This window comes from Streptomyces sp. CLV115 (assembly GCF_038448545.1).
GTDB lineage: Bacteria > Actinomycetota > Actinomycetes > Streptomycetales > Streptomycetaceae > Streptomyces > Streptomyces sanglieri.
In genome coordinates, this window is the sequence record NZ_JBCEWQ010000001.1 from 57672 (window position 1) to 115342 (window position 57671).

Annotated in this window: 53 protein-coding genes (2 of these 53 cut by a window edge); 40 read left to right on the top strand and 13 right to left on the bottom strand. The window is 71.8% G+C overall.

Annotation, left to right across the window (positions count from 1 at the left end):
* Positions 1–613, bottom strand: the 5' portion of a protein-coding gene (locus tag AADR41_RS00165) for a PucR family transcriptional regulator (protein ID WP_342279280.1). 572 nt of this gene lie to the left of the window's left edge; the window shows 613 of its 1185 coding nt (coding positions 1–613); the start codon lies at positions 611–613; its stop codon lies off the left edge, out of view.
* A 422-nt stretch (positions 614–1035) separates the two neighbouring features.
* On the opposite strand from AADR41_RS00165, the gene AADR41_RS00170 reads away from it, so the two are divergent.
* Positions 1036–1686: a GOLPH3/VPS74 family protein gene (locus tag AADR41_RS00170; protein WP_342279281.1), complete on the top strand. Its 651-nt coding sequence runs from the start codon at positions 1036–1038 to the stop codon at positions 1684–1686.
* 563 nt (positions 1687–2249) lie between these two features.
* On the opposite strand, the gene AADR41_RS00175 is transcribed toward AADR41_RS00170, so the two are convergent.
* The gene (locus AADR41_RS00175; RefSeq protein WP_342279282.1) at positions 2250–2615 is read right to left on the bottom strand and encodes a PH domain-containing protein; all 366 of its coding nucleotides are present in this window, start codon (positions 2613–2615) and stop codon (positions 2250–2252) included.
* 372 nt (positions 2616–2987) lie between these two features.
* On the opposite strand from AADR41_RS00175, the gene AADR41_RS00180 reads away from it, so the two are divergent.
* The 9 genes from AADR41_RS00180 to AADR41_RS00225 all read left to right on the top strand — a co-directional run bounded on the left by AADR41_RS00180 (position 2988) and on the right by AADR41_RS00225 (position 13555).
* A complete protein-coding gene (locus tag AADR41_RS00180) occupies positions 2988–3848 on the top strand; it encodes a Gfo/Idh/MocA family protein (protein ID WP_342279283.1) in 861 nt (286 codons plus the stop codon).
* A 353-nt stretch (positions 3849–4201) separates the two neighbouring features.
* On the top strand, positions 4202–5134 hold the full coding sequence (locus tag AADR41_RS00185; RefSeq protein ID WP_342279284.1) for an ArsR/SmtB family transcription factor: 933 nt from the start codon (positions 4202–4204) through the stop codon (positions 5132–5134).
* A 291-nt stretch (positions 5135–5425) separates the two neighbouring features.
* The gene (locus tag AADR41_RS00190; RefSeq protein ID WP_342279285.1) at positions 5426–6490 is read left to right on the top strand and encodes a phytanoyl-CoA dioxygenase family protein; all 1065 of its coding nucleotides are present in this window, start codon (positions 5426–5428) and stop codon (positions 6488–6490) included.
* Complete coding sequence (locus tag AADR41_RS00195) at positions 6472–7947, top strand: DUF6271 family protein (protein ID WP_342279286.1); 1476 nt, start codon at positions 6472–6474, stop codon at positions 7945–7947. The genes AADR41_RS00190 and AADR41_RS00195 overlap by 19 nt, the downstream gene beginning before the upstream one ends.
* Positions 7948–7963: 16 nt before the next feature.
* The gene (locus AADR41_RS00200) at positions 7964–9703 is read left to right on the top strand and encodes a GNAT family N-acetyltransferase (protein ID WP_446750962.1); all 1740 of its coding nucleotides are present in this window, start codon (positions 7964–7966) and stop codon (positions 9701–9703) included.
* 6 nt (positions 9704–9709) lie between these two features.
* On the top strand, positions 9710–10930 hold the full coding sequence (locus tag AADR41_RS00210; RefSeq protein ID WP_342279287.1) for an MFS transporter: 1221 nt from the start codon (positions 9710–9712) through the stop codon (positions 10928–10930).
* 108 nt (positions 10931–11038) lie between these two features.
* The gene (locus AADR41_RS00215; RefSeq protein WP_342279288.1) at positions 11039–11719 is read left to right on the top strand and encodes a 4'-phosphopantetheinyl transferase family protein; all 681 of its coding nucleotides are present in this window, start codon (positions 11039–11041) and stop codon (positions 11717–11719) included.
* 11 nt (positions 11720–11730) lie between these two features.
* Positions 11731–12885 carry a DmpA family aminopeptidase gene (locus AADR41_RS00220; protein WP_342279289.1) on the top strand — a complete coding sequence of 385 codons (1155 nt, stop codon included), beginning with the start codon at positions 11731–11733 and terminating at the stop codon, positions 12883–12885.
* 82 nt (positions 12886–12967) lie between these two features.
* Entirely contained in the window at positions 12968–13555 is a 588-nt protein-coding gene (locus tag AADR41_RS00225; RefSeq protein ID WP_342279290.1) for a hypothetical protein, read from the top strand.
* Here AADR41_RS00225 and AADR41_RS00230 read toward each other — a convergent pair.
* Entirely contained in the window at positions 13537–14415 is an 879-nt protein-coding gene (locus AADR41_RS00230) for an acyl-CoA thioester hydrolase/BAAT C-terminal domain-containing protein (RefSeq protein WP_342279291.1), read from the bottom strand. The two genes, AADR41_RS00225 and AADR41_RS00230, sit on opposite strands and share 19 nt — an antisense overlap.
* A 78-nt stretch (positions 14416–14493) precedes the next feature.
* Between AADR41_RS00230 and AADR41_RS00235 the strand changes: the two genes are divergently transcribed.
* Positions 14494–14646 (top strand): hypothetical protein, encoded by a 153-nt coding sequence (locus tag AADR41_RS00235; RefSeq protein ID WP_342279292.1) that lies wholly within the window; start codon positions 14494–14496, stop codon positions 14644–14646.
* Here AADR41_RS00235 and AADR41_RS00240 read toward each other — a convergent pair.
* On the bottom strand, positions 14633–15517 hold the full coding sequence (locus AADR41_RS00240; protein ID WP_342279293.1) for an SIS domain-containing protein: 885 nt from the start codon (positions 15515–15517) through the stop codon (positions 14633–14635). The two genes, AADR41_RS00235 and AADR41_RS00240, sit on opposite strands and share 14 nt — an antisense overlap.
* A gap of 185 nt (positions 15518–15702) precedes the next feature.
* On the opposite strand from AADR41_RS00240, the gene AADR41_RS00245 reads away from it, so the two are divergent.
* The 19 genes from AADR41_RS00245 (at position 15703) to AADR41_RS00335 (ending at position 36895) form a co-directional block, all read left to right on the top strand.
* Entirely contained in the window at positions 15703–16503 is an 801-nt protein-coding gene (locus AADR41_RS00245; protein WP_342279294.1) for a DeoR/GlpR family DNA-binding transcription regulator, read from the top strand.
* Positions 16504–16763: 260 nt separating this feature from the next.
* Complete coding sequence (locus AADR41_RS00250) at positions 16764–17936, top strand: Gfo/Idh/MocA family protein (protein ID WP_342279295.1); 1173 nt, start codon at positions 16764–16766, stop codon at positions 17934–17936.
* A 349-nt stretch (positions 17937–18285) separates the two neighbouring features.
* Positions 18286–19302, top strand: coding sequence for an MBL fold metallo-hydrolase (locus tag AADR41_RS00255; RefSeq protein ID WP_342279296.1), 1017 nt, complete (start codon positions 18286–18288; stop codon positions 19300–19302).
* 75 nt (positions 19303–19377) lie between these two features.
* Positions 19378–20742 carry an ATP-binding protein gene (locus tag AADR41_RS00260; protein ID WP_342279297.1) on the top strand — a complete coding sequence of 455 codons (1365 nt, stop codon included), beginning with the start codon at positions 19378–19380 and terminating at the stop codon, positions 20740–20742.
* Positions 20739–21164 carry a roadblock/LC7 domain-containing protein gene (locus AADR41_RS00265; RefSeq protein WP_342279298.1) on the top strand — a complete coding sequence of 142 codons (426 nt, stop codon included), beginning with the start codon at positions 20739–20741 and terminating at the stop codon, positions 21162–21164. Before AADR41_RS00260 ends, AADR41_RS00265 begins: the two co-directional genes overlap by 4 nt.
* Complete coding sequence (locus tag AADR41_RS00270) at positions 21161–21514, top strand: DUF742 domain-containing protein (RefSeq protein ID WP_342279299.1); 354 nt, start codon at positions 21161–21163, stop codon at positions 21512–21514. Before AADR41_RS00265 ends, AADR41_RS00270 begins: the two co-directional genes overlap by 4 nt.
* Positions 21492–22106: a GTP-binding protein gene (locus AADR41_RS00275; RefSeq protein ID WP_342279300.1), complete on the top strand. Its 615-nt coding sequence runs from the start codon at positions 21492–21494 to the stop codon at positions 22104–22106. Before AADR41_RS00270 ends, AADR41_RS00275 begins: the two co-directional genes overlap by 23 nt.
* Complete coding sequence (locus AADR41_RS00280; protein ID WP_342279301.1) at positions 22103–23377, top strand: cytochrome P450; 1275 nt, start codon at positions 22103–22105, stop codon at positions 23375–23377. Before AADR41_RS00275 ends, AADR41_RS00280 begins: the two co-directional genes overlap by 4 nt.
* 104 nt (positions 23378–23481) lie before the next feature.
* Positions 23482–23877 (top strand): cell division protein SepF, encoded by a 396-nt coding sequence (locus AADR41_RS00285; RefSeq protein ID WP_266621820.1) that lies wholly within the window; start codon positions 23482–23484, stop codon positions 23875–23877.
* Positions 23878–23994: 117 nt separating this feature from the next.
* Positions 23995–25206: an ATP-binding protein gene (locus AADR41_RS00290; protein ID WP_342279302.1), complete on the top strand. Its 1212-nt coding sequence runs from the start codon at positions 23995–23997 to the stop codon at positions 25204–25206.
* Positions 25203–25571, top strand: coding sequence for a nucleotide pyrophosphohydrolase (locus tag AADR41_RS00295; RefSeq protein ID WP_342279303.1), 369 nt, complete (start codon positions 25203–25205; stop codon positions 25569–25571). The genes AADR41_RS00290 and AADR41_RS00295 overlap by 4 nt, the downstream gene beginning before the upstream one ends.
* 123 nt (positions 25572–25694) lie before the next feature.
* Positions 25695–26297: a DUF6099 family protein gene (locus tag AADR41_RS00300; protein ID WP_342279304.1), complete on the top strand. Its 603-nt coding sequence runs from the start codon at positions 25695–25697 to the stop codon at positions 26295–26297.
* 125 nt (positions 26298–26422) lie between these two features.
* The gene (locus tag AADR41_RS00305) at positions 26423–27346 is read left to right on the top strand and encodes an LLM class F420-dependent oxidoreductase (protein ID WP_342279305.1); all 924 of its coding nucleotides are present in this window, start codon (positions 26423–26425) and stop codon (positions 27344–27346) included.
* A gap of 156 nt (positions 27347–27502) precedes the next feature.
* Complete coding sequence (gene mmuM, locus AADR41_RS00310; protein WP_446750963.1) at positions 27503–28537, top strand: homocysteine S-methyltransferase; 1035 nt, start codon at positions 27503–27505, stop codon at positions 28535–28537.
* Positions 28538–28640: 103 nt separating this feature from the next.
* On the top strand, positions 28641–30140 hold the full coding sequence (locus tag AADR41_RS00315; RefSeq protein ID WP_342279306.1) for a 3' terminal RNA ribose 2'-O-methyltransferase Hen1: 1500 nt from the start codon (positions 28641–28643) through the stop codon (positions 30138–30140).
* Positions 30137–32701 (top strand): polynucleotide kinase-phosphatase, encoded by a 2565-nt coding sequence (locus tag AADR41_RS00320; protein WP_342279307.1) that lies wholly within the window; start codon positions 30137–30139, stop codon positions 32699–32701. The genes AADR41_RS00315 and AADR41_RS00320 overlap by 4 nt, the downstream gene beginning before the upstream one ends.
* A 143-nt stretch (positions 32702–32844) precedes the next feature.
* Entirely contained in the window at positions 32845–34077 is a 1233-nt protein-coding gene (locus AADR41_RS00325) for an arginine deiminase (protein ID WP_124721096.1), read from the top strand.
* Between the two features lie 180 nt (positions 34078–34257).
* On the top strand, positions 34258–35286 hold the full coding sequence (gene argF / locus AADR41_RS00330; protein WP_342279308.1) for an ornithine carbamoyltransferase: 1029 nt from the start codon (positions 34258–34260) through the stop codon (positions 35284–35286).
* A gap of 166 nt (positions 35287–35452) precedes the next feature.
* Entirely contained in the window at positions 35453–36895 is a 1443-nt protein-coding gene (locus tag AADR41_RS00335; RefSeq protein ID WP_342279309.1) for an amino acid permease, read from the top strand.
* 49 nt (positions 36896–36944) lie between these two features.
* On the opposite strand, the gene AADR41_RS00340 is transcribed toward AADR41_RS00335, so the two are convergent.
* On the bottom strand, positions 36945–37376 hold the full coding sequence (locus AADR41_RS00340) for an ATP-binding protein (protein WP_342279310.1): 432 nt from the start codon (positions 37374–37376) through the stop codon (positions 36945–36947).
* A 257-nt stretch (positions 37377–37633) separates the two neighbouring features.
* Here AADR41_RS00340 and AADR41_RS00345 point away from each other — a divergent pair, with 257 nt between their 5' ends.
* Together AADR41_RS00345 and AADR41_RS00350 are read left to right on the top strand one after the other, a co-directional pair.
* Positions 37634–38461, top strand: a complete 828-nt coding sequence (locus tag AADR41_RS00345; RefSeq protein ID WP_317867088.1) for an enoyl-CoA hydratase family protein — start codon at positions 37634–37636, stop codon at positions 38459–38461.
* Between the two features lie 52 nt (positions 38462–38513).
* Complete coding sequence (locus AADR41_RS00350) at positions 38514–40838, top strand: bifunctional salicylyl-CoA 5-hydroxylase/oxidoreductase (protein WP_342279372.1); 2325 nt, start codon at positions 38514–38516, stop codon at positions 40836–40838.
* Here the strand turns inward: AADR41_RS00350 and AADR41_RS00355 are convergent.
* The 3 genes from AADR41_RS00355 to AADR41_RS00365 all read right to left on the bottom strand — a co-directional run bounded on the left by AADR41_RS00355 (position 40825) and on the right by AADR41_RS00365 (position 43745).
* Entirely contained in the window at positions 40825–41256 is a 432-nt protein-coding gene (locus AADR41_RS00355) for a hypothetical protein (RefSeq protein WP_342279311.1), read from the bottom strand. The two genes, AADR41_RS00350 and AADR41_RS00355, sit on opposite strands and share 14 nt — an antisense overlap.
* Positions 41253–42074 (bottom strand): GNAT family N-acetyltransferase, encoded by an 822-nt coding sequence (locus tag AADR41_RS00360; protein WP_342279312.1) that lies wholly within the window; start codon positions 42072–42074, stop codon positions 41253–41255. The genes AADR41_RS00355 and AADR41_RS00360 overlap by 4 nt, the downstream gene beginning before the upstream one ends.
* 69 nt (positions 42075–42143) lie before the next feature.
* Positions 42144–43745, bottom strand: coding sequence for an AMP-binding protein (locus AADR41_RS00365; RefSeq protein WP_342279313.1), 1602 nt, complete (start codon positions 43743–43745; stop codon positions 42144–42146).
* Positions 43746–43943: 198 nt separating this feature from the next.
* Between AADR41_RS00365 and AADR41_RS00370 the strand changes: the two genes are divergently transcribed.
* Positions 43944–45071, top strand: a complete 1128-nt coding sequence (locus tag AADR41_RS00370; RefSeq protein WP_342279314.1) for an acyl-CoA dehydrogenase family protein — start codon at positions 43944–43946, stop codon at positions 45069–45071.
* Entirely contained in the window at positions 45068–45469 is a 402-nt protein-coding gene (locus AADR41_RS00375; RefSeq protein ID WP_342279315.1) for a RidA family protein, read from the top strand. Before AADR41_RS00370 ends, AADR41_RS00375 begins: the two co-directional genes overlap by 4 nt.
* Positions 45470–45531: 62 nt before the next feature.
* Here AADR41_RS00375 and AADR41_RS00380 read toward each other — a convergent pair whose 3' ends face one another.
* Genes AADR41_RS00380 through AADR41_RS00400 form a run of 5 tightly spaced genes read right to left on the bottom strand, consistent with a single transcriptional unit; the run spans position 45532 to position 51177 of the window.
* Complete coding sequence (locus AADR41_RS00380) at positions 45532–46665, bottom strand: FAD-dependent monooxygenase (protein ID WP_342279316.1); 1134 nt, start codon at positions 46663–46665, stop codon at positions 45532–45534.
* 50 nt (positions 46666–46715) lie between these two features.
* On the bottom strand, positions 46716–47285 hold the full coding sequence (locus AADR41_RS00385) for a GTP-binding protein (RefSeq protein ID WP_342279317.1): 570 nt from the start codon (positions 47283–47285) through the stop codon (positions 46716–46718).
* A 6-nt stretch (positions 47286–47291) separates the two neighbouring features.
* Positions 47292–47696 (bottom strand): DUF742 domain-containing protein, encoded by a 405-nt coding sequence (locus tag AADR41_RS00390; RefSeq protein WP_371098985.1) that lies wholly within the window; start codon positions 47694–47696, stop codon positions 47292–47294.
* Positions 47693–48130, bottom strand: coding sequence for a roadblock/LC7 domain-containing protein (locus AADR41_RS00395; RefSeq protein WP_342279318.1), 438 nt, complete (start codon positions 48128–48130; stop codon positions 47693–47695). Before AADR41_RS00395 ends, AADR41_RS00390 begins: the two co-directional genes overlap by 4 nt.
* Positions 48127–51177, bottom strand: a complete 3051-nt coding sequence (locus AADR41_RS00400) for a nitrate- and nitrite sensing domain-containing protein (protein ID WP_342279319.1) — start codon at positions 51175–51177, stop codon at positions 48127–48129. Before AADR41_RS00400 ends, AADR41_RS00395 begins: the two co-directional genes overlap by 4 nt.
* 303 nt (positions 51178–51480) lie before the next feature.
* Between AADR41_RS00400 and AADR41_RS00405 the strand changes: the two genes are divergently transcribed.
* The 6 genes in view from AADR41_RS00405 to mnhG are tightly spaced (each overlapping or abutting the next) and all read left to right on the top strand, a layout consistent with a single transcriptional unit that may run on beyond the window.
* Positions 51481–54405 carry a Na+/H+ antiporter subunit A gene (locus AADR41_RS00405; protein ID WP_342279320.1) on the top strand — a complete coding sequence of 975 codons (2925 nt, stop codon included), beginning with the start codon at positions 51481–51483 and terminating at the stop codon, positions 54403–54405.
* Entirely contained in the window at positions 54402–55004 is a 603-nt protein-coding gene (locus AADR41_RS00410) for a Na(+)/H(+) antiporter subunit C (RefSeq protein ID WP_342279321.1), read from the top strand. The genes AADR41_RS00405 and AADR41_RS00410 overlap by 4 nt, the downstream gene beginning before the upstream one ends.
* Positions 55001–56653: a Na+/H+ antiporter subunit D gene (locus AADR41_RS00415; RefSeq protein ID WP_342279322.1), complete on the top strand. Its 1653-nt coding sequence runs from the start codon at positions 55001–55003 to the stop codon at positions 56651–56653. Before AADR41_RS00410 ends, AADR41_RS00415 begins: the two co-directional genes overlap by 4 nt.
* Positions 56650–57276, top strand: coding sequence for a Na+/H+ antiporter subunit E (locus AADR41_RS00420; protein WP_342279323.1), 627 nt, complete (start codon positions 56650–56652; stop codon positions 57274–57276). Before AADR41_RS00415 ends, AADR41_RS00420 begins: the two co-directional genes overlap by 4 nt.
* Positions 57273–57611 (top strand): monovalent cation/H+ antiporter complex subunit F, encoded by a 339-nt coding sequence (locus AADR41_RS00425; protein ID WP_342279324.1) that lies wholly within the window; start codon positions 57273–57275, stop codon positions 57609–57611. The genes AADR41_RS00420 and AADR41_RS00425 overlap by 4 nt, the downstream gene beginning before the upstream one ends.
* Positions 57608–57671: the 5' end (the start) of a monovalent cation/H(+) antiporter subunit G gene (gene mnhG, locus AADR41_RS00430; RefSeq protein ID WP_342279325.1), read on the top strand. It continues 290 nt past the right edge of the window; 64 of the gene's 354 nt are visible here — the first part of the coding sequence; its start codon is at positions 57608–57610; the stop codon falls past the right edge of the window. Before AADR41_RS00425 ends, mnhG begins: the two co-directional genes overlap by 4 nt.

The following is a 57671-nucleotide window of genomic DNA, read 5'->3' on the forward strand; positions in this document are numbered from 1 at the left end:
CGGTGAAGGCGTCGAGCGAGGACTGCACCAATCTGCTCGGCGGGTCGGACTCGAACGCGAAGGCAACCACCTCGTGCTCACCCACCACGGCCACCCGCGCCACACCCGCCAGCTCCTCGTACGGCCGTCCTTCCAGCAGGGCGCCGAGCAGGGCCCGCCGTACGCGCTTGTCCTCGCTGTGGAGGTCTTCCCGGGCGTTCTGATGGGCAAGGACGACCGCGGGCAGCGCGGCGTGCAGGCAGGCGAGCAGCTTGCCGCCCGCCCCGGCCAGCTCACCGGGCTCCGCGACCTCGGTCAGCGTCTGCCACCACACCTCGGCGCCGATCAGGTACGCGGATATCACCGCCTCCAGGGGGACGCGCTCCTCGGCCCGGCGCGCCGACCACTCGATGAGCCGGGTCAGATCGCCCGGCCCCAACGGACCCCCGCCGCCGCCGTCGCGCAGTGCCCTGAGCAACAGCGCGTGCACCGCCGCGATGGACCGCGCGACCTCGCCCTGGAGGGTGGCGCGGGGCAGCGCCCCGTAGAACGGCGCCTCCGCCGCGCAGCGCGCGACCACGACGGCCGTGAGGTCACCGACCCGGGCAGCCATCCGGGCGTGCAGGTCCGACATCGGCGCATCGTCACACCGCCCCGGCCGTGCCGTCAATCGGAGTCCCGGGTCCGGCGGCGCGGGCAGTGCGTCGGGCGTGTCCCCGAACTGCTCCCGGCCGCCGACTCGTCGGCGAGACAGGCGACGTCATGTGGGACGTCAGGCCTGGGTATCTCCTGAACGGTGCCGGTCCTTCCACGCAGTCGTCAGCGGTTCGGTCAACGATCGCCGACTCCCCCCGGCCGGCCCACCACGATCGCCCGTCGCCCGGAGTGCGCCTTCCCGATCCGGGGTGGGCTCGCCGTCTGAACGGCGGACGGAGTGGGGCAGGAGACGCGGGCCGTACTGTGTGGCTGCGGGGCGGCCCGCAGCGTATCGTTCCGCGACCACATCGGGTCCTGTCGGCCGTCCCGGTCCGCGACCGCAGACACCAGGAGCTGACCATGACCACACCGCGTGACCTGATGCTCGTAGCCCTGGACGCGGCATCCGGCCGGCCGCCGGGCCGGGGCGAGCTGTCGCTCGGGCTCGCGGGAGCCGAGTTGATCGACCTGGTCGACGCCGGGGCCGCCGAACTGGAAGGCGACCACATCGTGCCGGCCGACGCGGATGCTCCCGACGACGCGCTGTTGCGGGCCGCTGCTTCGGCGCTGGTGCGGGAGGAGCCGTACGAGTCCGTGGACGACTGGCTGTGGCGGCGGGGACGCGACTTGTCCTCGGTGTACCGGGCCGCTCTGGAGGAGGAGGGGCTGCTCACCCGGCAGCGGGGCCGCAGGCTGCCGTTCCGGGCGGGCAGTGAGCCCACGCTCGTCGATTCGCCCGAGCGCCGTCGCGCGACCGGCCGGCTGGCGGCGGAGGATCCCGTACTCACCGCTCTGGTGGCGGCCGTACGAATTCACGACGAATCCGCCGCCGACGCTTACGACGCCGGTGGCTCCGGTGGCTCTGAGGACGCCGCTGAGCCCGTTGAACTGCCGGACGGTGTGGAGGCGGTGCTGGCCGCGGTCGGCGACGCGGAGTTGGAGCTTGCGGCCGTACGGCAGCGGCGGGACGTGGAACAGGCGGCCTTCGACAACATCTGGCGAGGTGTCTGACGGGCCGTGTGCCCGGCCCGTACGGAGATCCGGCCGCGGTGGGCACCTGCCCGGTGTCGTGGACTGTCCGCTGATGTCGACAGCGGATGGTGTGAGGGACCGGGTGAACCGGGGGCGTGAACAGTGATTTCGGATCCCCGGCTGTCCGGGCGCGCCCGGCCGACTACGAGTCCGCCGCCGAACCCGGACGCCGGAAGGTGTACCGCGCCTTGCCGAGGTCACCGACCCCGTCGTCGATCCGGCCGACAGTGATCGCTCCCGACGGGCTCGCCGGGCCTCCCCGGGCTTCCCCGGAACCTGTTCCGGCCGGGCTCGCACCGCGGATGCGGTTGCTCCGTGGGGTGGGGCAGTCGAGCGGCTTGCCCGGTTCGTCGTGTGGGGAGCAGTGGAAGCCGCCGCCTCCGGAGGCGATGGTGTCGATGTCGATGTCGGTCCGGACGATGTCGCGCTCGGGGAAGTGCCCAGGTCGGGCCGGGGGAGGTCGATGATCTCGAAGGAGCCGCCCTCGACGAGCGTGCGGGTGGGCGATTCGCGGAGACGAAGGCCTGATGACCGGCCGGCGGTCAGCGCGCGACGAACTGCGTCAGAATCGCCTGCACCTCATAAATGTTGACCCCCTTGGTGAAGGTCTTCTCGATCGGTGTCGCGCTCCCCGACACCCAGATCTTCAGTTCGGCGTCCAGGTCGAAGTGGCCTGCCGTCTCCACGGAGAAGTGCGTGATGCTGCGGTACGGCAGCGAGTGGTACTCGATCTTCTTGCCGGTCAGCCCCTGCTTGTCGATCAGGATCATGCGCTGGCTCGTGAGCAGGATGGCGTCCCGTATCAGCTGATAGGCGCCGTGGACCTGCTCGCCCTGGCCGAGCAGCCGGGCGTACTCCCGCGCCGCCTTGCCCGGATCGATGGTGTGCGCGTTGCCGAACAGTGCCACTGCGGTCCCCGTCTGTCGTTCTGCCGTTCCGTCCTTCGGTCGTTCAGTGAACGGGTGAGTTCACAGGCGAGTTCCCCAGCGCTGTGAGGCCCCGCTCGTCAGTGCCGACGGCCTTGACAACGCCGACCAGCCCGGAGCCGACTCGATCCGGCCCGGTCTCGAACAGCGCGGTTGCGGAGGTTTCGTACCGGCACGGTGCGAGCGGGGGAGCCCCCCGATGGGCCTGTGACCTGCTCTTCGGCGGGATCTCGGACGCCTGGGAGGCTGTGCGAAACTCGACTGTGCGCCGCGCCGCGCCGCATCGGCCGGGCGACTTCGGCCATGAACCGCCGGACCGGCCCGAGCCTGTCACCTCGAAGGGAAGCTCTCCGGATGCGCATCGGGATCGTCGGCACCGACAACAGCCACGTCGACCAGATCGTCCGCCACCTCAACGTCGAGAAGGCCGGCGGCGACGCGCGCGTGGTGGCGCTCGGTGGTGGTCGAGGCCGGCGCAACGACGCGCTGGCGGCCGCCGGCGGGATCGCGGCGGTCGTCGACGAGCCCGCCGGTCTGCTCGGGCTGGTCGACGCCGTCGTCGTCGCGGACCGGGACGGTGCGAACCATCGGCAGCAGGCGATCCCCTTCCTGGCCGCGGGCCTTCCGGTCTTCGTCGACAAGCCCCTCAGCCGCACCGTCGCGGACGCCCGGGCCATGATCGACACCGCACGTGCCCACGACGCGCCGCTCACCTCCTCCTCGGCACTGCGCTGGATTCCCGACACCGAAGCGCTGGTGGCCCGGTCGGCGCAGGGAGGCGCGCCGCAGCTGGTCGTGGTGTCCGGTCCGGCGGATCCCGACGGCGACCACGGCGGGATCTTCTTCTACGGCATCCACGCGGTGGACATCGCGCTCAGGCTCGCCCCCGGCGAGATCTCCGGCGTCCGCACCGACATCACCGGCACCACGGTCGTCGCCTCGTTCACCGCCGGTGCCACCCGTGTCGTCGTGAACCTCGTCAGGCCGGGCAGCGCGGATCAGGTTCCCTTCCATGCGATGACGTTCACCCGGCAGAGCATGGTCCAGCAGACCCTCACCCCGGGTGCGGACTACTGCGTACCCGGCCTCGAAGTGTTCCTGGAGATGGCGCGCACGGGCACCCCGCCGATCGGCTACGGGGACCTGCTCCGCCCCATCGAGGTGCTGGAGTCCGTCGCCATCGCCCTGCGCGAGGCGTCCTCAGACGCTCGCTGAGCCGGGTCCACCGCTCCACCGCTCCACCGCTCAGCCGCTCCGCCGGCCCCGGTGGCCCCGGTGGCCCCGGTGGCCCCGGTGGCCCCGGTGGCGCGGTGCTTCGTGATGCCCGCACGGGTTACCGGCAGGCGAAGGGATTCGGTCCGACAGGCGTATCCCGTACGTCAATCGACCTGGCGGGATCACGATACGCGCGCGTCGGTTCGCCATGAGTGATGCCGGTGTGACCTGAAGCACAAGATCCTTGACAGTCGCCGGACAGTTGCCGAAAGCTCGTTCATCATTGGTCTGGACCACAATGAATGGGCGGGGTTCATGTTCGAGCCGTCACGTGCTTCTGCCGTGGGGAATTGATGGACCGACAGTTATCCGATGTGCGGCTGGCGTTGTGTGAGTTGTGGCAGGCGTTCGGGGCCGCCGCGCTATTGGTCCGGTTCGGCCCCGACGTCCCCTGGCCCCACTCCTCCTGGGCCCGCGAGGCGCACGGCGCGCTGACGCCGCGAGTGAGGTCGATGGTCGCCCTGGCCCGGACGCGCGGGCGCATTCCCTCGTTCCTGACCGGGGGTGTCACCTCCCGGAAGGCGAATGTCGCGGACGAACTGGACGGCCTGGCGCGCACACCTGCCGGGCTCGTCCGTGACGAGCTTGCCCGCGAATACCCGCAGGCCTTCGACGATCCCCCGATCGCCGCTCTGATCCGCGATCCGGAGGTGCAATTACGGTACTTGTCCGTTGAGTTGGCCAACTTCTGGCGAGCCGCGATCGAGCCGCGCGGGGGCGGTCTGGCCCGCAGCCTGGAGGAGGAGATCCTCTTCCGCTCGCGCACCCTGGCGATGGGCGGGGGAGCGGCGCTGCTCCGCGATCTCGGACTCCCGGTCGAGCGCACGGACGGCGCGGACCGGGTGACCGCGGTGCCGATGCTCTTCGCGGACGGCACCCACTGGTGGTCGGTCGCCGCGGGGCGGACCGTGGTCGCCTTCGCCGCGCGGGGAGCGGGACTCCTGCACACCGGTCCGGAACGGGGTGGTGCCGCGCAGTCCCCGCGCGAGGACCGGCTGGCGATCCTGCTGGGCCGAGGGCGTGCGTCCGTGGTCCGTGAGCTGGCCGTACCGATCACCACCTCCGCGCTCGCCGACCAGCTGGGACTGGCCGCGAGCACGGTCTCGCAGCACCTCTCGGCCCTTGTCTCCGCAGGCGTCGTGCAACGCCACCGGGCCGGCACCCGCGTCCTGTACGAGCTGAACCGTTCGGGCGTCACGCTCACGCAGTGCCTGATGAATCAGTGAGGCCGGTACACCTCCACGCATGTCTGATGACATGTCAAAACCGTTTGTCAGAAGGCCTTTCGAGGTGATTCGGCGTACACCGAAAGGCTTGTCCGCCCCACTGCTGTCGACAAGGGTCGAGGTGGGGAACTGCTCGGGTCGGGCCCGTGGCACGCTCCGACGCCCGCCGGTCACGGCGGCCGCGCCGAGGCCGTTCCCCGGCACCCACCGCGGTGATGTGCCCGGACCGGATGCGCTGGGGGAGCGGCCGGTCCGCTCAGCCACCGAGAACTTCGAGCCTGGAGTGACTGCATGCCGACGCCCACCCCGTATCTGCATCGAGCCCCCTCGGACCTCCCCTACTTCAGCTCGGACGGCGAGGCGTATCTGACGCAGACGCCGCTGAGGGACATCCGCAAGTCGCAGGAGCTCCGGGTGCTGTCCCAGGAGGACTTCGACTTCTGGCAGACCTACGGGTACGTCATCGTCAGGGAGGCCATTCCCGCCGCGGCGGCCCGGCGTCTGCTGGAGTTCACCTGGGACTTCCAGGGGCTCGACCCGGCACGGCCCGAGAGCTGGTACGAGGACCGGCCGTTCCGCGACGACCTGGACCGGGAGCTGCATGTCTACGGCTTCGTCGAGGCGTACCACCACCAGCTCATCTGGGACAGCCGGCAGGCCCGGCGCGTGTATGACGCGTTCGTCGACGTCTGGGACTGCGAAGAGCTGTGGGTGACACTGGACCGGCTCAATCTCAATCCGCCCAACATCAAGAACCGCGACCGTGCGCTCATCGCGCCCACGGACAAGGGTTTCGACATCGAGCTGCACTGGGATGTCGACACCACCCTCGGCGTTCTGCCGCAAAGGGTCCAGGGGATCATCGCGCTCAACGACACCCGGCCCGAGCTGGGCGGCTTCCAGTGCTCGCCCGAGCTGTTCCGCCGGTTCGAGGAGTGGAAGACCGCCCAGCCGGCGGACCGCGACCCGATCAGGCCGGACGCCGACCGGAGCGATTTCCCCGTGGTACGGCCCGAGTTGAGAGCCGGGGACCTGCTCATCTGGAACGGGCTGCTCGCGCACGGGGTGGCACGCAACACCTCGGAGAACGGGGTGCGCGCGGTGCAGTACCTCTCCATGATGCCCGCGCTCGAATCGCACGAAGACCTGAGGCGGTCCCGGATCGAGTCGTGGCGCCGGCTCAGCACACCGGACTGGAACAAGACGCTGGTCGGCGATGCCATCCGGCACGAATCCCTCAGGTACGGCACCGCCGCGCTGACCGGCCTCGGCGAGCGGCTACTGGGGCTGACCTCCTGGAACGAGCGGGAACCCGAAGAGTCGGAGGGAGAGCCGGCATGCGCCGTATCTGTCTGACCCTCCCGACCAACAGGCCCTGTGCCGCCGCGATTTGCGACATCGGCGAGGAGGCGGATCACGCGGCCGGCCACTTCGGTGCCGAGGTGCATCTGCTGATCCTGGACTCCTCCGGAAAGGACGCGTTCGCCGAGCATGCCGAAGTGGTCGCCAAGGCCCGGCGGGCCCCGAACGTGATCACGCACCACCTCGACGAAACACAACAGCGGGACTTCCTGCGCCGGGCCATCCGGCGCTCCGGTGCCGCCGAGCCGGATCTGCTGCTCGACCTCATGCTCCCGTCCGGCGTCTCCTACGGTGCCTGCACCAACCGTGCGTTCCTGATCGCTGCCGCGCTCGGCTGCCGTTCGGTGCACCGCAGGGACTCCGACAGCACGTATCAGGTTCTGAACGGCGAGACGGTCTTTCCGATCCATCATGAGCTGACGTCGCTCGGGAAGACCGCGGCCGACGCGGCGGGCGGTGTCTCCGAGACGGTGCTCGACCCGGCACACTCGGCCAAACCGGTGGCGATGGTCGGCAGTTCCTTCGTGGGCGAACTGTCGGTGGACATCGGCGAGATGTCCCGGCTGGACAACGGCATCTACCACGACGTCGTCAGCCTGTGGGCTCCTCGCCACTGGTCGGACGAGCAGAAACGGGAACTGGTCGAGGAGTCCTTCCGGGGAGCGGGCACCGATCCGTTCGTCCGCGACCGCTCGACCCTGACCCATGTCGATCCCATGCGGGTGGACATGTGCAACATCAGCTTCCTGGACGAGGTGTACGAGCGGGTGCCACTGCCACCCGCGACCGACACCATCGGCAGCGACTACTTCCTGATGCACCTGGTGCACGACGGCACACTCCCCGGCGTGCTGCACAACCGCAACATCGTGAACCACTACACGGCCGAGCGGCGCACCGACGCCGGATTCATGGCCTATCAGCTGAGGTTCACCAAGTTCTTCCTGTCGATGCTCTACTTCAACTTCATCTACGAGCGGATGGCGGCGGCCGGTGCCGCGCTGCTCGACGACGACTTCCGCCTACGCCCGGAAACGGTGGCCGGGCTGGCGAGGCAGAGCGCCGGGGCGGACCGTGAGGAGAACGTGCACCGGCTGGAGGTCATCGAACGCTCCTACCGCCGACTGGGCGGCAGATACGCCGAGTTCGCCGAGACCCTGGCATCGCGGGGCCGGCAGCTGCTCGAAGAGGCCCAGGCGGACATCGAGCACTTCGCGCTGCTGACCGAGGCCTGGCACTCCCTGGTCCGGGCGAGTAGATCCACCGCCGTCCACGGTGCGGACGCATCCGCCGGAGTCCACGGACCGGCGACGTCCGGCGGAGCCCACGGCCCGGTCGCATCCACCGCCGTCCACGGTCCGGACGCATCCGCCGGAGTCCACCGCCCGGCCACGTCCGGTGGTGTCCACCGGCCGGGCGCATCCACCGCCGTTCACCGGTCGAGCCACTAGGCGGGCCCGGATCATCATGCATCTGAACGCCCATACACGCGCCGCGCTGGAAGCCGCCGACGAGGACCTGATCGTCTTCGATCTCGCCGGAATCGAAGCGCAATACGACTCACTGTTACGGGAGTTGCCCGGCATCTCCGTCCGGTTCGCCATGAAGTCCTGCCCCGTGGACGAGGTCCTGTCCCGGCTCGCGGAGAAGGGGTCCGGGTTCGACGCGGCGAGCCCCAACGAGATCGCGCAGGCCCTCCGGACCGGTGTGCCGGCCGACCGGATCCACTACGGCAACACCATCAAGTCCGACGAGAACATCGCCGAAGCCCACCGCCTCGGCGTGCGGACCTTCGCGACCGACAGCCTGGAGGACGTGGCGGCGACAGCGGCCCACGCCGCCGGATCCCGGGTCTTCTGCAGACTGGCCACCACCGGCGACGGCGCACTCTGGGGCCTCAGCCGGAAGTTCGGCTGCTCCGGAACCGACGCGGTACTCGTCATGGAGGCCGCCCGGGCGGCCGGACTGACGCCGGCCGGCCTGTCCGTCCACGTCGGCTCGCAGCAGATGACATCGGAGGCCTGGCAGGACGCCTTCGAGCGCATCGCCGATGTGCTCACGGACCTGAACCGCCGAGGCATCTTCCCGGACCACATCAATCTCGGCGGCGGCCTGCCTGCCGCCGGCTATCTCGACAGCCGGGGAATCCCGCTGGAACCTCCGCTGGACAAGATGTTCGCTGTGATCCGGGAAGGAATCCAGCACCTCGGGGCGGTCTCGGAAAGCCCGCTGGAATTCGTCATGGAACCGGGCCGTCATCTGGTCGCCGACCACGGCGTGATCAGGGCACATGTGTCCCGGCTCTCCTCCCGGAGACAGATCGACGGCGCACGCGAACACTGGCTCTATCTGAGCTGCGGAAAATTCAACGGCCTTTACGAAATGGATCAGTTGCAGTACCGGCTGCTGTTCCCCTCGCACCCAGGAACGGAACAGGTCCGGGCCGTTGTCGCGGGCCCCACCTGCGACAGCGACGACGCCTACGACCACCGGCACAATCGTGTTTCCGTGCCCCGGTCGGCCGCCTCGGGAGACCCGGTCTGGATTCTCTCCAGCGGCGCCTACGCCACCGGCTACATGACCCAGGGATTCAACGGTTTCGATCCCCTTCCGTACACCTGTGTCGAGGGCGGACAGATGGGCCGTGACGTGTGCATACGCCGTATCTCTGAGCGTGACTGGGACGCCGTCGCGGCACTGGAGGCCGGTGCGTACACCGCTGCCGGGCTCTCGGAAGGCCGGGCGGCCCTGGAGTCCCGGGCCAAGGCCTCGCCCGCCACCTGCTTCGTACTGGACCTCGGGAACCGGACCGTGGGCTATCTGCTGGCACTGCCCTATCCGATGTTCGAGTACCCGGACCTGAACCGGACGGAGGACATCGTCTTCCATTCGCGCAATCTGCATCTGCACGATCTCGTCATAGCCGAGGAATTCCGCGGCCGAGGCCTGGCGAAGAGCCTGTTGCGGCATTTCTCCGGGACAGCGGGGGCGAAGGGGTACGAGGAAATCTCCCTGGTCGCCGTCCTGGGCAGCGAAACCTTCTGGGCGGCGAACGGATACCGGGCCCATATGGAGGTCGCACCCCCGCCGGGATACGGCGCGGACGCGGTGTACATGTCCCGGGCGGTGCCCGGCGCCCACAGCAGGAGAACGAATCCCGTCCGTGCGTCCTCGCATCGGGCAACTCTGGAAGACGAAGTGGGCTGATTGCCGATGTCTGGCGTTACCGATCAATTCCGCCGAGCGCAGCTCGCGATCGCAGCGTTGTTCTGTTTTCTCGGATTCCAGTACGCGACCTGGGCATCACGGCTCCCCGCCATCAAGACCCGGCTGGACCTGTCGGAGGCGGAACTGGGCCTGTTGCTGATGGCCTGCGGCGCGGGCGCGGCCGCGTCGTTCCCCCTCGTGGCGATACTGATGAGGCGCATGGGCTCACGACGACTCGCGGTCCTGTCGGCCGTGGTCCTGAGCCTGCTCCTGCTCGCGCTGTCGGCCGCACCCAGCTATCCGGTCGCCCTCGTCGTCATCTGCTGCGACGGGATCGCCGTCGGCAGCCTGAACGTCGCGATGAACGCCCAGGGCGCCGCGCTCGAAGTCGTCTACCGGCGCACCACCATGGCCAAACTGCACGCGACCTTCAGCGCCGGTTCCCTGTTCGCCGCGCTCCTCGCCTCCGGTGTGAACCTGCTGACCACGGACGTCACGGTGCACTTCGCTGTGGCAGCGGCCCTGCTGCTCCTGCTGGTCGGACTGACCAGGTCGGGGCTGCTGACCGAGGACCAGCAGTCCCCGGCCGGATCCCCGGCCGGTACGCCCACCGAGGATCCCGCCCGGGAGAAGCGCCGCCGCAGGCTGAGCATGCCGTCCCGCGTGACGATATGGATGGGCTTCGCGATGGTGTTCGGCACCATCACCGAAGGCGCCATGAACGACTGGTCCGCCCTCTACATGAAGGACGTGGTCGACGCGGCGGCGGAACTGGCACCCATGGGCATCGCGGTGGTCTCGGTCATGATGGTGCTGGCCCGCGTCTTCGCCGACGGCTGGCGCAGCCGCTGGGGCGACGGGCGCATCGTCCGGGTCGGCGGTGTGGTGGCCGGAACCGGGCTGGCGCTCGCCCTGCTGGCCGGCGGGGTGGTGCCGACCCTGATCGGGTTCGCCTGCGTCGGCCTGGGCGTCGCGGCCGTGACGCCCTGCATCTATGTGGCGGCGGCGGCGCAGGGCACGGACGCGCTGGCCCTGGTGGCCGCCATGGGAACGACGGGCCTGCTGGCCGGGCCCGCGCTGATCGGCTTCATAGCGAGCGCCGGCAGCCTGGTCTGGGGAATGGGCGCCGTCGCCGCCTCGGCGATCCTGGTGTCCCTGTGCGCCACACGGATCCGCTGGCCGGGTCTCGCCGGGTCGGAACCCCGGGTCCTGAGCCCCGAGATCTGAGCCCCGGCCCCGAGCCCCGGCCGTGGGCACGACCTGGGTGGCCCCGGCCGGTTGGGCGAGCTCCCGGCACCAGGCAGGATGGTGCTGTCCAGCCGGTAAGGGGAGACCATGATCGAGAAAATTCTACCGTCCCGGGTAGCGGTGGCAGAGGCGTTCTCCGACCTGCCCGATGCCGTGCTCCTGCCCGCCGAGGAGCAGCTGACCCGCGGCTTCGTGCCCAAGCGCCGCGGGGAGTTCGCCACGACGCGGCACTGCGCCCGCCTCGCCCTCGGATCGCTGGGCATATCTCCCGTCCCCATCCTCAAGGGCGCGCGCGGTGCCCCGCTCTGGCCGGAGAACACGGTCGGGAGCCTGACCCACTGCACCGGCTACCGCGCCGCCGTCGTGGCCCACCGGGCGGACGTGCGCTCCGTCGGCATCGACGCCGAGTGCGACGCGCCGCTCCCCGAAGACGTGCACGGCAGCATCGCGCTGGCGACGGAGCAGCGGCGCGAGCGCGAACTGTGCCTGGAACAACCGGGGATCAACTGGGACCGGTTGCTGTTCAGCGCGAAGGAGGCCGTGTACAAGACCTGGTTCCCGCTCACCCACCGCTGGCTGGGCTTCGAGGAGGCCGACATCGAGCTCCGGATGGACGGCAGCTTCAGCGCCGAGATCCTGACCTCCGACCTGGAGCCGGCGGCCGGTGCGGGAGCGCCCGCGGTCCCCGCGGTCTTCAGCGGCCGCTGGCTGTCCGAGGGCGGTCTGCTGCTGACCGCGATCGTTGTGGAGAGCACCCCCGCACCGTAATCTCTGTCCGCATGAGTGAAGACCACCCGGGCGAAGAGCGCAGGCGCGCACGCGAGTTGGGCATCTCCCTGAACGGCGAGCCCGGGCGGTGGAACGCGATCACCGACGTTCCCGGCGTCGAGGTCGGATACGTCACCCTCGTCGACGGCGACGACGTACGCACCGGAGTGACCGCGCTGCTGCCGCGCGGCCGGGACGGTGTGGGAACCCCCTGCGCGGCCGGCTGGCACTCGTTCAACGGCAACGGCGAGATGACCGGCACCGCGTGGATCGAGGAGACCGGCTCGCTCGCCGTTCCGGTGGTCGTCACCAATACGTACGCGGTCGGCCCGGTGCACCGGGGCGTGGTCGAGTGGGTCCGCGCCAACTGCCGGGGCATGGCGCCGGAGTGGCTGCTGCCGGTCGTCACGGAGACCTGGGACGGTCACCTCAACGACATCCACGGCGCGGCCGTGGAGTCCCGCCACGCGGCGGAAGCGATCGAGGCGGCGGCCTCCGGCCCGGTCGAGGAGGGATGCGTCGGCGGCGGGACGGGCATGCGCTGCTACGGCTTCAAGGGCGGCTCCGGCACCGCCTCGCGCGTGGTGGAGTACGGCGAGGACCGGTACACCGTCGGAGCCTTCGTCCAGGCGAACTTCGGCGCACTGCGCGAACTGGTGGTGGCCGGTGTGCCGGTGGGCCGCGAACTCGCCGACCCGGCCGGGTCGACCGCCCCCCGCACGGCCCCTGGGGCGACGGCCGACGAGGAGCGCCCGGTGCCGCCCGGCGCGGGCTCGGTGATCGTGGTGGTGGCGACCGACGCACCGCTGCTGCCGGGTCAGTGCAAGGCGCTGGCCCGCCGGGTGACGCTCGGCCTGGCCCGTACCGGCACCACCGGCAGCCACTTCTCCGGAGACCTGTTCCTGGCCTTCTCCACGGCCAACCCGTCCGCGCTGACCAGTACGTTCCCGGAGAACGACGGCAGTGCTCCGTACGAGTCGATGCGCTTCGTGCCCTGGGGCCGGATGGACCCCTTCTACGGCGCGGTGGTCGAGTCGGTGGAGGAGGCGGTGCTCAATGTGCTCACCGGCGCGCAGCCGATGACCGGCCGGGCCGGCCACCACGTCCCGGCGCTCCCGCTGGACCGGGTGGCCGAACTCCTGACGGCGCGCGGAGCCGTCTCGTAGCCCCACCCGACCGGGGGCGCTCACAGCCGCTTCGCGGCGGGCTCGTTGGCCGGGTACAGGTTCGTCGGCCATACTGCCCGCCGTGGAGCAGCGCATAGATCCGAACACTCAGCCCGGATACGCCGCAGGGACAGACCCGGCGTTCATCCCCGGTCTCACGGCCCCCGTCACGGCCAGGAAACCGGACACGAGCCTGGAGCAGCCAGACCTGGAGGACACAGAACCCGAACAGGCGGAGCAGGAAGAGCCGGAGCACGACCACCCGGAGCAGGGCCGGGCGGAGCCGGAAGCGGCGCAGGAGCGATCGGCCGACGACGCCGCTCCCGACGGTGACGCCTCCGACGACGACGGAGACAGCAAGGCGGCGGCGGACGGCAAGGACGCGGCGGACGGTCCCTCGTTCGAGGTGAGCGACCGCCGGGGCTCGATCGCCGTGGACCGTGCGGGGGTCCGGTTCCGGCTGGACGACCAGGAAGCCGACTTCCGGTGGGACGAGATCGGCGCCGTCGAGGTGAAGTTGCCCCGGTTCGGCCGCCGGTTCACCGTCACGGTCCATATGTCGACCCGGAGGTGGTTCAACGCCGAGGTCGAGGCGCCGGCCAGGAGCAGCCTCAAGGGGTGGGCGGCGGAGCTCGACGCGGTGCTGGACGCCTACTTCGAGGAGTCCTGACCCCGGCCGAGCGGTCCGGTGGGCGGGGCCGACGGCCGTCCCGCCCGCCGGTCCCCGCCCGGCCCTCCGTACGGGCCGTACGGGCCGCGGAGCGCGTCGAGGATGTGCGGCCAGGCGGCGGCCCCGAGCGCCGCGTCCGCCGCGGCTGAACCCCCGTGGCGGAACTGTGCGGAGGCGGGCGCCGGGCCCTCGCCGGGCAGGCGCGGACGGTGGCCCGCGCCGGGGTCGCCGACGACCCGTACGGGCAGTCCGGCCGCCCTGCGACGGGCGGCCAGCTCCTCCGCGCAGGGCAGGGAAGGCCACATCGCGTCGTCGCCGCCCGCGACCAGGACGAGATCCGCACCGGATCTCTCCACCGGGATTCCCGCCGCGTCGACGCGATCGGCGAACGTGCGCCGGCTCTGCTCGTACCAGCCGCGGATCGCGACCGGACCGCCCTCGGGCCGTGCGGGCGTGGGCGTCCAGGAGTCGTCGTACGGGACGAACGGCAGCGGCTCACCGCGCCAGGTCCACGAGGACCGCTGGGGCCGGTCCCGTCCGTCCTCTCCCGGTCCGACGTTCGCCCAGGTGAGCGACGTGGGCGAGAGCGCCACCACGGCGTCGACTCCGGGCAGCAGCACCGACAGGTGCAGGGCGGCCTCCGCGCCCTTGGACGTACCGAGCACGCCGATCCGCCGTGCTCCGCCCGCGCGCAGCAGTGCGATCGCGGGCTTGAAGGTCTCCAGCGGGACCTCGCAGATGCCCGGCGGCTGCCCAAAGCCGCCGAACCAGCGGACCGACAGGGCGGCCATGCCCTCCCGGGCCAGGATCCGGCACCGCTCCTCCTCGATCCGTCCGCTGGACCCGGAGAGCACGAGCACCCCGGCCTCCGGGTCGCCGGCCGGGCCGTGCGGGGGCCTGGCGAGGAACCCCTCGCGAACGCCCCGGTGCGGGGCTTCGTGAGGGGTTCCGCCGGCAATCCCGCGTGTGCCTTCACCGCGAGCGCCCGCACCCGGGCCGACCTCACCGGGGTCGCCTCCGCCCGGGTCGCCTCCGCCGGGATCGCGGAAGACGCGCTCGACGATGTGCATCGGACGGTCAGGCGTCCGTGAGCACGACGGAACGCGTCAGGTGGCGCGGGCTGTCCGGGTCCAGACCGCGGGCGACGGCCCGGGCGATCGCCAGCCGCTGCACGCGCACCAGGTCGGCCAGCGGGTCCAGGTCGCTGTCCACCCAGCGGGCGCCGGTCGCCAGCACCTGCTCCGCGAGTCCCTCGGGGGCGGTGCCGAACATCCAGGTCGCGGTGCCGGCGGTGGCGATGCTGATCGGACCGTGGCGGTACTCCATCGCGGGGTACGACTCGGTCCAGGACAGCGACGCTTCCTTCATCTTCAGCGCCGCCTCGTTGGCGAGCCCCGCCGTCCAGCCGCGGCCGAGGAAGGAGAACTGGGTGCACTCCACCAGGCCCTCGGGCAGCGGCTCGGCCAGCGCGGTCTCCGCGTCGCGCACCGCTTCCTCGGTGTGCAGACCGAGGTGGGCACGGAGCAGGGTGAACGCGGTGGTGGCGAACCGGGTCTGCACCACGGACTGCTCGTCGGCGAACTCCAGTACGACGACGTCGTCGGCCGCCGTCATGACCGGAGTGTTCGGGTCGGCGGTGATGGCGACGGTACGGGTGCCGCCCCGGAGCCGTTCGAGCAGTTCCAGCACCTCGGTCGTGGTCCCCGAGCGGGTGAGGGCGACGACCCGGTCGTAGCCGCGGCCGAACGGGAACTCCGAGGCTGCGAAGGCGTCGGACTCGCCCTGACCGGACCCCTCACGGAGCGCGGCGTACGCCTGGGCCATGTAGAACGAGGTGCCGCAGCCGACGACCGCGATGCGCTCGCCGGTGGCGGGAAGCGCGGCCGACTGCGTCTCGGCCAGCTCGGCGGCGCGACGCCAGCACTCCGGCTGACTGGCTGTCTCGATCTCGACAAATGACACTTTTGCACTCCGTACTCGTAGTGAGATGCTCGTTTACGCACGCTATACGCGCTCTACGAGCATTATCAAGCATCCCGCGTGCAGAATGCTTGACTGAGTGGTGCCTTGTGCGACGCTTGCGCGTGTCCGGTGACCGTACCCAAGGGGATGGGTGCCCGAAGCCCGGGCCCGTGAGGAGAGTTGCCTTGTCCAGGGATGCCCGGTGGAACGCGCTGCTGGAACTCGTCGGTAAGAACGGCCGGGTGGACGTCGAGGACGCCGCCACGACGCTGGACGTCTCGGCCGCGACCATCCGCCGCGACCTGGACCAGCTCGCCGAGCAGCAGCTGCTCACCCGAACCCGCGGCGGTGCGGTGGCGCACGGCGTCAGCTACGAACTGGCCCTGCGCTACAAGACCGGCCGCCACGCCCCGGAGAAGCAGGCCATCGGCCGCGCGGTCTCCGAACTGGTGGCGGTGGGCGAGGTGGTGGGACTGACCGGCGGCACGACGCTGACCGAGGTGGCCCGTTCGCTGGCGGTGCGCTCCGACGTCGTGGGTGAAGGCGCGACCGGGATGGGCGGACAGCCGACCCTGACCGTGGTCACCAACGCCCTCAACATCGCCAACGAGCTGGTGATCCGTCCGCAGATCAAGATCGTGGTGACCGGCGGAGTGGCCAGGCCGCAGTCGTACGAGCTGACGGGCCCGCTGGCCAGTGGGGTGCTGGGCGAGATCACGCTGGACGTCGCCGTGCTGGGTGTCAACGCGATCGACACCGAGCGCGGTGCCTACGTCCATCACGAGGGCGAGGCCAGTATCAACCGCCTGCTCGCCCAGCAGGCCCAGCGCGTGGTCGTGGCCGCCGACTCCTCGAAGATCGGCAGGCGGGCCTTCGCCCGGGTCTGCGATCTGAGCCAGGTCGACTTCCTGGTCACCGACGAGGGGATCACCCCCGAGGCGACCGCCCGTTTCACCGAGGCCGGAGTCACGGTCGTCGCGGTCTGAGTGCCGGCCGCCCGACGGCGGGGAGTCGTCCCGGACGCGGGGCGGCGCCCCGCCGTTTTCTCTGTGCACGCCGCCTCTTTGCTTGCACCGAGACCACTCGATGCCAAATGATGCTCGCTAAGTCCACGAAACGAACAACTCTTGCCACGTACGTGCGCTGTCGTGAACTATGTGCATGTCGCCGTGCAGGAGCACCGGCCGCACCCCCATCCCCGTACGAACCCGCCCGCACCACCAGTACAGCCAGAGAAGGGACCTCCGTGTCAGACCTGCGACTCGGCGTCATCGGGCTCGGCCTGCGCCGTTCCATCGCGACCTCCGCCCACCACCCCGGACAGGGTTCGGCGATCACCGCCGTCTGCGACCTCGACCCCGAGGTCCGGCGGCGCGAGGCCGAACGGTTCGGTGCCGATGTCGCGGTCGAGGACTACAAGCAGCTCCTCGACCGGGACGACCTCGACGCGATCGTGGTCGCCACTCCCGACGACACCCACGAGACCATCGCCATCGACGCGCTGCGGGCCGGCAAGGCCGTCTTCGTCGAGAAGCCGCTCGGGATCACGGTCGAGAGCTGCGACAACATCCTGCGCGCCGCGTACGAGACCGGAACCCGGCTGTACGTCGGGCACAACATGCGCCACATGGGCGTCGTACGGCTGATGCGCGACATCATCGCCCGCGGCGACATCGGCGAGCCCAAGGCCGTGTGGGTGCGGCACTTCGTCGGGTACGGCGGTGACTACTACTTCAAGGACTGGCACGCCGACCGGACCCGCACCACCGGTCTGCTGCTCCAGAAGGCCGCGCACGACATCGACGTACTGCACTGGCTGGCCGGTGGTTACACCCGCCGCGTCAACGCGCTCGGCGACCTCCTCGTCTACGGCGACCTGCCGCGCCGGGAGGCGGACACCCCGCGCCCGGCGAACTGGCTGCGGGAGTTCGACTGGCCGCCGACGGCCCGCAAGGACCTGCACCACATCGTGGACGTCGAGGACGTCTCGGTGATGAACATGCAGCTCGACAACGGCGTCGTGGCCGCCTACCAGCAGTGCCACTTCACCCCCGACTACTGGCGGAACTACACCGTCATCGGTACCGAGGGCCGCCTGGAGAACTTCGGTGACGGACCCGGCGACGAGGTCAAGGTCTGGAACACCGGACCCAGCGGATACCGCGCCGAGGCGGACATCACCTACCGGGTGCCGGAGGCCGACGGCACCCACGGCGGCGGGGACAGCCGGATCATGGAGGAGTTCTGCCGGTTCGTGCGCGACGGGGGCGTCACCGACACCTCGCCGGTCGCCGCCCGGATGAGCGTCGCCGCCGGTGTGCTCGCGACCCGGTCCCTGCGCGAGGGCGGTGCGCCCTTCGAGGTGCCGGCCCTCGACCCCGAGCTGGTCGCCTACTTCGAGGGTGGCCAGGTCCGGTAGCGCGCACGAGCGGTGCGGCCGGATCGCGGCCGCGGAGACCTTCGGGGACGGTGCCTTTCGGTGCCGTCCCCGAAGGTCTCTGTACGACTGTTTTCGGTCATGCTCGGTGGGTAATCGGCTCATTCCGGTTTGGCGACCGCCCGGTGGGTGTTCGGTCGGATGTGTGACGCAGCCGGGTGAATCGGGTGGGATTGCGAGAAAGGTGACGGGTGGAGATGGGCTGTGCCGGTCTCGCAGGGTCACCGGGGGTGCGTCACCGTAGGGTCATGGGAGCGATTTCAAGCCAACGAGATCTCGCGATGGCCGAGTTCGAACGCGTGGCCGGATTCCGGTCGGCATAATCGCGTCCATGTCGATCACGGGTGGAGACGTCGTTGACCTGGGTCGGGGCCTTTACGCATGGCTCCCGCCGAAACGGGGCTGGGGGCTGGCCAACTGCGGTCTGCTCGTCTCGCCCCGCGGTGCGCTGTGGATCGACACCCCGTACGACGCCGTGCTGGCCGGTCAGTTCCTGGCCGAGTCCACGAAGCGGCTGCCGGACGGAGTCCAGGTCGACCGGGTGATCGTCACCCATGCCAACGGGGACCACTTCTGGGGCGCGGGGGTACTCCCGGACGCGGAGATCATCGCGACCCGCGAGGCCCGCGAGCACATCCACTACGAACCCACCCCCAAGCAGCAGCACGCCCTGGTGGCCTCGGGCGATCCGGCCACCCCGCTCGGCGGCTACCTCGCGCGCCACTTCGGCCCCTTCGACTGGTCGCAGACCGAGCCGGTGACGCCGACCACCTACTTCACGGGCGAGCTCGAACTGACCCTGGGGGAGTACCCGGTCCAGATCTCCGCGCTGCCGTCCGCGCACACCACCGGCGACCTGATGGTCCATCTGCCCGCCCAGGGCGCCGTGTTCACCGGGGACATCATCTTCTCCTCCACCCCGGAGCAGCCGGGCGACCACCCGGTGCACTGGGCGGGCCCGCTGAGCAATCTGATCTCGGCCTGCGAACGGGTACTGGGCACCGGAGCCGAGACCGTCGTCCCGGGGCACGGCCCGATCCTCGACCGGGCCGGGGTGCGCGACCACATCGTGTACCTGGAGTACGTGCGCGAGCGCGCCCACGCCTTCCACACGGCCGGGATCCCCGCCGTCGAGGCGGCCCGCCGGGTCATCGGCGAGGACCGCTACCCGGAACTGGGGCTTCCGGAGCGGCTGGTGGTGACCATCGGCAGCGAGTACCGGCAGCTCGACGGCTCCGCACTGCCCGGCGTGCTCCAGGTGATGACCGAGGTCGCCGTGGTCGCTCAGGAACTGGAACAGCCGGACGGGCCGGCCGGACCGGCGGAGCGCCAGGGCCTGTCCGGATGAGCCGGCCGGACCCGCGGAACTCCTGCCACCGATTCGGCCGGAAGACCGGTCCGACAACAGAAACGCGGTGACGGCATGGGCTGGATAGTGGCGGTGATCGCCGCCGCCGCTGCCGTGGCGGCAGCGGTCCGCGCACAGAACTCGGCGCGCGCCGAACGCATCGCCGCGGCCCGCGCCGAGCTGGCCGAACGTCAGGCGAAGGCCGCCGAGGCCCGGACCGCGGCCCTCACCGACGAGATCCGCCAGCTGGCCCGCGAGCGGATACCCGCCGCCGCGCTCGCCCTCTCCCACCCCACCGCCAAGGTCCCCGGACTGCGGGAGGCGGCCGAGGTCGACGGCGGCTCCGCGCGGCTGCTCACCGAGGCGGTGCAGGCCGCCCGCGCCGCCGTCGTCGAGGAGCGGGGCCGGGTCGACGCGGCCGCCCGCGCGGCGATGCGCGGCACCTCCGCCAAGATCCAGTCCCTGCTCAACCAGTCCCAGCAGCTGCTGCACGAGCTCCAGCACGAGTACGACGACCCGCGCATCCTGCAACTGGACTTCCGCAACGAACTGGCGCTGCGACGCACCCAGGCCACCGCGGTGCTCTGCGACGCCTGGCCCGGCCTCGCCCGCCAGAACTCACCGCTCGTCGAGATCGTGCTCGGCGCCCAGTCCCGCGTCGCCGGCTACGAACGCATCAAGGTCGCCAACCACCTGCGCGACGAACGGCTGGCCCTCGTCGCCCGCGCCGCCGAACCCCTCGCCATCGCCCTGGCGGAAGTCCTGGCCAACGCCACCGCCTACTCGCACCCCGACACCGATGTCCAGGTCACCCTCCAGCAGAGCGGCGGCCGGGGCGCGTTCCTGGTGGTCGACGACGCGGGCATCGGCATGGACAGCGACGCGCTCGACCGGGCACGGGCGCTGCTCGCGGGCCCGCCCGAGGTCCTGCTGACCGAGCTGGGCGATCCCCCGCAGACCGGCTTCGCCGTCGTCGGCCGACTGGTGCTGCAGTACGGCTTCAACTGCCACATCGAGGAATCGCCGTTCGGCGGCATGCGCACGATCCTGCGCGTCCCCGCCCATCTGCTGACCGTGCTGGAGGACGACCGCAGCCTCTCCGCCCTCGCCCCGAAGCCGGTGCGGAAGCAGGCCACGCCCGCCGTCCCCGCCCCGACCGAGCAGGAGACCGCCCCCGTGCCGCAACCCGCCGCCGGCGAGGCACCCGCGCTGCCCAGCCGACGCCGACGCGCACCACGCCCGGCCCCGGTCCGCGCCGCCTCCGCCGCCCCGGACCTCGAACAGATGCCCCGTACACCGGAGCAGGCCGGGGCTTCCTGGGCGGCACTCCAGCAGGGCACCCTCAACGGCAGAAGCGTCGCCGGACCGCCGTCCGCACCCGCACCGGACGACCACGACCACCCGGACGACCGGGACGACCAAGGAGACGACCAGACGTGAGCGCCCCCACTTCCACCACCGGCGACCTCGCATGGGTGCTGACCCCGCTGCTGGAGCTGCCCGGAGTCCAGCACGCCGTGGTCGCCACCGGTGACGGCCTCGTCGAGGGCGCCTCGCCCGGCCTGGACCGGGCCTCCGGCGAACGGGTCGCCGCCATGACCGCCACCCTGCACGCCGCGGCCCGCGCGTTCACCACGGCCTTCACCGACGTCGAGGCGCCGCAGCTGGCCCAGACCGTCGTCGAGTCGGACCAGGGCTTCGCCATCGTCGTACCGGCCGGGAACAACACCACGCTCGCCCTGTTCGCGGAACCCGGGGCCAAGCTCGGCGACATCGCGTACCAGATGCAGGTGCAGGTCACCGCCCTGACCCGGGCGATGAACGCACCCGCCCGCCGGCCGGACACCGACGCCCGGCCATGACCTCCGGCCCGGGTCGCCGTCTGATACCCCCCTACCTGGTCACCGGCGGCCGGACCCGGCCCGCCGGTCCCGCACTCGACCGGCTCGACATCCTCGTGCGCGCCGGCACCGAGCTGCCCCAGGACACCGGCTCGGAGCAGCGCAGACTCTGCGAGCTGCTCGAACCGGGGGCGCTCACCGTCGTCGAGTGCGCGGCCCACCTGGACCTGCCGGTCAGCGCCACCGTCTTCCTGGCCACGGACCTCGCGGCCGCCGGACATCTGCACACCCGACCGCCCGTCCCCAGCGCCGGGGAGATCGACCGGTCGCTCGTCGAGAGGCTGCTCGTTGGACTCCGCTCCCTCCACTGAACGCACCGGCGTCGGCTATCTGCCGCCCGCCGCCCGGACCCTGATGAAGATCGTCGTCACGGGTCCGTTCGGCGTCGGCAAGACCACCCTGATCCGTACGCTGTCGGAGATCGCCACGCTCCACACCGAAGAGGCGATGACCCAGTCCAGTACCCGGTTCGACGACACCGCCGGACTGCCGGACAAGACCACGACCACCGTCGCCGTCGACTTCGGCCGGCTCACCGTCCTGGACGACCTGGTGCTCTACATGTTCGGCACCCCCGGCCAGCAGCGGTTCCTGCCGCTCTGGGAGGACATCGCGCGCGGGGCGCTCGGCGCACTCGTACTGGTCGACACCCGCAGGCTCGCCGACTCCTTCGCAGTCATGGACATGGTCGAGGAGCAGGGCCTGCCGTACGCGATCGCGGTCAACCGTTTCCCCGACGCCCCCGCCCACACCGACGAGGTCCTGCGCAAACACCTCGACCTCGCCCCCGAGACGCCGCTGGTGCAGTGCGACGCCCGCGAACGCCGCGGCAGCATCGACGCGCTGATCGCGCTGGCCGAGCACGTACTGACCCGGATGCCCCGGCCCGAGGACCCGTCATGACACCGTACGTACAACCGCCGGAACCCCTCGCCCTGTACGGTCCGGAGTTCGCCGCCGACCCGCACGACCACTACCGGCGGCTGCGCGAACACGGCCCCCTTGCGCCCGTCCGGCTCGCCCCCGGCATCGACGCCCTGCTGGTCACCGACTACCAGGCCGCCGTCGATCTGCTCCGCGACACCCACACCTTCACCAAGGACCCGCGCGCCTGGCAGGCCACCGTCCCCGACGACTCGCCGATCCTGCCCGTGCTCGGCTACCGGCCCACCGCGCTCTTCAGCGACGGCGACGTGCACGCCCGCTACCGCGACGCCATCAACGACAGCCTCGCCCTGATCGAACCGCACGTCCTGCGTGCCGAGGTCACCCGGGTCGCGGGGCGCCTGATCGGCGAATTCGCCGCCGACGGCAACGCCGATCTCATCGCCCAGTACGCCCGGCGGCTCCCGCTGCACGTCTTCGTCACCTGGTTCGGCGTGCAGCCGGGCGACGGCGAACGCATCGTCAACGGCATCGCCGGCATGTTCAACTCCGCCGAGAACGCCACCACCGCGTACGCCGACCTCGTCGACGTCGTCACCGAACTGGTCGCCGCCCGGCGCGCCCGGCCGCGCCGCGACCTCACCTCGTACCTTCTCGGCCATCCGGCCAATCTGGACAACGACGAGACCGTGCGTCAGATCACCCTGATCATGAGCGCGGGTCACGATCCGACGACCAATCTGATCGGCAACGCGCTGCTGCACATGCTCACCGACACCCGCTACGCCGGGTCGCTGCACGGCGGCGCGATGACGGCCCACGAGGCGATCGACGAGGTCCTCTGGCAGGACCCGCCGCTGGCCAATCTCGCGGCCCACTACCCGCGGCACGACACGGAGTTCCACGGCGTGCGGCTGCGCGCGGGACAACTCCTCCTGGTCTCCTACGCCGCGGCCAACACCCGTTCGGCGCCCGGCCCTTCGGACTCCGCCGTCCGCTCCGGGGCCAGCGCCCACCTCGCCTGGTCCGCCGGTCCGCACCGCTGCCCGGCCAAGCAGCCGGCGCTGCTCATCGCCATGACCGGGATCGAGCAGCTCACCAGCCAGCTGTGCGACACGGAACTGGCTGTTCCGGCCGATGGGCTGAAGTGGCGTCCGGGCCCCTTCCACCGCGCGCTGGTCCGGCTTCCGGTACGGTTCACCCCCGTCGACATGAGCGCGGAAGCCCACCGGCACAGGACCGCCGGGGAAGCGGCGGACGGGCCGCCGGCGGTGTCGATCGGCCCTTGAACCGTGTCGGTGGTACGCCGAACGGGTGAGTGGCGAGAGAATTGCCGGATGAACAGCGAGCGCAGCCGGCGCAACGCCGACCGAAGCACAGACGGGGTGGTCCGGTGAGCAGGTACGACAGGTACGACGTCACGGACGAGCAGTGGGAGGGGCTTGCCCAGGTCGTACCTCTGCGCAGCCGCAACGAGTGGCCGTCCAGAGTGGACCACCGCACGGTCGAGGAGGCCGAAGCGGCCGAGCAACGGCGACTCGTCGTGCTGCGGGTGCAGGTCTTCGCGGACGCACGGGAGGTGGCCGAATATCTGGTCGCGCAGATTCCGGTGCTGCTCGATCTGACCAGCGCCGAGACGGATGTGGCCAAACGCATCCTGGACTTCACCAGCGGGGTGGTCTTCGGCCTCGGCAGCGGAATGCACCGGGTCGACCGCAATGTCTTCCTGCTGTCCCCGGTCGGCATGGAGGTCGAGGGAGTCACGGCGGCGGGCCTTCCGGGTTCGTAGGAGGGCCGCGGGGCGGGCGGTGGCCGGGGGCGTGCGAGGTGTTCGACGTACTCCGATCGTAGGAAGGTCGTTCAGGCGGAACGGTTCGCCTGAAGGCGGCCTGCATACCGTCCGCCCATGACTGCACTCCGCCCCGAGACCTTCCCGACGCCGTCCGCCGCCCCGACCGTGCCCGGCGGCACGTCCCTCGCCGCACGCACGCCGGTCCGCTCCGCCGGACCCGTCGTCACCGAGCTGCGGCTGTCCGCCTTCGCCTCGCACCGGGGCGCCGCCTTCCCCATCGGCCCGGTCACGCTCTTCGGCGGGCCCGCCGGCAGCGGCAAATCGAGCGCGTTACGGGCGTACGAGGCCCTGGCACGGCTGGGCGGCGGAGACCCGCTGGACGAGGTGTTCCCGGATCCGGCGGCCTGTGTGCCGGAGGGGGCCGCGGCCGATGCGCAGGGCCGCCGCGGCTTCCGGATCGGCTGTACGGCGGACGGTCCGGCCGGGCCGGTGCGGCTGGACGTCGCCATCCAGGCGGAGCCCACCCTGCGCATCGTCGGCGAGCGGCTCACCGGCAGCGGCGAGACCCTGCTCACCACCGCGTTGCGCGACCCGGGGCGCGCCACCGTCCAGGCGGCCTGGCACACGGCGGGAGCGGTCCCCGTGACACGGGCACCGCTGCCGGACGACCGGCTGGGCACGGCCCTGCTGCCGCTGCGGGTCGCGGGCCGGACCGAGGGGCAGTTACGGGTCCTGGCCGCCGCCGAGCAGATGGTGGTGGCCCTGCGGTCGGTCTTCGCGTGCGAACCGCAGCCGCAGTGGATGCGGGCCCCCGTGCATGTCGGTGACGACAGGCTGCGACGCGGCTGCGACAACCTCGCCGCGGTGCTGGAGCGTACCCGCGCGCAGTGCGTCCAGCGCCATGCCCGGCTCGTCGCCGCGGCGCACGCCGGGTGCGCGGGGACGGTGACCGCGCTGGGCGTCGAACGGCTCGGGGACGGATCGCTGCGGGCGATGCTCGGGCGGGGCGGGGGGCGGGCCACCCCGGTCGAGCGGCTCGGGGACGGCGAACTGCGTTATCTCGCCCTCGCCCTGGTGCTGCTCACCGGTCCGGAGGCGGTGGCGGTGGACACCGCGGGGGAGGTGCCGTCGGCCATGCAGACCCTCGCCGTGCTGGCCGACGGACTCGACCGGGACCTGGACGGCGGGCAGTTGCGCGAACTGCTCGCCCTGGCCGTGTCGGTCGGGGCGACCGGGCACCTCAGGCTGATCGGGACGGTCACGGAGCCGAACGCCGAACGGGCCCGGGAGACGCCCGGGGTGACGGTGGTAGACCTGGAGCCGTGACAGAACTCGATGTACAGACCCTGCAGCGACGGCTGGCCGCGTTCGCGGCCGCACGTGACTGGGAGCAGTACCACACCCCGAAGAACCTGGCGGCGGCGCTGAGCGTCGAGGCGTCCGAACTGGTGGAGATCTTCCAGTGGTTGACGCCGGAGCAGTCGGCACGCGTGATGGAGCGGCCCGAGACGGCGCACCGGGTGGCGGACGAGGTCGCGGATGTCCTCGCGTATCTGCTCCAGTTCTGCGAGGTGCTGGGCATCGACGCGCTCTCCGCGCTGTCGGAGAAGATCGAGCGGAACGAGTCCCGATTCCCCGTGCCGGAAGGCCAGGAGTCCACGGAAACGGGTGACCGTCACTCTTCGGAGTGATCAACTTGTCCACAATCGATTTTGTGTCCACAGATTTCCGAATTCCCCTGGCTTTTCGGTACCAGTGACCTCACTGTGGGTAATGGATGAGGTGAGCGGCTTTTCGTACGGACGGGGGAACGCATGGAAGCGGAACGGCTTGTGGGAGTCAGCCGGCGTGCTCTGGCGCAGAGCAGGGGTACGCCGGACATCATCGCGGAGGCCTGGCAGGCCCAGGCGCTGGCCCAGGCGATCGGCAGCCGCCTGGCGGCCGACGGGCCCAAGGAGTTACGGGGAGAGGCGCGTGGGCTGAGCGAGATCGGCGGGCGGAGCAGCGGTTCGCTGGACCACCCGGCGGCGCGGGCCGGGGTGGCGCGGGCCGCGCAGCTCTCCGGGCTGGCCGACCCCCGGGTGACGCTGACCGGGCTGGTCGCACTGCTCGGTGAGGTGGGGATGGCGCTGGTCGGGGTCGCCTGCGAGACCGATGAGCAAGGGCTCTACTGGCAGTGCATGGAGGCGATCGACGCGGCCGACGAGTCGATGGACCGGGTGCACGGAATGCTCCGTCGCCTCGACGAGCACGAAAGGGAGCGGCAGCAGGATCTGGAGCGCGGCCGGGGGCGGGACGGCCCGTACGGCGTGCACGGGGCGACCGGCCCGTACGGCGCGGCCGGCGAGGGCAGTGGGGTCGGCGGGACGGCGGGTACGACGGCGGCCGGCCGGGGCCGCGCAAGGCTCCGGGAGTGACGTGCGGCTTCGGGGACGGTGCCCGGACGGGAGGGGGCGGGTGACTGTACCGGAGTCCGGCGGTGACGGCGCGGGGGAGACGGGAGGAGCGGAGCGACCGGCGGCCGGAGGTGCAGGATGGACGCATGGATCTTCGAATCTTCACCGAGCCCCAGCAAGGGGCCGACTACGACACCCTGCTCACCGTCGCCAAGGCGACCGAGGACCTCGGCTTCGACGCCTTCTACCGCTCCGACCACTACCTCCGCATGGGACCGGGGGACGGGCTGCCCGGCCCGACCGACGCCTGGATCACCCTGGCCGGGCTGGCGCGTGAGACCAAGCGGATCCGGCTCGGCACGCTGATGACCGCGGGGACCTTCCGGCTCCCCGGCGTGCTCGCCATCCAGGTCGCACAGGTCGACCGGATGTCCGGAGGGCGCGTCGAACTGGGACTTGGCGCGGGCTGGTTCGAGGAGGAGCACAAGGCCTACGGCATTCCGTTCCCCAAGGAGAAGTTCGGCAGGCTGGAGGAGCAGCTGGAGATCATCACGGGGCTCTGGGCGACCGAGGTGGGCCAGACGTTCGACTTCGAGGGCACCTACTACCAGCTCACCGATTCGCCCGCGCTGCCCAAGCCGGCGCAGGCCAAGGTGCCGGTGCTGATCGGTGGCCACGGCGCGACGCGCACACCGCGACTGGCCGCTCGCTATGCGGACGAGTTCAACATCCCCTTCGCGTCGCTGGAGGACAGCGAGAAGCAGTTCGGCCGGGTCAGGGACGCGGCAACGGCGGCCGGCCGCGCACCGGACGACCTGGTGTACTCCAACGCCCTGGTGGTCTGCGTCGGCAGGAATGACGCCGAGGTGGCACGCCGCGCCTCCGTCATCGGGCGTGAGGTGGCGGAGCTGAAGGCGAACGGGCTCGCGGGCTCGCCCGCCGAGGTGGTCGACAAGATCGGCCGGTACGGCGCGATCGGCTCGTCCCGGATCTACCTCCAGGTGCTGGACCTCGACGACCTGGACCACCTGGAGCTGATCTCCGCGCAGGTCCGGTCCCAGCTCGGCTGAGCCGACGGGCCGAGGACAGCGCGAGGATCAGGACGGACCGACGGACCGACGGACCGACGGACCTACCGACCTACCGACCTACCGACCGACGGGCCGACGGGCCGGCGGAGAGACGGACCGACGGACTGACGGACTGACAGATGGAGGGACTCACCTGTGTACCCCGCTCACCGGGCCGAGGGCCCACCGCCCCGACGCCCGCCCGTCGGTACGCCGGAGGTTGCGCCTGTCGGTGCGACGGCCGGTACGCCCGGTGGCGCACTCGGCGGCCCGCCCGTCCGTACGCTCGGGCAAGCTCTCGCGGCGGGGCCGGTCGTGCTGGACGGGGGACTGTCCAACCAGTTGGAGGCGCAGGGCTGCGATCTGTCCGACGCCCTGTGGTCGGCCCGGCTGCTGACCGACGGGCCCGGACAGATCGAGGCGGCGCACACCGCCTATGTGCGTGCGGGTGCACAGGTGCTCATCACCTCCGGCTACCAGGCGACTTTCGAGGGGTTCGCGCGGCGGGGGATCGGACGGGCGGAGGCGGCCGAGCTGTTCGCCCGCAGTGTCCGGCTGGCGCGGCGGGCGGCCGGTGCGGTGGAGCGGGACGTCTGGGTCGCCGCCTCGGTCGGCCCGTACGGGGCGATGCTGGCGGACGGCAGCGAGTACCGGGGCCGGTACGGGCTCACCGGCCGGGAACTGGAGCGCTTCCACCGGCCCCGGATCGAGGCGCTGGCCGCCGCCGGGCCCGATGTGCTGGCGCTGGAGACGGTGCCGGACGCCGACGAGGCCGAGGCCCTGCTGCAAGCGGTCGAGGGGTGCGGGCTGCCGGTCTGGCTCTCGTACAGCGTGGCGGGTGACCGTACCCGGGCGGGCCAGCCGCTGGAGACGGCCTTCGGGCTGGTCCGGGGGCACGACGAGGTGGTGGCCGTGGGGGTGAACTGCTGCGATCCGGCGGATGCCGGCCGGGCGGTGCGGGTGGCCGCCGAGGTGACCGGGAAGCCGGTCGTCGTCTACCCGAACAGCGGCGAGCGGTGGGACGCGGGCGGCCGTGGATGGGTCGGTGCCCCCACGTTCGAGCCGGGCAGGGCGAGAGCCTGGCAGGATGCCGGCGCCCGGCTGATCGGCGGCTGCTGCCGGGTCGGCCCGGACACCGTCGCGGAACTGGCCGGGCTGCTCGGCCCGACGGCGGGCGGCGGGCCCATGTAGTGCGCGACGGGGGTGGCAGCGCGTCGCGGCGCTTGCCGGGGAGATGGCTCGGACACGCGAAAATACCTGGTGGGGGCGTGTGGAGCAGACCATACTCAGAGGTGTGTTCCTGACAATCAGCACGACCGGCGACCTGGAACGTCCGGCGACCGACCTCGGTTTTCTGCTGCACAAGCACCCCGAGAAGGCGCAGGCGTTCTCCACCTCACACGGCACCGCGCATGTCTTCTACCCCGAGGCATCCGCCGAGCGCTGCACCGCGGCGCTCCTGCTGGAGGTGGACCCCGTGGCGCTGGTGCGCCGCGGCAAGGGCAAGGGCCGGGGAGGCGCTCCCGACGCGGCCCTCGCGCAGTACGTCAACGACCGCCCGTACGCGGCCTCCTCGCTGCTGTCCGTCGCCATGAGCGCGGTCTTCAAGTCCGCGCTGAACGGGGTGTGCCGTGCGCTGCCCGAGCGCGTGCGGGCGCCGATGCCGTTGCGGATCGAGGTGCCGGCGCTTCCGGCCCGAGGCGGTGCGGAGCTGGTGCGCAAGCTCTTCGGGCCGCTCGGCTGGACGAGCGTGGACGCCGTGGCGGTACCGCTGGACGAGCAGTTCCCGGAGTGGGGGGACTCCCGGTACGTACGGCTGGTCCTCGAAGGCGAGCTGCGGCTGGCGGACGCCCTGCGCCAGCTCTACGTGCTGCTGCCGGTGCTGGACGACGCCAAGCACTACTGGGTCGCACCGGACGAGGTGGACAAGCTGCTGCGCGCGGGCGAGGGCTGGCTCGCCACCCACCCCGAGCAGAAGCTGATCACCAGCCGCTATCTGTCCCGGCGCTGGGGGCTGACCCGTCAGGCGATGCAGCAGCTCGAACTGGTGCGGCTCGCCGAGTCGGACGACCTCGACGTCGAGAGCATCGACAACGCGGTCGACGAGACGACCGACACCGAGGAGAAGCCGGTGCCGCTCGCCGAGCAGCGCCGCGCCGCCGTTCTCGAAGCGCTGCGGGCCGCCGGCGCGAGCCGGGTCCTCGACCTGGGCTGCGGCCAGGGCCAGTTGGTGCAGGCGCTCCTCAAGGACGTGGCCTTCACCGAGATCGTCGGTGTCGACGTCTCCATGCGTGCCCTCACCCTCGCGTCGCGACGGCTCAAGCTGGACCGGATGGGCGAGCGGCAGGCGGCCAGGGTCACCCTCCGGCAGGGCTCCCTCACCTACACCGACAAGCGGCTCAAGGGGTACGACGCGGCCGTGCTCAGCGAGGTGATCGAGCACCTCGACCTGCCGCGACTGCCCGCGCTGGAGTACGCGGTGTTCGGCTCGGCCCGTCCGCGGACCGTGCTCGTGACCACACCGAACGTCGAGTACAACGTCCGCTGGGAGACCCTGCCCGCCGGGCACGCGCGCCACGGCGACCACCGGTTCGAATGGACCAGGGACGAATTCCGCGGCTGGGCCCGGGAAGTGGCGCAGCGGCACGGGTACGCGGTCGACTTCGTACCCGTGGGGACGGACGACCCCGAGGTGGGACCGCCCACACAGATGGCCGTGTTCACCCTGACCACGGCCGGCGAGACCGCGAAGCAGAGCGGGATTCGGACCGAGAAGGAGGCGAATGCCGCATGACCAGTACCGCACGCACGCTGCCGGTGACCGACCTCTCCCTCGTGGTCCTCATCGGGGCCAGCGGCTCCGGGAAGTCCACCTTCGCCCGCAAGCACTTCAAGCCCACCGAGATCGTCTCCTCGGACTTCTGCCGCGGCCTGGTCGCCGACGACGAGAACGACCAGAGCGCCAGCCGGGACGCCTTCGACGTACTGCACTACATCGTGGGCAAGCGGCTGGCGGCCGGGCGGCTGACCGTCGTGGACGCCACCAGCGTCCAGTCCGAGAGCCGCAGGCAGCTCGTCCAGCTGGCCAGAAGCCATGACGTGCTGCCCATCGCGATCGTCCTCGACCTGCCCGAGGAGGTCTGCATCGCGCGCAACGCGGCCCGCCCCGACCGCGCCGACATGCCGCGCCACGTCATCCAGCGCCACCGTCGCGAACTGCGCCGTTCACTGCGGGGCCTGGAGCGCGAGGGCTTCCGCAAGGTGCACATCCTGCGCACCGAAGAGGAGGCGGACCGGGCCGAAGTGGTGCTGGAGCGCCGCTACAACGACCTGCGCCACTTCGGCGGCCCCTTCGACATCATCGGCGACATCCACGGCTGCAGCTCCGAGCTGGAGTCCCTGCTCGGCAAGCTCGGCTACGTCGACGGAACGCACCCCGAAGGGCGTACGGCCGTCTTCGTCGGCGACCTCGTGGACCGCGGTCCCGACAGCCCCGGAGTGCTGCGCCGCGTGATGGCCATGGTGGCGGCGGGCGACGCGCTGTGCGTACCGGGCAACCACGAGAACAAGCTGGGCCGTTACCTCAAGGGCCGCAACGTCCAGCACACCCACGGACTCGCCGAGACCATCGAGCAGCTGGAGCGGGAGGACGAGAAGGACCCGGCCTTCCGCGAGCAGGTGCGGGAGTTCATCGACGGGCTCGTCAGCCACTACGTGCTGGACGACGGCAAGCTCGTCGTCTGTCACGCCGGGCTGCCCGAGAAGTACCACGGCCGCACCTCCGGACGGGTCCGCTCGCACGCCCTGTACGGGGACACCACCGGTGAGACCGACGAGTTCGGCCTGCCCGTGCGCTACCCCTGGGCGGAGGAGTACCGGGGCAGCGCCACCGTGGTCTACGGCCACACCCCGGTGCCCAGCACCTCCTGGATCAACAACACCATCTGCCTGGACACCGGAGCGGTCTTCGGCGGGAAGATGACCGCGCTGCGCTGGCCGGAGCGCGAGCTCGTCGACGTACCGGCCGAGCGGGTCTGGTACGAGCCGGCCAAGCCGCTGGCCACTCAGGCGCCCGGCGGCCGGGAGGGACGCCCGCTGGACCTCGCCGACGTGCAGGGCCGGCGGATCGTCGAGACCCGCCACATGGGCCGCATCGCGGTCCGCGAGGAGAACGCCGCCGCCGCCCTCGAAGTCATGAGCCGGTTCGCCGTCGACCCCCAGCTGCTCGGCTACCTCCCGCCGACCATGGCGCCGACCGCCACTTCGCGCGAGGACGGCTATCTGGAGCACCCGGCCGAGGCCTTCGCGCAGTACCGGGCCGATGGCGTCACCCAGGTCGTGTGCGAGGAGAAGCACATGGGATCGCGTGCGGTGGTGCTGGTCTGCCGGGACGCGGCCGCCGCCCGTGAGCGGTTCGGCGTCGGCGGCACCCCCGGCGCCGGGGGCGGTCCGACCGGGGCGCTGTACACCCGTACCGGACGGCCGTTCCTCGACGACGGCGCGCTCACCGAGGTGATCCTCGGCAGGCTGCGCACCGCCGTCACCGCCGCCGGACTGTGGGAGGAGTGGGGCACCGACTGGGTGCTGCTCGACGCCGAGCTGATGCCCTGGTCCCTCAAGGCGGCCGGGCTGCTGCGCTCGCAGTACGCCGCGGTCGGTGCCGCGTCCGGCGCCGTCCTCCCACCGGCCGGCGCGGCACTCGCGGCGGCGGCCGCCCGCGGTGTGGACGTCGGTCCGCTCGCGGAGCGCCAGCGGGGCCGGGCCGAGGACGCCACCGCGTTCACCGAGGCGTACCGCCGGTACTGCTGGCCCACCCAGGGCCTGGACGGGGTGCGGCTCGCGCCGTTCCAGATCCTCGCCGTGCAGGGCCGCTCGCTGGCTTCCGTACCGCACGACGAGCAGCTGGCCGTGCTCGACCGGCTGGTCGAGCACGACCCGACGGGGCTCCTCCAGATCACCCGCCGGCTCGTCGTCGACACCGGGGACGAGGCATCGGTGCGCGCCGGGGTCGACTGGTGGCTGGAGATGACCGGCCGCGGCGGCGAAGGCATGGTCGTCAAGCCGCTCGCCGCGCTCGTACGGGACGGCAAGGGACGGCTGGTCCAGCCGGGCATCAAGGTGCGCGGCCGGGAGTACCTCCGGATCATCTACGGCCCCGAATACACCCGCCCGGAGAACCTGGAGCGGCTGCGCGACAGGTTCCTCGGCCACAAGCGTTCGCTGGCGCTGAGGGAGTACGCGCTGGGGCTCGAAGCGCTGGACCGGCTGGCCGACGGGGAGCCGCTGTGGCGGGTCCACGAGGCGGTGTTCGCGGTACTGGCCCTGGAGTCGGAGCCGGTCGACCCGCGCCTGTGAGGCGCGTCGGTCAGGCGGCGGAGCGTCGCCGGCGGGTTTCGCGGAGGCGCCGGCGGGTTTTCCGGAGCGATCCGGAGTGATCAACGGAAAACCCGCTGGCGATTCGCAGGGTTCACCGGCCCGCGCACGGTGAGGATGGAGACATGGGATTCCACGTCGACTCCGAGGCCGGGCGGCTGCGCCGCGTCATTCTGCACCGTCCGGATCTGGAACTGAAGCGGCTCACCCCCAGCAACAAGGACGCGCTCCTCTTCGACGATGTGCTCTGGGTCCGCCGGGCCCGCCAGGAGCACGACGGCTTCGCGGACGTGCTGCGTGACCGCGGTGTGGAGGTGCACCTCTTCGGCGATCTGCTCCGTGAGTCGCTGGACATCCCGGTGGCCAGACGGCTCGTCCTGGACCGGGTCTTCGAGGAGAAGGAGTACGGACCGCTCGCCACCGAGCATCTGCGGGCCGCCTTCGAGGAGTTGCCCAGCGCGGAGCTGGCCGACGCGCTGGTCGGCGGCATGACCAAGCGGGAGTTCCTGGCGGGCAACAGCGAGCCGACCTCGGTCCGCTTCCACGTCATGGACCTGGACGACTTCCTGCTGGACCCGCTGCCGAACCACCTCTTCACCCGGGACACCTCGGCCTGGATATACGACGGGGTGTCCATCAACGCCATGCGCTGGCCGGCCCGGCAGCGCGAGACCGTCCACTTCGAGGCGATCTACCGCCACCACCCCCTCTTCACCGGCCCCGAGGCAGGCGCCTTCCACCACTGGTCCCAGGGGCAGGACGACTACCCGTCCACCATCGAGGGCGGCGATGTCCTGGTCATCGGGCACGGTGCCGTCCTCATCGGGATGAGCGAGCGCACCACTCCGCAGGCGGTGGAGATGCTGGCCCGCGGCCTGTTCGACGCCGGCTCGGCCCATACGATCGTGGCGCTCGACATGCCCAAGCGCCGGGCGTTCATGCACCTCGACACGGTGATGACGATGGTCGACGGCGACACCTTCACCAAGTACGCCGGGCTGGGCATGCTCCGCTCGTACACCATCGAGCCCGGCGCGGGGCCCAGGGACCTCAAGGTCACCGACCATCCGCCCGAGCACATGCACCAGGCGATCGCGCACGCCCTGGGGCTGGACTCGATCCGGGTCCTCACCGCCACCCAGGACGTGCACGCCGCCGAGCGCGAACAGTGGGACGACGGCTGCAACGTGCTGGCCGTCGAGCCGGGCGTCGTCGTCGCGTACGAGCGCAACGCCACCACCAACACCTTCCTGCGCAAGGAGGGCATCGAGGTCATCGAGATCCGCGGCAGTGAACTCGGCCGGGGCAGGGGCGGCCCCCGTTGCATGAGCTGCCCGGTGGTGCGCGACCCGGTGTAGGCGCGGCCGGACCGCACAGAGGTACGCGGGGGCGCGAACGGGTTCACGGGAGTGGGGCGGGTCGCGGCGGGGTGCGCGGCCGCGCCTCGGCGCACCCGTCTCCGTATAGCGATGCATGGTGTCGTATAGACTTCCAGAATTACCGTACGTGCGATCCCCGCCCGACCCAGGAGCTGTCCCATGGCCATAGACCTCACAGGCCGCCACTTCCTCAAGGAGCTGGACTTCACGGCCGAGGAGTTCCGCGGCCTGATCGAGCTCGCGGCCGAGCTCAAGAGCGCCAAGAAGTCGGGGACCGAGGCGCAGCGGCTGCGCGGCAGGAACATCGCGCTGATCTTCGAGAAGACCTCGACCCGGACCCGTTGCGCGTTCGAGGTGGCCGCGGCCGACCAGGGCGCCTCGACGACCTATCTGGACCCCTCCGGCTCCCAGCTGGGGCACAAGGAGTCGGTGAAGGACACGGCCCGCGTCCTCGGCCGGATGTTCGACGGCATCGAGTACCGCGGTGACAGTCAGGCGGCCGTGGAGGAGCTGGCCGCCCACGGCGGCGTGCCGGTGTTCAACGGGCTCACCGACGACTGGCACCCGACCCAGATGCTCGCCGACGTCCTCACCATGACCGAGCACAGCGACAAGCCGCTGGAGCGGATCGCCTTCGCCTACCTCGGCGACGCCCGCTTCAACATGGGCAACTCCTACCTGGTCACCGGCGCCCTGCTCGGCATGGACGTACGGATCGTCGCGCCGAAGGCGTACTGGCCCGCCGAGGGGATCGTCGCCGAGGCCCGCCGGCTGGCCGTCGGGAGCGGCGCGACCGTCACGCTCACCGAGGACGTCGCCGAGGGCGTCAGGGGCGCCGACTTCGTCGCCACCGACGTCTGGGTCTCGATGGGGGAGCCCAAGGAGGTCTGGGCCGAGCGCATCGAGGCCCTGGCGCCGTACAGCGTGACCATGGACGTGCTCCGCGCCACCGGCAACGCCGGCGTGAAGTTCCTGCACTGCCTCCCCGCCTACCACGACCTCGGCACCGGGGTCGGGCGGCAGATCGAGGCCGATTACGGACTGACGGAGCTGGAGGTCACCGACGAGGTCTTCGAGTCCGCGCACTCGGTCGTCTTCGACGAGGCGGAGAACCGGATGCACACGATCAAGGCCGTTCTGGTGGCGACCCTGGCGGCTCCGGCGGTCGGCGGCCGGTCGGCTGCATGACCATGCGCCCGATTGGGTGAACATGCGCAAAGGCGACTAATATGTTGCCTCTTGGTGGGGTTCGGGCTCGCACGCTCGAACCCCATTTTTCTGTGTGTCGCCGGGGCCCCCACAGCCCCTGACGCGCGTCCCCCCACATGCTCCACCAGAGAAGAGACCATCCCCCGTGAGTCCGCTGCGCCCACCTAGCCCCCCGCACCTGTCCGGGCCGCGCATCAAGAACCCCCACCAGCTGATCGCCGAGTCCGGCGCCGACCTGGAGGGGCACGGCCTCAAGCGCACCATGGGACTCTTCCAGCTGGTGTGCTTCGGTGTCGGTGCCGTCGTCGGCACCGGCATCTTCGTCGGCCTGTCCGACTCCGTCGCCGAGGCGGGCCCCGCGGTGGTGCTCTCCTTCGTGCTGGCCGCCATCACCTGCATCTTCACCGCCTTCTCCTTCGCCGAGCTGGGCAGTGCCATCCCGGTCTCCGGCAGCTCCTACTCCTTCGCCTACGCCACCCTCGGCGAACGCGTCGCGTTCCTCGTCGGCTGGTGTCTGCTGCTGGAGTACGGCGTCTCGGTCTCCGCGGTCGCCGTCGGCTGGAGCCAGTACGTCAACGAGCTGCTGGACAGCCTGTTCGGCGCGCAGCTGCCGGCCGCGCTCTCGGCGGGGCCCGGCGACGGCGGGGTGGTCAATCTGCCCGCCGTGCTGGTGGTCATGATGGCCGCGACCCTGCTGGTGCGCGGCGTCCGGGAGAGCGCCGGGGCCACCGCCGCGATGGCGGTCCTCAAGATCACCATCCTGATCCTGTTCTGCGTCATCGCCTTCACCGCCTTCGAGCGCGGAAACCTCGCGCCGTTCTTCGCCCACGGCGCGGGCGGGGTCACGGCCGGCGCGTCGCTGGCCTTCTTCTCGTACATCGGCTTCGACGCCATCACCACGGCGGGCGAAGAGGTCAAGAACCCGCGGCGGAACATCCCGGTCGCGATCATGGTCTGCATCGGTCTGGTCACCCTGCTCTACTGCGCGGTCGCGCTCGCCGCCATCGGCGCGCTGGGGCCGAAGGCCGTCGCCGACCGGCCGGCGGCGCTCTCGATCGTCGTCGACCAGGTCACCGACTCGACCGCGGGCGGCGGCGTCATCGCCTTCGGCGCGGTCGTCGCGATCGCCTCGGTCGTGCTCGCGGTGATGTACGGGCAGACCCGCATCCTGATGTCGATGTCCCGGGACGGACTGATCCCGCGGGTCTTCGAGCGGGTCTCGCCGCGCACGTCGACGCCGGTCGCCAACACCTGGATCGTGGCGGTCGTCTTCGCGGTCCCGGCGGCCTTCGCCTCGCTCGACGTGGTGGTGAACCTGACGACCATCGGCACCCTGGCCACCATGGTCGCGGTGAACATCGCGGTGATCGTGCTGCGGCGCCGCAATCCGGAGGTACGGGGCTCGTTCCGGGTTCCGCTCTATCCGCTGAGCCCGCTCCTGGGCGTCGGCTTCTGCGTGTACCTGATGTACGGGACGGGCCTGCGGACCTGGATCCAGTTCGCCGTCTTCCTGATGGCCGGCGCGGCGGTGTACGCCTTCTACGGCCGCAGCCGCTCCCGGCTGGCCGTCGGCGGCGCGACCGGCTGAGGCCGGGCCGGCCGGGGCCGTCGGCGTCAGGTCCGCTCCGGGGCGGCGCTCAGCTCTGAGGCGTGAGGGACGGCAGCGTGAACCACACCGCCTTGCCGTGCTCCGTGGTGCGGTGTCCGCAGGACGAGCTGAGCGTACGGATCAGCAACAGGCCCCGGCCGTGTTCCTGCCAGGGGTCCGGTTCGGCGCCGGGCCGGGGGAAGGACAGGCCGCCCGGCGGGGCGGGATCGCGGTCGTGCACCTCGACCTGGCAGCCGGTCGGCAGGAGCTCCACCACCAGCTCGATGGGCTCGTCGCTCCGAGTGTGCTCGACCGCGTTGGCGACCAGCTCCGCGGTGAGGAGCTCGGCGGTGTCGGTGTCGGCCGGCGCGTCGATGTCCGCGAGTGCGGTACGGATCAGGGCGCGGGCGATCGGTACGGCCGCGGTCGAATGCGGCAGCGCGATCCTCCAGGAGGCGGGGAAGGGGACATCGGTGGGCACGGCATGGTTTCCGTTCCGGGGCTCGGGGTCGGGTGCGGTCGCCCGCGTGGGGCGCGGGACCTTCTGGCGGTCAAGACTTCTCGGTTTCAACCTTACGAACCGCAACGACACAGACAAGGGACTGTCGACCGGTATCAAAGGGACGTTGGCCACTGAGTTCTCACGCTCCGCATATCGCGTGCTCGTGACGGAAGTCACGTACGAGTGATAAGTTCGGGGGCAGGTAGCAGCCCGACGGCTGAAGGGGAGCCCCCTCCATGAGCCCGTTTCCCAGCTCCGCCCCGCACACGGACGACTGGCGCCATCTGCGGCTGACGACGGACGACGGGGTTGCCACCGTCACGCTCGCCCGGCCCGAGAAACTCAACGCGCTCACCTTCGGCGCCTATGCCGACCTGCGCGATCTGCTCGCCGAACTCTCCCGCGAACGCAGCGTGCGAGCGCTGGTGCTCGCGGGGGAGGGCCGCGGATTCTGCTCCGGCGGAGACGTCGACGACATCATCGGCGCGACGCTCGCCATGGACACCGCCCAGCTCCTCGATTTCAACCGCATGACCGGGCAGGTGGTGCGGGCCCTCCGTGAGACCCCCTTCCCCGTCATCGCCGCCGTACACGGGGTGGCCGCGGGCGCGGGGGCGGTCCTCGCGCTGGCCGCCGACTTCCGGATCGCCGACCCGTCGGCCCGTTTCGCCTTCCTCTTCACCAAGGTCGGCCTCTCCGGCGGCGACATGGGCGCCGCCTACCTGCTGCCACGCGTCGTCGGCCTCGGCCATGCCACCCGGCTGCTGATGCTCGGCGAACCGGTCCGGGCACCCGAAGCGGAACGCATCGGTCTGATCAGCGAGCTGACCGAAGAGGGCCAGGCGGACGTACGGGCGGCGGCGCTCGCCCGCCGCCTCGCCGACGGACCCGCCCTCGCGCTCGCCCAGACCAAGGCACTGCTCACCGCCGAACTCGACATGCCGCTCGCCGCCGCGGTCGAGATGGACGCCGCCACCCAGGCCCTGCTGATGCACGGCGACGACTACGCGGAATTCCACGCCGCCTTCACCGAGAAGCGGCCCCCGAAGTGGCGGGGCCGGTAGCACGATGCCCTCCGAAGCGGCGACAGCCGGCGCGGCCCGGCCCGGATCGGCGATGCTCGGCGCGGCCCGGCCCGAAGCGGCGACAGCCGGCGCGGTCCGGCCCGGTGTGCGGCGCATCGCGGTCGTCGGCGGCGGACCCGGTGGGCTCTACGCCGCGGCCCTGCTCAAGCGGCTCGACCCGGAGCGCGAGATCACCGTCTGGGAGCGCAACGCCCCCGAGGACACCTTCGGCTTCGGTGTCGTCCTCTCCGACGAGACCCTCGGCGGCATCGAACACGCCGACCCCGTCGTGTACCGGGCCCTCAGGGAAGAATTCGTCCGGTGGGACGACATCGACATCGTCCACCGGGGCACCACCCAGACGTCCGGCGGCCACGGTTTCGCCGCCCTGGGCCGGCGCAGGCTGCTGCGGATACTGCAGGAGCGCTGCGAATCCCTCGGCGTACGCCTCCGTTTCCGCACCGAGGCCCCGCCCGCCGCCGAACTGGCCGCCACCCACGACCTGGTGATCGCCGCCGACGGGGTGCACAGCCTCACCCGCGCCGCACACGCCGACACCTTCGGCCCCCGCCTCACCACCCACCGCTGCCGCTACATCTGGCTCGCCGCCGACTTCGCTCTCGACGCCTTCCGCTTCGAGACCGCCGAGACCGCCCACGGAGTGATGCAGCTCCACGGCTACCCCTTCTCCGCCGACGCCTCCACCGTCATCGTCGAGATGCGCGAGGAGGTCTGGCGGGCCGCCGGATTCGACACCTGCGAGGTCGAGCACTCCACGCTGCGCTGCGCCAAGATCTTCACCGAGGCGCTCGGCGGCCGGCCGCTGCGTTCCAACAACTCCTCCTGGCTCACCTTCCGCACCGTCGTCAACGCCCACTGGTCGCACGGCAACACGGTCCTCATCGGCGACGCCGCCCACACCGCGCACTTCTCCATCGGCTCCGGCACCAAACTCGCCGTGGAGGACGCCCTGGCCCTCGCCGCCTGCATCGAGGAACGGCCCGACCTGCCGCAGGCCCTGTCCGCGTACGAGGCGGAGCGCCGCCCGGTCGTCGAATCGACCCAGCGGGCCGCCGCGGCCAGCCTGCGCTGGTTCGAGGAGCTCGGCACCTACGTCGACCAGCCGCCCCGCCAGTTCGCCTTCAACCTCCTCACCCGCAGCCGCCGCGTCACCCACGACAATCTGCGGCTGCGCGACGCCTCCTTCACCGCCGCCGTCGAGACGGAGTTCGGCTGCCCGCCGGGCATTCCGCCGATGTTCACCCCGCTGCGGCTGCGCGGCCTCGAACTCCGCAATCGCGTCGTGGTCTCACCCATGGACATGTACTCGGCCGTCGACGGCGTCCCCGGCGACTTCCACCTCGTCCACCTGGGCGCCCGCGCGCTCGGCGGCGCCGGACTCGTCATGACGGAGATGGTGTGCGTCAGCGCCGAGGGCCGCATCACCCCCGGCTGCACCGGGCTCTACACCCCCGAACAGGCCGCCGCCTGGACCCGGATCACCGACTTCGTCCACGCGGGAGCGCCCGGCACCGCCATCGGAGTGCAGCTCGGCCACTCCGGACGCAAGGGCTCCACCAGGCTGATGTGGGAGGGCATCGACCAGCCCCTCGACCGCGGCAACTGGCCGCTCGCCGCCGCCTCCCCGATCCCGTACGCGGCCGGCGTCAACCAGGTCCCGCACGCCCTGGACCGGCCCGGACTCGACGCCGTGCGCGAGCAGTTCGCGGCGGCGGCCCGGCGCGCCGACCACTGCGGATTCGACCTGCTCGAACTGCACTGCGCCCACGGCTATCTGCTCTCCGGCTTCCTCTCGCCGCTCACCAACCACCGCACCGACGAGTACGGCGGACCGCTGAGCAACCGGCTCCGCTTCCCCCTCGAAGTCTTCGACGCGGTCCGCGCCGTCTGGCCCGACGACCGGCCCATGACCGTCCGGATCTCCGCCACCGACTGGGCCGACGGCGGCACCACGGCCGAGGACGCCGTCGAGATCGCCCGCGCCTTCGTCGCCCACGGGGCCGACGCCATCGACGTCTCCACCGGCCAGGTCGTCCCCGACGAACACCCCGAGTACGGCCGCTCCTACCAGACCCCGTACGCCGACCGGATCCGCAACACGCTGTGCGTGCCGGTCGTCGCGGTCGGCGCGATCTCCTCCTGGGACGACGTCAACTCCCTGCTGCTCGCGGGCCGGGCCGACCTCTGCGCCCTGGGCCGTCCCCACCTCTACGACCCGCAGTGGACCCTGCACGCGGCGGCCGAGCAGGGCTACGCGGGGCCGGGCGCGCCCTGGCCGCACCCGTACCGCGCGGGCAGCCGCACCCCGCCGACCGGCCGCACGGACGCGCCGAAGCCGCGGCTCACCCTGGAGTGACGGGCAGACACTCGTGGCACAGGCACCCCGGCGGATGGGGCGCCGCGTGGTGCGCGTGCCGCTCCTCGCGGGCGATCCGCTCCAGCAGCGCGGCCAGCTCCGCGGCCTCCTCCCGTGTGCCGGGGTCCCGGCCCTCGCACCGCTTCAGCACCGCGGGGACGTACACCAACCGCGCCCGGAAGGTGTGCAGATGACGGACCCCGGTGTCGATGGTGATCCAGTGACCGGTGTGCCGCCCGTGCCCGACCGTGGTCAGCTGCTGGTGCCCCGTCCCCGGGTAGGTGCCCACGACGTACACCTTCGCGCCGCCCCGGTACGCCTTCGTGCCCGGCCGCAGCTCCTGGCCGAGATCCCCGAACCGCCGCCACCGCACCACGTTCGCGGCGACCAGCCAGACCGGCTCGGGCGTCCCGCTCACCGCTCGGCCACGCTGATCAGCAGCCGGTCCGAGACCGGCCGGTAGCCGATGCGGAGGTACACGCCGTTGCTGGTGGGGTTCGCGAGGTCGGTGAAGAGCAGCACCTCCTGCGCGCCGGCCTCCCTCGCCGCCCGGCTGATCTCCGCCGTCACCGCGGCCGCGTAGCCCCGGCCGCGGCGCTCCGGCGGGGTGTAGACCGTGGAGACCCGGACCATCCCGGCGATCCGTGGCGAGACCCCGGCCATCGACACCGGGACGCCGTCGTCCTCCCAGAGCACCAGCCCGCCGGACGCGATGCGCTCGTCGACCAGCCGCTCGGCGTGGGCACCGGACTGGCCGGTGCCTCCGGCGAAGTCGCGGACCCAGCGCACCAGCAGCTCCCGGTCGGCGGCGGCCGCGGCCCTGGGCCGTCCCGACGGGGCCGGGGAGGGCGGGACCAGCGTCGCCAGCCGGTAGAGCCGTTGCTCCTGCTCGACCCGGTGACCGGGCCGCCCGGCGGCGATCCGCTCGGCGGTGGCCCGGTCCGCGTTGATCCGGGGCAGCGGGAGCGCGGCGGTCAGCGGGCCGACCGCCTCCGGGGCGACGTATCCCAGCAGGGTCGGGTACGGCGGGGTCTGCACCAGAGTCCCCGCGATCTCGCCGGCCGCCCCGCGCCACCAGCCGAGCAGCGGGGCGGCGTCGCCGTAGGCGTGCGGGCCGTGGAGCCGCAGGGTCTCCGCGACGGTCAGGATCTGGGTGTTCTCGGCGGGCCGGGCGGCCAGTGCGGGGCCGGCCGTGTCGAGGAAGGCATCGACGTCATCGGTGAAGGACCAGGGCATGGTTCATCCTGCCGGGTGCGCGGGGAGCTCGGCACCCGCTTTTCCGGGCCGGTGGACGCGGCGCCCGGTTCAGCCCTCCCGCAGCCGGAAGCGCTGGAGCTTGCCGGTGGCGGTGCGGGGGAGGGCCGGCAGGAACTCGATGACGCGGGGGCACTTGTGCGGCGCCAGCTCGGTCTTCATGTACGCGCGCAGTTCGTCGGCCGCCGTCTCGGCGCCCTCGCGCAGCACCACGTACGCCACCACGATCTGGCCGCGCAACTCGTCCGCCCGGCCCACCACCGCAGCCTCGGCCACCGAGGGATGGTGCAGCAGGGCGTCCTCGACCTCGGGGCCCGCGATGTTGTAGCCGGAGGAGATGATCATGTCGTCGGCGCGGGCCACGTAGCGGAAGTAGCCGTCCGGATCACGTACGTAGGTGTCCCCGGTGAGGTTCCAGCCGTGTGCCACGTAGTCCCGCTGGCGCTCGTCGGCGAGATAGCGGCAGCCGACCGGGCCGCGCACCGCGAGCAGACCGGGCTCCCCGTCCGGCACCGGGCGGCCGTCCCGGTCCAGCACCCGGGCCTGCCAGCCGGGGACCGGGACTCCGGTGGTGCCGGGCCGGATCGCGTCGTCGGCGGCCGAGACGAAGATGTGCAGCAGCTCGGTGGCACCGATGCCGTTGATGATGCGCAGTCCGGTCCGCTCGTGCCACGAACGCCAGGTGGCGACCGGGAGGTTCTCCCCGGCCGAGACGCAGCGCCGCAGGGCGCTGACGTCGTGGTGGTCCATGTGGTCGAGCATCACTCGGTAGGCGGTCGGCGCGGTGAACAGCACCGAGACGTGGTGGGCGGCCAGCGCGGGCAGCAACTGCGCCGGGCCGGACTGTTCGAGCAGCAGGGCACTGGCGCCGGCCCGCAGCGGGAAGACCACCAGACCGCCGAGGCCGAAGGTGAAGCCGAGCGGCGGGCTGCCCGCGAACACGTCGTCGGGGGTGGGCCGCAGGACATGGGCCGAGAAGGTGTCGGCGATGGCGAGCACATCCCGGTGGAAGTGCATGCAGCCCTTCGGGCGTCCGGTGGTGCCCGAGGTGAACGCGATCAGCGCGACGTCGTCCGCCGCCGTCCGCACGGCCTCGTACGGCCCGGTCCTGGCCCCGGCCAGACACAGCAGATCGTCCGGTCCGTCACCTCCGTACGGTGTGACCCGCAGCCCCGGCACCCCGGCCTTCACCAGGTCGTCGACCGCCCGGGAGTCGCACAGCGCGTGACTCACCCGGGCGATGGAACAGATGGTGGAGAGTTCCGCGGACCGCTGCCGGTCCAGCACGGTGACGGCGATCGCGCCGGCCTTCAGCACCGCGAGCCAGCAGGCGGCCAGCAGCGGGGTGGTGGGGCCGCGCAGCAGGACCCGGTTGCCGGGCACCACCCCCAGGTCGGAGGTGAGGACATGGGCGATCCGGTCCACCCGCTCCCGCAGCTCCCGGTAGCTCCAGACCGTGCCGTCCAAGGTGCGGAAGGCGGGGCGGTCGGGGCCGAAGCGCTCGGCCGTACGGTCCAGCAGTTCCGCCGCGCAGTTGAGGCGGTCCGGGTACTGCAGCTCGGGAAGGTCGAAGAGCAGTTCCGGCCACTGGTCCTTCGGTGGCAGGTGCTCCCTGGCGAAGGTGTCGACGTGCGCTGAGGTCTTCGGGTCCATGACGGCTCGCCCCCTTGTCGCCTCTGGAGCGTATCGTTTGGGTGACGGTAGTCAACGGTCCGCGATAGAGCGGGTGGACAGGAATTCGGGCGGACGGGACACGGGACATCGAACGGACGGGAGAACGGGCAGGAACACGGACGGGAAAAACGGGAACGAGAGACCGGGAAGACGAGACGCGACCAGAGAGGCGCCCGTATGACGGCATTCTCACTCGATCCGGCACAGACCGCCTGGTGTGAAGAGCTAAGAACCCTTGCCGAAGAACAACTGCGCCCCCTCGCCGAGAAGGGCTCCCCCGGACACGTCAACCGCCCCCTGGTCGCCGCACTGGGCGAGACGGGGCTGCTCGACCGGATGCTGAGCTCGGGCGCCCTCGACATCTGCCTGCTCCGGGAGTCGCTGGCCCGCGGCTGCACCGAGGCCGAGACCGCGCTCGCCCTCCAGGGCCTCGGCACCCACCCGCTGCTCCGGGCGGGCACCCCGGCCCACCGCGAACGCTGGCTCCCCGAGGTGCGGGCCGGCCGTGCCGTCGCCGCCTTCGCGCTCAGCGAACCGGGTGCGGGCTCCGACGCGGCGGCCCTCGCCCTGAGCGCCGGCCCCGCCCCCGGCGGCTGGCGGCTGACCGGCGAGAAGTGCTGGATCTCCAACGCCCCCGAGGCCGACTTCTACACCGTGTTCGCCCGCACGACCCCGGGCGCCGGCTCCCGGGGCGTCACCGCGTTCCTGGTCCCCGCCGACCGCCCCGGACTGACCGGCACCGCCCTCGACATGCTCTCGCCGCACCCCATCGGGGCCCTGGCCTTCGACGGAGTCCCGGTCACCCCGGACGATGTGCTCGGTGAACCCGACCGGGGCTTCCGGGTCGCCATGGACACCCTCAACCTGTTCCGCCCCAGTGTCGGCGCGTTCGCCGTCGGCATGGCCCGCGCGGCCCTCGACGCCACCGTGGAACACACCGCCCACCGCACCGCGTTCGGCGGCCCGCTGAAGGACCTTCAGGCCGTCTCGCACCAGGTCGCCGAGATGGCCACCCGGACCGAGGCCGCCCGGCTCCTGGTGTTCGCGGCGGCCGCCGGGTACGACGCGGGGGAATCCGGCGTGCCGCGCCGGGCCGCCATGGCGAAGCTGTACGCCACCGAGACCGCGCAGTACGTCGTCGACACCGCCGTCCAGCTGCACGGCGCCCGCGCCCTGCACCGAGGTCACCTCCTGGAACACCTCTACCGGGAGGTCCGCGCGCCACGGATCTACGAGGGCGCCAGCGAGGTCCAGCGCACGATCATCGCCAAGGAGCTGTACGCGACCCGGGAGGCGTCCGCATGAGTCCGGTCCACCGGATCAACCCCGTCGACCTGTCACCGCCCACGGGCTTCTCGCACGCCGTCACGGCCACCGGCAGCCAGCTCGTCTTCCTGGCCGGGCAGACCGCCCTCGACGAGAGCGGCAAGATCGTCGGCGACGGCCTGCCCGAGCAGTTCGCCACCGCGCTCACCAATCTGCTCACCGCCCTGCGCGCGGCGGGCGGCGCCCCGGCGGACCTCGCCAGGGTCACCGTGTACGCCACCGATGTGGCCGACTACCGCGAACGGTCCGCCGAACTGGGCCGGATCTGGCGCCGGCTGGCGGGCCGCGACTACCCGGCGATGGCGGTCATCGGCGTGGCCAGGCTCTGGGACGAACAGGCCCTGGTCGAGATCGACGGGGTGGCGGTACTGCCCTGAACACACCGTACGGGCCCGGTGATCCGGGCCCGTACGGGCTCGACAACGGGTGCCGGCGCCGGTCAGTACGGCTTCACCAGCACGTGCGCCGCGCCCGGGATGCCGACCTTCAGCAGCTCGTCCTCCTCGGGCGTCGTCTCGTTGCCCGTCTCCTGCTTGAGCACCGCACGCGACATGGCCTGCACCCACATGGCCCGGGGGCGGCGGCGCGCCTCCCACGCTCCGAGCGCCGCGGCCACGTCGGACTCGGCGTCCAGCGACTCGGCGAGCACCAGCGCGTCCTCGACGGCCATCGCCGCGCCCTGCGCGATGTGCGGGGTGGAGGCGTGCGCGGCGTCACCGGCCAGGACGATCCGGCCGACGTGCCACGGCTCCTCGACCGTCACCTGGGAGATCCGCGAGTACACCACCGAGGCCGGGTCGGTGACCGTGGCGAGCGCCTCGGCGACCGGCCCGGAGAACATCGCGAGGCGCTCCGTCAACTGCTCGTGGGCCCGCTCCGGGTCCGGCCGGAAGTCCTCGGACTCCGCGAACACCGCGCCCAGGTACATCAGTTCCTCGGTGATCGGGGTGAGCAGCGCCTTCGCGTCCTTGCCCGCGGTGCCCATCACCACGCCCCGCACCTGCGGCTGCCGGGGAACCGTCACCCGCCAGTTGGCGAAGCCGGTGTACTCGGGGGTGTAGCGGTCCCCGTAGAGCCGGGTGCGCAGCGGCGAACCGATGCCGTCGAAGCCGGCCACCAGGTCCCAGCGGCCCGAGGAGCCGTCGGACAGGGTGACGTCCACGCCGGAGCCGTCGTCGGTCAGCTCGGTGATGGTGGTGCCGAAGCGGATCTTCGCACCCGCTGCGACGGCGGCGGAGTTCAGCACCCGGGCCAGGGCGGGGCGCGGGATGCCGTTGTTGGAGGGCGCGTCGCCCATCCGGGGCTGGGGTATCTCGGCGAGCGTGTTGCCGGCCGGGTCGGCGATGGTCAGGACCTCCCACTCGAAGCCCGCCGCCAGGCAGTCGTCCAGGACCCCGATCTCCCGCATGACGTGGAGGGCGTTGGACGGCTGGATGATGCCGACGCCGAGCGCGTCCACCTCGTCGCGGAGCTCGGCGATCTCGACGGTGTGGCCGCGCCGGGCCAGCGCGGTGGCGAGCGTGAGCCCGCCGATGCCGCCGCCGTGAATCAGGACGCGCAGGGGTGTTGCCATCAGGTGTCTCCAGAGCGGGAAAGGTGCGGGGAGTTACGGGCGGCGGGCGGTCAGCCGGCGGCCGCGGGCAGGCTCATCAGGTGGTCGACCAGAGCCAGCAGCACGTCCCGGCCGAACGGCCGGTCGCGGACGTCACCGATCAGCAGCGGCACGTGCGGGTCGAGGTCGAGGGCGGCCCTGATCTCGTCCGGGGTGCGGGTGTTGTGGCCGTGGAAGCAGTTGATCGCGACGACGAACGGGATGTCCCGGCTCTCGTAGAAGTCGATCGAAGCGAAGCTCGTCTCAAGCCTGCGGGTGTCGGCGATCACCACGCCGCCGAGCGCCCCGTTGACCAGGTCGTTCCACATGAACCAGAAGCGTTCCTGGCCCGGGGTGCCGAAGAGGTAGACCACCAGCTCGGAACTGACCGTGATGCGGCCGAAGTCCAGCGCCACGGTGGTGGTGTCCTTCTGGCCGACACCGGCCAGGTCGTCGACCCCGATGCTGGCCTTGGTGAGGTACTCCTCGGTGCGCAGCGGCGCGACCTCGCTGACCGCGCCCACCAGGGTGGTCTTGCCGACGCCGAAGCCTCCGGCGATGAGTATCTTGACGGCGGCGGGGGCCGCCTGACTGCTTGTCATCTTGGTTCAGAGTCTCCGGAGTCCGTCTCGAACGGCGGCCAGCAGGCCCATGTCGCGGCCGCCCGCCACCCGCGCCACCGAGAGCGGGGCGCGGGCGAGCAGCAGGCCCTGGGCGACGAGGTCGGCCAGCAGGATCTTGGTCACCGACACCGGGAGGCCGAGGTCGGAGGCGACCTCGGCGACCGCGGCCGGGCGGCGGCAGCGCTCCAGGATCATCCGGTGCTCCGGCTGGAGCCGCCCGGGCCGCACCGGCGCACCGTGCTCGTCCCGGGGGTCCTGCGCGGTCGTGAGCACGGTGATCAGGCTGAAGTCGTCCCGCTCGGGAGCGGTCCGGCCCCGGGTGATGGTGTACGGGCGCACCATCGTGCCCGCCCCGTCCTCCTCGGCCTCCTCCTCCCAGTGCGGGGTCACGCGCGCTGCCCGTCCCCGGTACCGAAGGCGTCGAACTCGCCGCGGACCGGCGTGGTGAGCTTCTGGCCGACCTGCTGCACGAGGTTGTGCATGGCGAGCGACATGATTTCGGCGTCCACCTCCTGGGAGGCGATCACGGCCAGGTGGGTGCCCTGGGCGGCCGCGATGATGAAGAGCCAGAGGTCGTTCAGCTCGACGATGACCTGGTGCACGCCGCCGCCGTTGAAGAGCTGGCCGACGCCGCGGGCCAGGCTCTGCTGGCCGGTGCAGATGGCGGCCAGCCGCTCGGCGTCGGCGCGGTCGATGGTGCGCGAGTGGCTCACCACGAGGCCGTCGTCGGACAGCAGGACGGCGTTCTGGGTCTCGGCCACCGAGTCCACCAGGCCGTCGAGCAGCCAGTCGAGGTCCTGGTGGGTGGCGGTTGTGCGTGTCATGGCCGTTCTTCTCTCGTGGGGAGCGGGATGGCTGGCGGTGCAGGCTGCTTCGGCGTCCCGTCGGTCGCGCGGGCGGCGCGGGAACGGCGCTGGAACGCCCCGATCGCGGCGCCCGCCCGGCGCGGCGCCGGCCGCGGCTGCGGGTTCTCGGACGGGCTCGGCGGCTGCGGTGCGGCGGGCCGGGAGGCCGCCGGGTCGAGCCGCAGCTCATCGGCCAGGCTGGCCTGCCGTACCCGGCGCGGCAGCGGGGGTTCCGCACCGGGCGCGGGAAGGGCGGGCCGGTCGGACCCGGGCCCGGCGTCCTGGGCGGCACGGACGGCCGCGACGTCCGGCGGGGCCGGGTGGTCGGGCTCCGGGACCGGCAACCGGGCGGGCCGGCCGCTCTCCGGCTCGGACAGCCGGGGCGCGGGAACCGGGAGGGACGCGCGGTCCGTCCCGGGGGCGGCGGAGTACGGGGCCGCGTACGGCTGCGGAGCCGCGTACGGTTCCGCGGGCGCCGCGTAAGGCGGCCGGTCACCGGGGAACTCGCCCCGGGGCGCCTCGTAGGACGGCTGGCCGCCCGGGAACCCGCCCTCGGGTGCCGGGTATGCGGGCCGGTCGCCGGGGAACTCGTCCTGGGGTGCCGGGTATGCGGGCCGGCCACCGGGGAACTCGCCCCGGGGCGCCTCGTAGGACGGCTGGTCGCCCGGGAACCCGCCCTCGGGCGCCGGGTACGGCGGCCGGTCCACCGGGTACTGGCCCGCGGCCGTCATGTACGGCCGTTCGGCCTGGCCGTACGGGCTCTCCTGAGCGGCGTACGGCGCGGCCGGCGCGGCGTACGGCTGCTCCGGCTCCTGTTCGGGCCGGTAGGGCTGCTGCTCCGGGGCCGGGTGGGGCTGTTCGACGACCGGGTACGGCTGCTCGGTGGTGGTGTACGGGGCGCCCGCCGTGTGCAGCGCGGTGACCCCGGCCAGCGCCTGGCCCTGTACCCGGGTGGGCAGCGCGCCGTCGGCCGCAGGGGCCGCGGGTGCGGCGGCGGCGGCGTCGGCCGAGGGGGCCGGCACGCCGACCGGACCGGTCCGCGGCTCGGGGACGGTGAGCTCGTCGGGGACGAGCAGGACCACGCGGGTACCGCCGTACGCGGAGGAGCGGAACTCCACCCGCAGGCCGTGCTGGTCAGCGAGGCGCGCGATCACGTACAGACCGAGACGGATGTCGTCGGAGTGGGCGAGCACGTCCATCCGGGGCGGCCGGACCATCAGTTCGTTGGCCGCCGCCAACTGCTCCTCCTCCATCCCCAGTCCGCGGTCCTCGACCTCGATGGCCAGACCCCGGCTCACCTTCGCGGCCCTGACCTCGACCGGGCTGGGCGGCCGGGAGAAGCTGAGCGCGTTCTCGATCAGCTCGGCGAGCACGTGGGACACCGGGCCGACGGCCCGCTCCGACAGCCAGGGGCTGCCGTCCAGGTCCAGCACCACGCGCCGGTAGTCCTGCACCTCGCCCTGGGCGGAACGCATCACGTCCAGCAGCGGAACCGGCTTGCGCCAGCGCCGGTGCGGGGAACCGCCCGCGAGGATCACCAGGTTCTCCTCGTACCGCCGCAGCCGGGCGGTGAGGTGGTCCAGGTCGAAGAGCCCGTCGAGCACCTCGGGGTCCTCGTGCTTGCGCTCCAGCTCGTCCAGCTTCTTCAGCTGCTGGCCGATCAACTGCTGGGTACGGCGGGCGATGCGCTGGAGCAGCCGCTCGAAGCCGCGGTGCTGGTCGGCCTGTTTGACGGCCGCCGCCAGCGCGCTGGTGCGCGCCAGGTTGAGCGCGTCGCCGAGCTGGGTCAGCTCGTCGCTCCGGCCGCCCTTGCTGTCGTGCTCGATGGCCCGCGCCTCGGCCTCGACATCGATCCGCTCGCCCCGGCCGAGCCGCTCGACGACGTCGGGCAGGGCCTTCTCCAGCTCCTCGGCCCGCTCCTGGAGGCTGCCGATCCGGCGGCGGAGGTTGCGGGTGAGACGCCAGATGGTCCAGATGACCGCGATCACGGCCACCAGGCCGACGACGGTGGTCAGCACCATCTTGAACAGCAGCGACATGACGCTGCCCTTGCCCTCCTCGACCACACTGGCGGTGCGGTGCTCAAGGAGCTTCTCGATCTGCGGGGTGAGTTCGTCCATCGCCCCGCGCCAGGTCTTCTCCTGGGCGTCGAGGGCGACGAACCCCTTCGCGTCGGCGTCGGCCGGGCGCAGCACCTCGTTCTCCACCTGCGTCTTGGTCTTCCAGGCCGAACTGCGGGTGATCTTCTCCCACATGGCCTTCTCGTCCGCGGGCAGTTGGGGAACGACCTTGGTGGAGTACTGGAGTTCCTGGCCGGAAACCGCCTCCCGGACCTGCCGCAGGTCCTCGGTGCTCAGCTTCCCCTCGGACCAGCCGCGTGCCAGCAGAGCGTCCGAGCGGGAGATCATCTCCTTGGTCCAGAACAGGTCGACCAGCGGCTGCGAGAGTGTGGTGATCCGGCCGTTGTCGACATGGCTGAGCGCCGCGAAGAGCTGGAGGTCGACCGCGATCAGGTCCGTGTAGTAGCCGTACACGGCCTTCTGCTGGTCGTTGCCGCCGTCGTCGACGAGGGCACGCTGGGCCGGCAGCTGGTTGATGGCCGTGCGGGCCTTGCCGACCGCGTCACGGACCTCGGCGGGTGCGTCGTCGGTCGCCACGTCGGAGAGCGACTGGAAGCTCTTGACGGCGTCGTCGGTCAGCTTGCGCTGCTGCCGGAGCTCTTCGGTGGCGCCCTTGTGCCGGGCGAGCGCCTCGGCGCTGAGCCGGCGCTCCGCCTGGAGGTTGTAGTACACGATGTTGGACGGCTGGCCGGCCTTCTGCGCCAGCTTCCCCTGAGCGGCCTGGCGTTGGAAGTCGAGCAGGGTCTGACCACTGGTGACGGCCCAGAGGGCGGCCAGTGCGACGCCGGGAACGATGGCCAGAACGAGCAGGGCTGTCCGCAGCGACATGGTGGTCGATTCGGTCCGCCGTGAGGCGCGCGTGCGCAGGGCGTGCTCCTTGATGATGCCAGCCTCGGGACTGGTCAAATCCGTTGAGAACTTCGACAGATAGATATTAGTCACAGTGAAAAAATGAAAAGAAAGCGGGCTCACAGGTACATCACCGGTCACGCACATCTCCACCACCGTGATCCGTTCGGGCCGTTTCATCCCGGTCCGGGCAGGAGCCGGGACGTCCGGGTGAACCCGCCGCGCGGCGACGGGCGCGGCGCGCCGTACGGGTGAAGTGCGGTCGGGGATATATCTGTATTGGGTGCTATTCGCCCGTTACGTATCGCCCAGGCCCGGGACACCCGTCCCCGGCGGGCGCGGAACGTCCCCCGGGGCCGTATGACCGCGCTCATCGTCTGCCACTTCGTCCTGGCCGCCTTCGCGAGGCCGCTGGTACGGGCGCTGGGCAGACGCGCCTTCGTCGTCCTCGCCCTGCCACCGGCCGCCGCCACCGTGTGGGCGGCCACGCAGTGGAACACCGCGGCGTCCGGCTCCGCGGTCACCTGGTCGTGGCGGTGGATGCCGGCGTACGACGTCACCGTCGCGCTGCGGCTGGACGCGCTCGCCGAGCTGATGGTGCTGCTCGCGGCCGGAATCGGCACGCTCGTCCTGCTCTACTGCGCCTCGTACTTCACCGACGGAACCCCGCAACTGGCCGGATTCGCCGGTAATCTCCTGGCGTTCGCGGGCGCCATGCTCGCGCTCGTCCTCGCCGACGACCTGATCTCGCTCTATGTGTTCTGGGAGCTGACCACGGTCTTCTCGTTCCTGCTGATCGGGTACGACAGCGAGCAGAAACACAGCCGCCGCTCCGCGCTCCAGGCACTCACCGTGACCACCCTCGGCGGCCTCGCGATGTTCGTCGGCTTCCTGATGATCGGTCAGGCGGCGGGTACGTACCGCATCTCCGCGATCCTCGCCGACCCGCCCCGGGCGGACCTCGCCGTCTCCGTCGCGGTGGTGCTGATCCTGTGCGGGGCCCTGTCGAAGTCGGCGATCTGGCCGTTCAGCCTCTGGCTGCCGAACGCCATGGCCGCACCCACCCCCGTCAGCGCCTATCTGCACGCCGCCGCGATGGTGAAGGCCGGGGTCTACCTGGTCGCGCGGCTCGCGCCGGGCTTCGCCGACGTGCCCGTCTGGCGGCCGGTCGTGATCGTCCTCGGCGCCACGACCATGCTGCTGGGCGGCTGGCGGGCGCTGCGCCTGAACGACCTCAAACTCGTCCTCGCCTACGGCACCGTCAGCCAGCTCGGCTTCCTCACCCTGCTCGCCGGGACCGGCAACCGGGACACCGCGCTGGCCGCCGCCGTCATGACCCTGGGTCACGCACTGTTCAAGGCCCCGCTGTTCCTCGTCACCGGCATCGTCGACCACGCGGCCGGCACCCGTGATCTGCGCAGACTCTCCGGCGTCGGCCGGGCGTTGCCGCACGTCTGCGCGGTCGCGGTGCTCGCCGCCGCGTCCATGGCGGCCCTGCCCCCACTGCTCGGATTCGCCGCCAAGGAGGCCGCGTTCGACGCGCTGCTGCACGGATCGACCGCCGACCGCTGGGCGCTGGGCATCACGGTCGCGGGCTCGGCGCCGACCGTCGCGTACACCCTGCGGTTCGTCTGGGGCGCCTTCTTCCGCAAGCCGGGGGCCGAGGACACCCCGGTGCACCGGGTCGGCCCGGCCTTCCTCGCACCGCCCGCCCTGCTCGCGGTCTGCGGGCTGGTGCTGGGGCCGGGCGTGGGCTGGACCGACCGGCTGTTCAGCGCGTACGCCGACACCTTCCCGCCGTCCGCGCACCCGTACCACCTCGCGCTCTGGCACGGCTTCGGGACCGCTCTGCTGCTCTCGGCCGTCGCCACCGCGGGCGGTGTGCTGCTCTTCACGGGGCGCACCACCGTGACCCGGTTCTCCCGGCGGATCGCCTGGCCGACCGCCGACAGCGTCTTCGGACACCTGCTGCTCGGCCTGGAACGGCTCTCCCTCCAGCTCACCGGCTTCGTCCAGCGAGGCTCGCTCTCCGGCTACCTCGCCACCACCCTGCTGGTGATGCTGGCCGGCCAGCTCACCGTCCTCGGCGTGGACCGGCCCTGGCGCGGAGCGGTGGCCCCGCACGTCTGGGACGTCCCGCTCCAGGGTGCCGTCGCCCTGCTGACCTGCGTGGCGGCACTCTGCTGCCTCACCGTCCGCCGCCGGATGAAGGCGGTGGTCCTGGCCGGGCTGACCGGATACGGCGCGGCGCTGCTCTTCGTCGTCCAGGGCGGCCCGGACCTGGCGCTCACCCAGTTCTGCGTCGAGACCGTGTCGATGATCGTGTTCGTGCTGGTGCTGCGGCGGATGCCGGTGCACTTCCAGGAGTCGGTCAGCACCTGGCGGCGCGCGGTGCGCATCCCGGTGGCGCTGGCCGCGGCGGCCACGCTCGGCGTGGTGGTGTGGGTCGCCTCGGCCGCCCGCACGGGCGCCCCGGCGGGCGCGGCCATGGTCGAGGAGGTCTCCCACCATGGGCTCAAGGACGTCGTGGCGACCATCCTCGTCGACCTGCGGTCCTGGGACACGATGGGGGAGTCCGCGGTACTCGCCGCGGCGGCGGTCGGCGTCACAAGCCTGCTCTATCTGCACCGCCGGACCGAGGGATCGTCGCTGCGCGAAGAGGTACGGGGACGTACCGCCTGGTCGCTGACGGCACCCGGGATGGCGGGGCTGCCGCACGGCGACGAAGGGGCGCCGGAGCGAAGCTGGCTCGCGGCCGGCTCGACGCTGGCGCCCGAGCACCGCTCCATCGTGTTCGAGGTCGTGGCGCGGCTGCTCTTCCACCCGGTCCTGGTGCTCTCGGTGTACCTGCTGTTCTGTGCCGAGAACATGCCGGGCGGCGGCTTCGTCGCCGGACTCGTCGCCGGACTCGCCCTGATCACCCGCTACCTGGCGGGCGGCCGGTTCGAACTGGCCGAGGCCGCCCCGCTCCAGCCCGGACTCTTCACCGGCCTCGGGCTGTTCCTCTCCACCGGCGTCGCCCTGCTCGGCCTCGCCGACGGAACGGTCCTGCACGCCTGGACCCACCACGGCCGGCTGCCGCTGATCGGCGAGTACCACATCGGCACGCCCATGCTCTTCGACTTCGGGGTCTATCTGCTGGTCCTGGGCGTGGTGCTGGACATCGTGCGCGCGCTCGGCGCCAAGATCGACCGCCAGACCGAGCGCGCGGCGGCCGAGCAGGCCGCCGCGGGCCCCGCCACGCCACCGCGCCCGGCACCCGGCACGGGAGGCACCCCCGGATGACCGTCAGCGCCTCCCTCCTGGCCACCGCCGCGGTGCTCTGCGCGGTCGGCGGCATCCTCATGCTCACCCGCCCGCTCACCCGGATCCTGCTCGGCGCCGTCATCGCCGGCAACGGCATCAACCTGCTCGTCCTGGCGGCGGGCGGCCGGGCCGGCGCGGAACCCCTCCTCTACGGCGTCCCGCTGGGACGGGTCACCGACCCGCTGCCGCAGGCGATCGCCCTCACCGCGATCGTCATCACGCTCGCCACCACCGCGTTCCTCCTCGCCATGGCCTACCGCAGCCACCAGCTGACCGGAACCGACGAGGTCCACGACGACGTGGAGGACCGCAGGATCGCGCTGCGCTCCGAGGTACGGGGCGAGCGGGACGCACTGCGCGAGCGGTACCGGGCAGCCGACGAGGTCACCGACGAGGAACGCGCCCGATACCGCGAGGAGCACCGCAGACTGCGTGCCCGGCTGCGCGCCGACCGAGCCCTGCAGGCCCGCGGCCGGGACGCCACCGGCGACCTCTGGCACGACGTGCTGGGCGCCGACCCCGAGGACTACGCGGCCCAGCAGGACCGCCCCGACGCCGACCCGGGAGCCACCGGATGAACGCACTCGTCCCCCTGCCGGTGCTGCTGCCGCTCTGCGCCACCGGCCTGAGCCTCGCCTTCGGCACCCGCCTCAAACAGCTCCAGCGCCTGATCAGCGTCGCCGTGCTCACCGCCGTACTGGGGCTCTCCGCCACCCTGATGACCGTCGCCGACATGCGCGGCCCGCTCACCGTCCACCTCGGCGACTTCGCCCCGCCGCTCGGCATCACGCTGGTCGCGGACCGGCTGTCCGGACTGATGCTGACCGTCTCCTCGGCCGTCACCCTCTGCGTGCTGGTCTACTCCCTCGGACAGGGCATGGCCGACCGGGAGGAGGAGACCCCCGTCGCGGTCTTCCACCCGGCCTATCTGATCCTGGTGGCCGGGGTCTCCTGCACCTTCCTCGCCGGCGACCTCGTCAACCTCTACGTCGGCTTCGAGATCATGCTGGTCGCCAGCTTCGTCCTGCTCACCCTCGGCGGCACCGGACCCCGCATCCGCGCGGGCTCCACCTACGTGATCATCTCGCTGTTCTCGTCGATGCTGTTCCTCACCGCCATCGCCATGACGTACGCGGCGACCGGCACCGCGAACTTCGCCCAGCTGGCCGGCCGCCTCGCCGCACTCCCGCTCGGCGTCCAGACCCTGATCCAGGCCATGCTGCTCACCGTCTTCGCCATCAAGGCAGCCGTCTTCCCGCTCGCCGCCTGGCTCCCCGACTCCTACCCGACCGCACCCGCCCCGGTCACCGCCGTCTTCGCCGGTCTGCTCACCAAGGTCGGCGTCTACTGCATGCTGCGCACCGAGACCCTGCTCTTCCCCGGCAACCGGCTCGGCGATCTGCTGATGGCCGCCGCACTCGCCTCCATGGTCGTCGGGATCCTCGGAGCGGTGGCCCAGACCGACCTGAAACGGCTGCTCTCCTTCACCCTCGTCAGCCACATCGGCTACATGGTCTTCGGGATCGGCCTCGCCACCCGGGACGCGTACGGCGGCGCGATCGTCTACGTCGCCCACCACATCACCGTCCAGACCACGCTGTTCCTGGTGACCGGGCTGATCGAACGCCGGGGCGGCACCACCGAACTCACCCGGATCGGCGGCCTCGCCAGGGCCGCCCCGCTGCTCGCCGCCCTCTTCTTCGTACCCGCCATGAACCTGGCCGGCATCCCGCCGCTGTCCGGCTTCATCGGCAAGCTCGGGCTGATGAGGGCCGGTGTCGCCGACGGCAGCGTCTGGGCGTGGATCCTCGTCACCGGGTCGGCGGTGACCAGCCTCCTCACCCTGTACGTGACGGCCAAGGTCTGGAACCTGGCGTTCTGGCGGGCCGCGCCGCCCGGACAGGCCGCCACCGGCACCGTCCTGGAGTCCGACTCCGACGAGGACGACGACGGGGACGAGGGCCCCGACCGGATCCCCGGCACCGGCGACGAACCGGTGCGTCCCCGCCACCAGCCCGCCGGGCGGGCGGTCGCGGCCACTCTCCACGGGCACGCCGTCACCACCACGACGAAACTGCCCCTGCCGATGACCTGGGCCACCGCGGCGACCGTCGCACTCGGCCTCGCCTTCACCGTGTTCGCGGGCCCCCTGACCTCCTACACCGACCGCGCGGCCGCCGAACTCATCGCGCGGACCCCCTACGTGACGGCGGTGCTCGGCCGGTGAAACGCCTGCTCAGGCTGTCCTTCCGGAACAAGGACCTGCCGCCCTTCAGCTGCGAGTTCGTCGGACGCCGACGACGCGTGCTCGACCTCCCGCTCATCGCCTGGCTCACCGTCATCTGGGTGCTGCTCTGGTCCAGCCCGAACCCGGCCAACCTGCTCACCGGCGCGATCGTCGCCGTGGCCGTCTGCCTGGCCTTCCCGCTGCCCCGCGTCGACCTCGGACTCCGCCTGCACCCCTGGGGCATCCTGATGCTCGCCGGATATCTGCTCTACGACATGTACACCTCGGGCGTACGCGTCACCCGGCAGATCTTCGTCGACCATCCGCACCGGGCCGCCGTCATCGCGGTACCGCTGCGCTGCCGCTCCGACCTGATGCTCGCGGCCACCGCCGTGGCCGTCTCCAACGTGCCCGGCGGCTCGGTCGTCGAGGTACGCCGCGCCACGGCCACCGTCTTCCTGCACGTCCTCGACGCGGACCGGCCCGCCGTGCTCGACGCGGCGCGCCGCTCCGTCTGGCGCCTGGAACGGCTCACCGTACGGGCCTTCGGCACCGCGGACGAGATCGCCCGCGTCGCCGCACCGCCCCCACCGACCGCATCCGACCGGGAGGGCGACGCATGAGCGCACTGGAGACCGTCGACCGGGCACTGCTCACCGCGGCCGTCGTGTTGATCGTCATCGCCGGAGCGGGGCTCCTCGCCCGCATCTGGCTGGGCCCATCCATGCTCGACCGGGCCATCTCGCTCGATGTGTGCGCGGCCCTGATCATCGCGGGCCTCGGCGCCAAGTCGGCCTTCGCACGGGACTCGTTCTACTTCCCGGTCATGCTGGTGCTGGCGTTCCTCGGGTTCACGGGGTCGGTGGGCATCGCCCGCTTCATCGCCGTACGCGACAGGCCGCCGCGAAACGGAACGAACGGGAACGGCCCCGGCACCCCCGAGAGGAAGAAGCGGTGACCCTCTGGTTCCAGATCCTCGACCTGGCCGGCGCGGCCCTGGTCTTCGTCGGCGCGGCGA

What these genes read in the sequence shown, in the direction of transcription:
- AADR41_RS00380 (WP_342279316.1), bottom strand. Translation starts at nt 46,665, where the DNA reads ATGGCAACACCCCTGCGCGTCCTGATTCACGGCGGCGGCATCGGCGGG.
- AADR41_RS00325 (WP_124721096.1), top strand. Translation starts at nt 32,845, where the DNA reads ATGGGATTCCACGTCGACTCCGAGGCCGGGCGGCTGCGCCGCGTCATT.
- AADR41_RS00260 (WP_342279297.1), top strand. Translation starts at nt 19,378, where the DNA reads ATGGGCTGGATAGTGGCGGTGATCGCCGCCGCCGCTGCCGTGGCGGCA.
- AADR41_RS00300 (WP_342279304.1), top strand. Translation starts at nt 25,695, where the DNA reads ATGGAAGCGGAACGGCTTGTGGGAGTCAGCCGGCGTGCTCTGGCGCAG.
- AADR41_RS00375 (WP_342279315.1), top strand. Translation starts at nt 45,068, where the DNA reads ATGAGTCCGGTCCACCGGATCAACCCCGTCGACCTGTCACCGCCCACG.
- AADR41_RS00255 (WP_342279296.1), top strand. Translation starts at nt 18,286, where the DNA reads ATGTCGATCACGGGTGGAGACGTCGTTGACCTGGGTCGGGGCCTTTAC.
- AADR41_RS00345 (WP_317867088.1), top strand. Translation starts at nt 37,634, where the DNA reads ATGAGCCCGTTTCCCAGCTCCGCCCCGCACACGGACGACTGGCGCCAT.
- AADR41_RS00195 (WP_342279286.1), top strand. Translation starts at nt 6,472, where the DNA reads ATGCGCCGTATCTGTCTGACCCTCCCGACCAACAGGCCCTGTGCCGCC.
- AADR41_RS00425 (WP_342279324.1), top strand. Translation starts at nt 57,273, where the DNA reads ATGAGCGCACTGGAGACCGTCGACCGGGCACTGCTCACCGCGGCCGTC.
- AADR41_RS00350 (WP_342279372.1), top strand. Translation starts at nt 38,514, where the DNA reads ATGCTCGGCGCGGCCCGGCCCGAAGCGGCGACAGCCGGCGCGGTCCGG.
- AADR41_RS00280 (WP_342279301.1), top strand. Translation starts at nt 22,103, where the DNA reads ATGACACCGTACGTACAACCGCCGGAACCCCTCGCCCTGTACGGTCCG.
- argF (WP_342279308.1), top strand. Translation starts at nt 34,258, where the DNA reads ATGGCCATAGACCTCACAGGCCGCCACTTCCTCAAGGAGCTGGACTTC.
- AADR41_RS00360 (WP_342279312.1), bottom strand. Translation starts at nt 42,074, where the DNA reads ATGCCCTGGTCCTTCACCGATGACGTCGATGCCTTCCTCGACACGGCC.
- AADR41_RS00320 (WP_342279307.1), top strand. Translation starts at nt 30,137, where the DNA reads ATGACCAGTACCGCACGCACGCTGCCGGTGACCGACCTCTCCCTCGTG.
- AADR41_RS00190 (WP_342279285.1), top strand. Translation starts at nt 5,426, where the DNA reads ATGCCGACGCCCACCCCGTATCTGCATCGAGCCCCCTCGGACCTCCCC.
- AADR41_RS00305 (WP_342279305.1), top strand. Translation starts at nt 26,423, where the DNA reads ATGGATCTTCGAATCTTCACCGAGCCCCAGCAAGGGGCCGACTACGAC.
- AADR41_RS00415 (WP_342279322.1), top strand. Translation starts at nt 55,001, where the DNA reads ATGAACGCACTCGTCCCCCTGCCGGTGCTGCTGCCGCTCTGCGCCACC.
- AADR41_RS00385 (WP_342279317.1), bottom strand. Translation starts at nt 47,285, where the DNA reads ATGACAAGCAGTCAGGCGGCCCCCGCCGCCGTCAAGATACTCATCGCC.
- AADR41_RS00395 (WP_342279318.1), bottom strand. Translation starts at nt 48,130, where the DNA reads ATGACACGCACAACCGCCACCCACCAGGACCTCGACTGGCTGCTCGAC.
- AADR41_RS00200 (WP_446750962.1), top strand. Translation starts at nt 7,964, where the DNA reads ATGCATCTGAACGCCCATACACGCGCCGCGCTGGAAGCCGCCGACGAG.
- AADR41_RS00405 (WP_342279320.1), top strand. Translation starts at nt 51,481, where the DNA reads ATGACCGCGCTCATCGTCTGCCACTTCGTCCTGGCCGCCTTCGCGAGG.
- AADR41_RS00410 (WP_342279321.1), top strand. Translation starts at nt 54,402, where the DNA reads ATGACCGTCAGCGCCTCCCTCCTGGCCACCGCCGCGGTGCTCTGCGCG.
- AADR41_RS00170 (WP_342279281.1), top strand. Translation starts at nt 1,036, where the DNA reads ATGACCACACCGCGTGACCTGATGCTCGTAGCCCTGGACGCGGCATCC.
- AADR41_RS00270 (WP_342279299.1), top strand. Translation starts at nt 21,161, where the DNA reads ATGACCTCCGGCCCGGGTCGCCGTCTGATACCCCCCTACCTGGTCACC.
- AADR41_RS00185 (WP_342279284.1), top strand. Translation starts at nt 4,202, where the DNA reads ATGGACCGACAGTTATCCGATGTGCGGCTGGCGTTGTGTGAGTTGTGG.
- AADR41_RS00365 (WP_342279313.1), bottom strand. Translation starts at nt 43,745, where the DNA reads ATGGACCCGAAGACCTCAGCGCACGTCGACACCTTCGCCAGGGAGCAC.
- AADR41_RS00215 (WP_342279288.1), top strand. Translation starts at nt 11,039, where the DNA reads ATGATCGAGAAAATTCTACCGTCCCGGGTAGCGGTGGCAGAGGCGTTC.
- AADR41_RS00290 (WP_342279302.1), top strand. Translation starts at nt 23,995, where the DNA reads ATGACTGCACTCCGCCCCGAGACCTTCCCGACGCCGTCCGCCGCCCCG.
- AADR41_RS00370 (WP_342279314.1), top strand. Translation starts at nt 43,944, where the DNA reads ATGACGGCATTCTCACTCGATCCGGCACAGACCGCCTGGTGTGAAGAG.
- AADR41_RS00180 (WP_342279283.1), top strand. Translation starts at nt 2,988, where the DNA reads ATGCGCATCGGGATCGTCGGCACCGACAACAGCCACGTCGACCAGATC.
- AADR41_RS00210 (WP_342279287.1), top strand. Translation starts at nt 9,710, where the DNA reads ATGTCTGGCGTTACCGATCAATTCCGCCGAGCGCAGCTCGCGATCGCA.
- AADR41_RS00220 (WP_342279289.1), top strand. Translation starts at nt 11,731, where the DNA reads ATGAGTGAAGACCACCCGGGCGAAGAGCGCAGGCGCGCACGCGAGTTG.